The sequence below is a fragment of the Nocardiopsis sp. NPDC055824 genome, assembly GCF_053616335.1.
The window spans coordinates 1-41,773 of sequence record NZ_JBSHDN010000035.1; the positions used below are offsets into that span (position 1 = coordinate 1).

Sequence of the window (41,773 nt, forward strand, 5' to 3'; positions counted from 1 at the left end):
GCCCTGGGCCGTCGGCGCCGTCGCGGTACCTGCGTGGCGTATGCCGCTCTAGAAGGCGGGTCCGGCCGCCATGGCCTCGTCGATCGTCTCGGCGCGGGCCGTCTCGACCTCCTCGACCAGGTTCTCCTCGTGCGCCTCGAACTCCTCGGTCACGGCTGCGGCGAGGCTGCGCAGGGCGACCTCCTCCGTGACGATGCCGCCGCGGACGCGGTTGTTGTCGCCGACCTGGGCGGTCGGGGAGTTGTCGGAGGTGACCAGGTCGCCGCCGACGATGTTGTTGTCGACGTAGACGCCGCCGCCCACACCGGTGACGCTCAGGTCGCCGTCGATGTAGTTGACCGAGGAGCAGAAGCCCCCGGTCTCACCGGCGCCGACCGCGACGGGGCCGGTCCCGCCGGTGTAGGTGGCCGCGCCGATGACCTCGCTGTCGCAGAGGATGCCGCCGGCGGTCGGGCCGGTGACGGTCAGCGCTCCGCGCACCACCGAGTCGTAGATGTCGGCGTACTCGACGCCGTCGGCCGTGACCGCGCCGCCGATCCGGGAACCGGAGACGTAGACGGCCCCGACCTCGGCGTTGACGCTCTTCACGGAGGAGTCGACGACGAAGGCGAAGCCGTCGGTGTTGCCGCCCTCGACCGGGACGGTGCGCAGGGCGGCGCCCGTGGAGCTCTCCTCGAGGTAGGTGCCGAAGGAACCGCGGTTGACCACGCGGTCGCCGACGGTGGTGTCGGAGGCGTCGAAGTAGGCGTTCTTCTGGACGATCACCTCTCCTTCGACCTCCCCGCCGACGATGTGGAGGTTGGCGCCCTGCCGGACGGTGATGTCGCCCTGGATGACGGTACCGTCCAGGAAGCAGTTCTTGCCGGCCGGGACCGCGAGGTCCGTCGGCAGGGTGACCGCACCGCCGTGACCCGAGCAGAGGGTGACCAGGTCAGCCTGGGCCGGTGAGGCCATCAGGGTGACGCCGCCGACGGCCAGGGCTGTCGTGGCGAGGACCGCGACCTTGCTCCGGAGCTTCATGCGGGGGATTCCTTTCGTCGTGACCGTGGGGGCGGCGCTCCGTGAGGAGAGCGGGGAGAGCGCCGTGAGACACCACTGTGAAATTACCGACCTGCCGTCGCTTTGGGAATACTTCCTTTGAGAAGATTCGCTTCTGTCCAGGTTTCCAGCGGGAAAACATTCCAGATGCCAATGGGTCCCGGACCATATGCGGTCACGCATGGTTTCCGAGCGAACACGGAAGGGCCGCCCGGTCGCCGGGCGGCCCTTCGGAGTCCCCCGGCTACTTCAGGTGGCCGTCGCCGGTGACCACGTACTTGGTGGAGGTCATCTCGGTCAGGCCCATGGGCCCTCTGGCGTGCAGCTTCTGCGTGGAGATGCCGATCTCGGCGCCGAAGCCGAACTCCCCCCCGTCGGTGAACCGCGTGGAGGCGTTGACCATGACCGCGGCGGAGTCGACCCGGGACACGAAGTACCGGGAGGCCTTCAGCGAGTCGGTGACGATCGCCTCGGTGTGCCGGGTGGAGTACCGGCGGATGTGCGCGATCGCCTCGTCGATGGTGGGCACGACGCGCACGGCGAGGTCCATGGACAGGTACTCGGTGGCCCAGTCCTCCTCCGTGGCCTCGACCACGTCCGCGCCGGCGCCGTGGGCAGCCGCGGCCTCCAGCACCCGCCGGTCGCCGTGCACGGTGACCCCGGCCCCGCCCAGGGCGTCCAGCACCCGGGGCAGGAAGGCGTCGGCCACGGCCTCGTGCACCAGGAGGGTCTCGGCGGAGTTGCACACCGAGCAGCGCTGCGCCTTGGCGTTGGTGGCGATGGCCACCGCCTTGGCGAGGTCGGCGTCGGCGTCCACGTAGACGTGGCACAGTCCCTCGCCGGTCTCGATCACGGGAACGGTGGAGTCGCGGACCACGGCCCGGATCAGGGAGCCGCCGCCGCGCGGGATGAGCACGTCCACCAGCCCGCGCGCCCGCATGAGCGCGGTGGAGGACTCGCGGGTGCGGCCGGGCACCATCTGGACGGCGTCCTGCGGGACCCCGGTCCCCGCCAGGGCGTCACGCAGGACGCCGACGATGGCGGTGTTGGAGGCGTAGGCGGAGGACGAGCCCCTCAGCAGCGCGGCGTTGCCGCTCTTGAGGCACAGGGCCGCGGCGTCCACGGTGACGTTGGGGCGGCCCTCGTAGATGATGCCGATGACACCGAGCGGAACCCTGATCTGGCGCAGGTCGAGGCCGTTGGGCAGCACCCCGCCCCGCACGGACTCGCCCACCGGGTCGGGGAGCTCGACGATCTCGCGGACGGCGTCGGCGATCGCCTCGATCCGCTCCGGTGTGAGGGTGAGCCGGTCGACCATGGCGGGGGAGGTGCCGTCCCGGCGCGCCCGCTCGACGTCCTCGGCGTTGGCCGCCGTGATCTCGCCGGCCCGTTTGACCAGCGCGTCGGCGATCGCCACCAGAGCGGCGTCCTTGACCGCGCGGCTGAGCGGGGCGAGCTCGGCCGCCGCGTCCCCGGCCCGCTCGGCTACCGCGTGGACCTCGCGCTCGATGTCACTCATGGTGCTCTCTCTTGGTTGGGAGACCAGCCCGGGGAGCGCTCCGCCCTGCCGCGTCGAAGGGAGCGTGGGGCGCCGTCCGGGGTGAACCCCTCCAGCGTATAGCGCGGGCCCGCCCTCCGGCGGGCCGTCCACAGGCCGCAGTCGGCCGTGCGGGCCGCGCGCGCCCGGTCCGGTCCGCCACCTCGGCGTGTCCGGGGCGGGGGCCCGGGCCCGGGCCCCCGCCCCGGTCACCGAGGGTGACCCCCACGAGGGGGGCGAGTGACGAAGGTCACCTTGTACGGGAAAGTAATCGTCCGACTCCGGAAACGGCCCCGACGACGCACGATGACCAATGGTGTCCGCCCGGTCACAGGGGTCTCCGGCAGTCCCCGGGATATCGTCGCATTCTCCTGACTGGATGCCCTGCGAAGGTAGCCGTGCCCCGCACCGCCGGCGACTGGACGACAAATCCAGAACACTTCTCACTTCTTCGGGTTCTTCAACGGCACCGCCGCCGCACGGACGCACATGTTCGACCGCACCCGAATACACCAGGAACGCGAGTGCGACAATGACGACGAATTTCGGTTCACGGACGTCTCACGGTGAGGCGCCGTCCCCGGCGCGGGCGCTGGACAAGCTGTCCAGGATCCCGGTGCTGCGGGAGAAGTACCTCGGCCACACCGCGGGGGGCTCCGCGCCGGACCTGTTCGACCTCCCCACCCTGGGCAGGGACGAACTGGGCAGGGCGATCGACACCCTGGTGCGCACCGACCCGTCCGCCCTCACCCGAGCCTCCCTGCACGTCATGGGCGGCACGCGGTCGACCATGCGCATGGGAGCGGTGCCGGCGGACCTGTACCTGGACGAGATCGCGCCGCACGTGCGCCCTTTCGAGCCGGGCGACCTGTTCACCACCCTCGGCACCCCCTTCCACATGCGGGCCTGCCAGGACCTGCACAACGGACTCGCCGCCAGGGCCGAGGTGCCCACCCTCTCCATGGACGCGCCGACCGACCAGATGATCGACGCCTACCTCGAACTGTTCGAGCGCCACGGGGTCAACGCCCTGGGCACCACGCTCGACACCTTCCGGAGTCTGCTGCGCTACTGCGCCGCGTCCGGGCGTGACCTGGGTTTCCTGCACAAGGTGCTGTGGAGCGGACCGGCCATGGACGCGGCCACCCGCTCGCTGATCCGGACGTACTTCCCCCACTTGCGCACGTGGTCGCTCTTCGGCTCATCGGAGACCTGGATCATCGGGCACAGCGGCCCGGACTGCGCCAACGACACCCTCCACCCGCTTCCCCACCAGTTCACGGAGATCGTGGACGGGCGGATGCTGGTGACCGTCGTCCACGAGAAGGCGGTCGTCCCGCTGCTGCGCTACGAGACCGGCGTGGAGGCCGAGTGGGCGGCCTGCGCCTGCGGACTGCCCGGTCCCGCGGTGCGCACCCACAGCCGTATAGACGCTCCGATGGGACCGCTCAGCCGCGTGGTCTCCCCCCTCGACCTCGTGCCGCTGGCCCTGCGGCTCGACTCGGTCGAGGCGGCCCAGGTCGTCCTCGTCGACCCCCACACCGAGGACGAGCGGCTCCACCTGCGCGTCAGGCTCCGCCCGGAGACCCAGCCCGACCTCTACACCGGCGAGTGGATCCGGCAGCACGTGCTGTCCGAGTCCCTGGGCCTCTCCGAGGCCACGGAGGAGGCGCCCGAGTCCTTCGAGGTCATCGTCTCCCGGCACATGCTGCGGGAACGTCCGGACGGCACGGCCCCCGACTTCCTGGTGCGCGAAGGGGGACGCCTCCAGACCCCATCGATATCGATTCACGATCAGGGTTCTTATGATACCTTCTCGACATAGATTCAGGGGGACAGGTCGCACGCGCCGTCCGCGGCACCCCGGTCGTATCCCCGAGTGGCACCGTCCCTGAGTCGCGTCGAGCACGAGCACCGACCACAGGAGTGCGCATGCGGACTGTTCCGCTGACCACCGAGGGACCCACCGTCTCCGCCCAGGGACTGGGCTGCATGGGGATGAGCGAGTTCTACGGACCGGGGGACGAGGCCGACTCCCTCGCCACCCTGCACCACGCCCTCGACCTGGGCCTCAACTTCCTGGACACCGCGGACATGTACGGACACGGTGCCAACGAGGAGCTGGTGGGCAAGGTCGTCCGGGAACGGCGGGAGGAGGTCGTCCTCGCCACCAAGTTCGGGATCGTCCGCGACAGGGCCACCGGCGCGCGCAGCCACCGCGGGGACCCGGAATACGTCCGCGCGGCGTGCGACGCCAGCCTCTCCCGCCTCGGCATCGAGACGATCGACCTCTACTACATGCACCGGCGCGACGCCTCCGTCCCCGTCGAGGAGACGGTCGGAGCCATGGCCGAGCTGGTCGCCCAGGGCAAGGTGCGCCACCTCGGGCTGTCCGAGGTGAGCGCCGACGAGCTGCGCGCCGCCCACGCCGTGCACCCGATCGCCGCGGTGCAGACGGAGTGGTCGCTCTGGAGCCGCGACGTGGAGGAGTCCGTGATCGGCGAGTGCGCGCGGCTCGGCGTGGGCTTCGTCCCCTACTCCCCCCTGGGCAGGGGCTTCCTCACCGGGGCGCTGCCCCCGGTGGACGAGCTGCCCGCCGACGACTTCCGCCGCGGCAAGCCGCGCTTCTCCGGCGAGAACGCCGTGCGCAACCAGGAGCTGCTCGCCATCGTGCGGCGCGTGGCCGACGCGCACGGAGCGACCCCGGGACAGGTGGCCCTGGCCTGGGTCCACTCCCAGGCCGGGCGCTGGGGACTGCCCGTCGTCCCCATCCCGGGGACCAAGAGGCGCGAACGCCTGGACGAGAACGTCGGCGGCGCGGACCTGGTGCTCTCCCCGGAGGACATCGCCGAACTCGACACCATCGCCGACGCCACCGCGGGCGCGCGGTACTGATCCTCCCCCAGCCGGGGGCGGCCCTGAGCCGCTCCCGGCGCCGCCCCGACGCCGACCTGACGAACGGCCGACGAGCACGGAGGGACGAGCGCCCTGAGATACGATTCCCAGATGACCCAGCTTCCCATGGACCAGCGGATCGGTCATCACCTGAAGCGCGCCGAGCAGGAGCTGATCTCTGCGAAGCACGCCGTTCTGCGGCAGTTCAACCTCTCGGTCCCCCAGTACACGGTGCTCCTCGTACTCTCCGAGGAGCCGGGGGCCTCAGGCGCGATCCTGGCCCGCCGGTGCCTGGTGACCCCCCAGACGATGTCCTCCGTGCTCGCGACCCTGAGCAGGCGCGAACTCATCGAGCGCAAGCCCCATCCGCTGCACTCCCACATCCTGGAGACACGGCTCTCGCCCAGCGGGCGGGAGCTGCTCGCCAAGGCGGACGAGGTCGCGATCCGGGTGGAGATGCGTCTGAGCGAGGCCTTCAGCCGCGAGGAGGAGGGCGAGTTCGTACGCTTCCTCAGCCGGTGCGCGGAGGTCTCGGCCGAGAGCCGTACCGAACTGGCGGACCTGGGCGAGGAGTGAGGCCGGTCCCCGCCGGCGCCCCCTGGGCATCCCCTCCGGCGCGGGCCGGGCGTGCGGGAGCCGCCGGCCCCGGGTCGGAGCGGTCCGCCGCCCGCTCCCCGGGAGCTCCCGGCGGGCCGACGCGGCGGGGGTCCGCGTCCCGGAACCCCCGCCCCTGACAGCGCGCCGCCGGAGACGGTGCCGGGCGCGTCCGCCGGCCCCGCGCGCGAAGCGAAGCGGTGAACCAGATGAACCCGACCGGGCCCGGCGCGGCCGGCCCCGCGCATGAAGCGACGCGGTGACGCGGTACCACCGCGGTTCCCGCAGGCCGACCCCCGGGTTCGGCCGCCCACGACGGCGGCCTTCCGCACCCGTCGGGCGCGGAAGGCCGGCCGGTCTCCACCGGCGGGTCGCACGACTCCGTCTCCGCCCCCGGGGGCGACGGCGTCACGCCGGGACGTGCACCGGGACCGCCCCTCCGGAACGGGCCGGAGCCAGGACGGAGGACGCCTGCGCGGCCACGGGGCTCCACCTCACGAGTGCCAGCCCCACGCTCATGCCGCCGCCGAACCCCGCGAGCAGGACGAGGTCGTCCCGTTCGAGCAGGCCCGCCCGGTGCACGGTGTCGAGGGCGACGGGCACCGACCCCGACCCGGTGTTGCCCTGGGTCTCCACCGTGAGGTGGAGGCGGGCGCGGTCCAGGCCCAGGGAAGGCCAGACGTCGGCGAGCATCGCGCCGTTGGCCTGGTGGGGCACGAAGTGGCGGATCTCCTCCCGTCCCACGCCCATCCCGTCGAGCATCCGGTGGATCGCCTCGGGCAGGCGCCGGGTGACGTACTCCCGCACGCCGCGCCCCTCCATCGTGAAGAAGTGCTCGCCCTGCTCCAGGGTCGCCGGGGACGCGGGCAGCCGCGACCCGCCGGCCGGGACCTTGATCAGGTGGTGGTGGTCCCCGTCCGTGAGCAGCTGGGTCCCGACGACCCCGCCGCGGTCCCGGGCGGGCCCCAGGAGGACCGCCCCCGCGCCGTCGCCGAACAGGACCGCCGTCTTGCGGTCGCCGTAGTCGAGGATGCGGGAGTAGATGTCGGCGCCGATGACCAGCGCGTAGGCCTCTCCGTGGGGTCGCAGCAGGTGCTCGGCCACGGAGAGCGCGTAGACGAACCCGCTGCACACGGCGTTGACGTCGAACGCCGCCGCGGAGGAGGCGCCCAGCAGGTGCTGGGTGATGCTCGCCGTGGCGGGCTGGGGGTGGTCCGGGGTGGACGTGGCGACGATGACGTAGGCCAGGCGGTCTGCGGGGACGCCCGCCTGGGCCAGGGCCCGGCGGCCGGCCTCGGCCGCGAGGTCGGAGGTGGCCTGGTCCGGTGCCGCGCGCCTGCGCTCACGGATCCCGGTCTTGCGGCGGATCCACTCGTCGGTGACACCGGCGGTCTGAGCGATCGGGTCGTTGCCGACCACTTCGGCCGGCAGGTACGAGCCCGTGCCGAGGATGGCGATGGTCATCGTGCTGTCTCCTTCTTGCTGGACTGCGGGAGGGGTTCGGGGCCGCCGCCGCTCCGGGCGGAGGCGCTTTCCGGAGTCGCCCGGGGCCGCGGGCCCCGGAGGGGGCGCCGGCCCCTGCCGCGGACTGCGCGCGCCGGGCGCGGTCCGCGGGCTTCGCGCGTTCACCGGCGGGAAGGCCGGGGCTCCTCTCCCCCGGAGGCGGGGACCGGGTGTCCGGAGCCGGCGGTGACGCGCTCCCACCCGTGGGCCTCGGCGTGCGCCGCGAGCACGGAGTCCTCGCCGACGACCACCGGGCTGCCGACGGACGAGAGCAGCGCCAGGTCGCTGGAGTGGTCCCCGTAGGCGGTGCAGTCGGACAGGGGGACGTCCCTCACCGCTGCGGCGGCCCTGGCCGCGACGCCCTTCGTCGCTCCGATCATCGGGACGAGGACCTCACCCGTCAGGAGCCCGTCGCGCACGACGGGCCTCGTGCCCAGCGCCCAATGGGCTCCGGCCGCCTCGGCGATCGGGTCCAGGCAGGCGAAGAAGGAGCCCGACAGCAGGACGACCAGGTCGCCCCCGGCCCTGTGGCGGCGCAGCCGCTCCAGCACCGGGGTGTGCCAGAAGCCCGGCGCCCTCGCGGCCTCGGAGAACCACTTCCGTCCGGCGGCTCTCAGCCCCTCGACGGACTCCCCCGCCATGAGGCGGTAGTAGAGGCGGTTCACGTCCTGGCGGGGCACTCCCCGGGCCGCCGCCGCCCGCAGGTGGGCGACGGCGCGCTCGTAGGAGCCCGGTTCCCTGGAGCCGTGCCCGAAGTGGAACTCCAGGAACGAGAACATGCTCTTCGGTCCGATGAGCGTCTCGTCCACGTCGAAGAACGCGATGCCGCGTCCCCGGGGGCCGGATTCTTCGCTCGGGGTGGTCATGGGGTCTCCTGCCTGTAGGGGGTCCGTGGGGTCCGCGTCATGCGGGGAGGCGGACCAGGCCGACGTCGATCCGGCAGATCGACGCGCCCCGCTGGAGCACGTCCACCTCGACGGAGGCCGGGGACTGCTCCGGGCCGCCGGTGGGCGCGATGAACTCCACGATCCCGCCCTGCGTGTAGTAGACCCCTTCGCCCTCCTCCGCGGTCGCCGGAGCGGTGCGGGCCCGCACCTCGGTCCGGGGCTCCAGTTCGCCGAAGCTGGTGAAGGTGGCGGTGATCTCGGCCGGGTAGGCCTTGGCGGGCGAGGTCCCCTGGACCTCCATGAGCGTGTTCAGGGCCAGCTGGCGCCCGGCCTCGATCAGGACCATGCCGGGCAGGTGGTCCTGGGCGTGGTCGAACAGGCTCGGGTGCTGCGGGAGCACGCGCAGGGAGGCCGACACCGCGTCCCCGTCCCCCGCGAGCCCGGTCAGGACCACGTTGTCGCCGTTGGACCGGCCGACGAGGTAGGGGGCGGGGACCTCCCCGGTGACGGCGAAGTCGAAGGTCTCCGTGGAGGGGACCGGGGCTCCCGAGCGGTTGCTCAGGCGCAGCGCCCCGTAGCTCGCCGGGGACTTGAAGCGCAGGCCGACGACGGCGTTGCCGACCTCGGTGCCGTCGACGAACAGGCGGAACCTGGCGTCGTAGCCGACGACGCGGCCTTCCTTGACCCTCTTGTCCTCGACCGAGCAGAGCATCCGGAGGGCGCACGGGGCGGTCCCCACCGCCATCCGCTCGGGGCGCGTGATGTTGATGCCCAGGGTGGTGAGCACGAACTTGTGGTCGAAGGGGACCCCGTAGTGGGTGTGGGCGATGGCCAGGCCCACCTGCCGGCACGCCTCGAGCAGCAGCACCGGGTCGTGGAGGCGGGGGCGGAGAAGGTGGTCGCCGTAGTAGGCGTGCGACCGGGGGAGCTGGGCGGCGGCCGCGTGGGCGTCGCCGCCCAGGGGCTGGGTGTCGGTGACGAAGACCTCCGCCAGCGACTCCCGGTGGACGACGGTGCGGTCGAGGGTCCGCTCGTAGTCCAGGTTCGGACCGTCCGGGTGGGCTGTCGCGGTGTCGGTGTCGCCGTTGAGGAGGTGGCGCACGGGCATCTGCATGGTCTGTCTCGCATTCCTCGGGCTCGGGGACCTGATCTGGCGGGGAGGCCGCGGAGCGGGGAGTGCCTCCCGGGGAGCGTCGGCGGACGGGGCGGGGTCCGGTGGTGGGGTCCGGCGGGGGTCTGGTGGCGGGGTCCGGCGGGGACCTCCCGGAGGGGGCGGTCCGGGGTCGGCTAGCGGAGTTCGCGTTCCTTGACGACGAGGAAGGTGACCACCGCGCCGGCCAGGGCGAGGAGCGCCAGTCCGAGGAACGTGGTGTGCATCGCCGAGGTGAGGCTGGTCGACACCGCGTCCAGAGCGGTCTGGCGGTCTCCGGCGGCGAACTGGCCCAGTGCCGTCTCGAGCCGGCCCTGGGTGGCCTCACCCGCCAGGGTCCGCTCCTGCTCGGGACTGGCGAAGGAGAGGTCGAGCGTGCTCAGCGAGAGGGTCGCCAGCACCGATCCGGCGCCGGCGATCGCCACGCTCTCCCCGGTGATGCGCATGGTGTTGAAGATGCCCGAGGCCATTCCGGCCCGCTCGACCTCCACGGAGCTGAGCGCGGCGTTGTCCATGACGCCGAAGGCGCTTCCCACGCCCGTGCCGAACAGCGCCAGGGGCGCGGCCAGCGCCGTCCAGTGCTGACCCGGCTGGAGGGTCATCAGCCACAGGGACCCGCCCGCGATGAGCAGGGAACTGGTGGCGAGCATGACCCGCAGGGGGAGCCTGGCGGCCAGCTGCCCGGCCAGCATCGGCAGGGCGAGCACGGGCAGGGTCAGGGGAAGGAGCAGGGCTCCGGCCTCGGCCGCGCCGAACCCTCCCACGCCCTGGAAGAAGGGCGGCAGGTAGACGAGCAGGACCACGAAGCCGAAGGTGATGGTGAAGGGCTGGCAGACCACCACGACGAACGTGGGCCGCTTGAACAGCGAGAGGTCGAACATCGGGCGCCGGACCCGCGACTCCACCAGGACGAAGGCCGCGAGGAAGACGACGAACCCGACCGCGGAACCGATCGCGCTCAGGCTGAGCCAGCCCGCCTCGGCCCCCTGGACGAAGGCCAGGGAGAGCAGGAACAGGCTGGTGCTGAAGGTCATGACACCGCCCCAGTCCACCGAGGTGGAGTTGGGGTCGCTCGACTCCCGGATCGAGCGCACCAGGAGCAGGACGACTGCGGCGAACGCGATGTTCATCAGGAACACCATGCGCCAGTCCGCGAAGTTGACCATCAGTCCGGCGACGAACGGGCCCATGGCCAGGCCGAAGCCGAACGAGGTGCCCAGGAGGCCGAAGGCCCTGGCCCTGGCCACGCCGCGGAAGGAGTCGGCGAGGATCGCCGACCCGCTGGTCATGATGCCCGCGGCGCCGATGCCCTGGACCGCCCTGGCGATGTCGATGACGACGATGTTGGAGGAGAGGCCGATCACCGTGGCCATGGCGGTGAAGACGACGAGGCCGATGACGAGGACCCGGCGCCTGCCGAACCGGTCGGCGAGCCCGCCCGCGGCGAGCATGAACGCCGCGAAGGTCACGTTGTAGGCGTTCTGGACCCACTGGGCCTCGCCGACCGTGGCGTTCAGGTCGGCCGCGAGCTGGGTGAGCGCCACTGCCGGAGCGGTGACGGCGAGCGGCAGCATCACGCTGGACAGGGCGACGGCGACGAGTGTGGCCACCGCCTGCCCTCTGGTCAACGGGGCGGGAGCGAGCTGTGCGCCCGGCCGATCCGTTGCGTCTATCGCCATTCCCACACCTCATGATTCGGATTCTTATGACTATCCATTCGTGGATGAACATAAGGTATCTTATGCTCATCGTCAATCTTATAGACCTGGCCGGGTACGCGGTGGGCGGACCCGGGACGTACCACCGCAACAGGATCGATCGGAGCTCCCCGAGATGCCGTTGACCAGTGACGACACACCTTCCACCCGCACAGCCGCCCCGCCCGCCGACGTGCTCGTCGTCGGCGCCGGACCCGTCGGCCTGACCGCCGCGTGCGAGCTTCTGAGACGAGGAACACGCGTCCGGCTCATCGACCGCGCCGAGACCGCGTCCCCCTTCCCCAAGGCTCTGCTGCTCTGGCCCCGCACCCTCGACCTGCTGGACGACCTGGGGGCCCTGGAGCCGACCCGGCACGCCGGCATCGACATCCGGAGGTTCCGCTACTTCTCCTCCGGCGAGCCCCTGGCCTCGTTCGCCTTCCCCGAGCACCTGGCCCCCGTGTGCCTGCCCCAGAACGAGACCGAGCGCGTGCTCACCGAGCGGCTGCACGCCCTGGGCGGACGCATCGAACGGGGGGTGCGGCTGCTCGCCCTCGACGGGCTGGACTTCTCCGGCGACATCACCGCGACCGAGGGGGTGACGGCGATCCTCGAACACTCCGACGGGACCGTCGAGCGCTACCACGCGCCCTTCGTCATCGGCGCGGACGGCGCGGGCAGCGCGGTGCGCGCCCAGATCGGCACCGGTTTCGTCGGAAGCACCTACGAGTCGGCGTTCGCCCTCGTGGACTGCCGCATCGAGGGGGAGCTGCCGACCGACGAGGCGCTCTACTACCAGTCGCCCCAGGGCGCCCTGGTGATCGTCGCCCTGCCCGACGGCGTCTTCCGGTTCTTCGCGAGCCTCCCGCCCGGGGAGAAGGCCGGCGTCGACCTGCTCCAGCGGATCACCGACGAGCAGGGGCCGGGCGGCGTGCGCCTGGTCGACCCCGTGTGGGAGTCCGTGTTCCGCGTGCACCGCAGGCACGCGGACGACTTCCAGCGGGGCCGGGTCTTCCTCGCGGGGGACGCCGCGCACGTGCACAGCCCCGCCGGGGGCCAGGGGCTCAACACCGGGATGCAGGACGCGCAGAACCTCGCCTGGAAACTGGCCGCGGTGGTCGGGGGCGAGGCCCCTCCGGAACTGCTCGGCACCTACGGCCCGGAGCGCAAGGACGTGGCGCGCCAGGTCGTGCGGGACACCGACATCCAGACGCGCGGGTGGATGCTCCAGCACCCCCTGCAGACCGCGGGCCGGGACGCGGCCTTCCGGCTCCTGGAGCCGGTCATGGAGCGCGGATACCTGCCCGTCATGGCCGGATACCGGTTCCGGTACACACCCGCACGGCTCACACAGGACCCCGCCTGGCCGTCCCTGTGCCGGCTCACCGGGCGGCTGGCGGGCGCCGTCCGCACCGGGCACGCCCTCCCCCGCTCCCTCGCGGTGTCCCTGGGGGTCACCGCGCCGCGGAACACGGAGACGGGGCACGGGCGGGCCGGCGACGGGCCGGAGCTGCCCGGCTGGACGCTCGCCGTCACCCCGGACCGGTCCCGGGCCCGGCCCGGGGAGCCGTTCTCCGCGCTCGCCTCCGACCGGCCGCAGGTGCGGACGGTGACGCTGTCGGCCGCACAGGCCTCGGAGCACCGCCTGTGCTCGGCCCCGGGGTACCACCTGATCCGCCCGGACGGCTACGTCGCCGCCCACGGCCACGCCGGGGACCACGCCCGGCTCCGCGTGGAACTGGCCGCGCACCTGGGCCGGGCCCGCGGCCGCCTCCGCCCGTCCGAGGACGCCGGACGGGCCGCGCCGAGCCTCGCCTGAGGGCCCTTCCAGCGCGGTCGGCCGGCCGCTCCCCGGCCGACCGCGCACCGGGGGCGTCGGCGGCGCCGGTGCCCCCCCAGAGCTCCGCCGCCCCGGCGGCGCCTCCCCGCGGGCGCACGGCTCGGTGCTCCCCGGCCGCGTCGAGCATTCGCTGAAGCCGCGGCTCCCCGCGGGCGCGCGGCTCGGTGGTGACGGCCGTGCCCGGGAACGGCCCGCCCCTCCGCGGGCGCGGTGACGCGCGGAGGGCGCGCCCTGTCCCGCCGGGTTCACGCAGAACGCGCGAGCGGCCCCCTCCTCGCTCCGGAGGCCGGCCGACGCATGTGCGGAACCGGCCCGCCGCCCCCTCCCGACCGGATGCGCGGCCCTCGCCGCCCCGGGGAGAAGACCCGGCCTCCGTCGGCGCGCCGCGCCCCCGACCCTCTCCGAGTGGTCCCGGAGGGCGTCCGCCGGCCTCCCGGGAACCGGGCGGCTCCGCACAGGTGTTCCCCTTCCGACCGTTCGCGGTGAGCAAGATCACTCGACCACATCCGGCCACGGAGGGACCACGCTCCGAGACATCTCCCAACAAGTGAACATGACCTGCGGTGATCGCGCGCTCACTATCGGCGGAAATCTTCGCCATGTCCCGCCGTGAAGGAATCTGCTTTACTGTCCGAACGGCCACGAACCAGCCATGCCGCCACCGAAGGCATTCCCCGAGAAGACTTAACAAGAATTTCAGATTCATTTACGTCACCGCAGCTGTCCCCGGCGGGATGAACGCAATCCCTAACACCCAGAGATGCGAGCACGAGAATGACGATGAATATCGGAGGAATGGTGGAGGGGCCACTCCCCCTGGCCCAGGCGCTGCAGCGCCTCACGAGGATCCCGTCCATGCGGCACAAGTACGGCCGCTACCTCGGCCTGGGCAGGCGGCCCCGCCTGGTCGACCTGCCGCCCCTCACCCGCGAGGAGCTCGGCGAGGCCGTCGACGCGATGATGAGGGAGAACCCGGCCGAGCTCTCCCGCGCCTCGCTCCACCTCATGGGCGGCACGACGTCCACGAGCCGCATGGGCGCTCTCCCCTCCGACCTGCACGTGGACGAGATCTTCCCCCACCTTCGCCCCTTCGCCCCGGGCGACCTGCTCGCGAGCCTGAGCACCCCGTTCCACCTGCGCGCGTCGCACGACCTCCACAACGCGCTCGCCGCGCGGGCCGGGATCCCCACGCTGTCGCTCGACGCCCCGACGGACCAGATGATCGAACCGTGCCTCGACCTCTTCGAGCAGCACGGCGTGACCGCCGTCGCCACCACCCTGGACACGGTCCAGCGCATCCTCCGCTTCTGCGCCGCCTCGGGCCGGCGCCTGGACTTCCTGAGCAAGGTGCTCTGGAGCGGACCCGCGATGGACGCGGAGACGCGTTCACTGATCCGCACGTACTTCCCACACCTGCGCACGTGGTCGCTGTTCGGGTCCGCGGAGACCTGGATCATCGGCCACAGCGGCCCCGACTGCGCGGTCGACACCTTCCACCCGCTCCCCTACCAGCACACGGAGATCGTCGGCGGGCGCATGCTCGTGACCGTCACGCACAGGAAGTCGGTCGTCCCCCTGCTGCGCTACGACACCGGCACCGGGGCCGAGTGGACGTCCTGCTCCTGCGGCCGCCCCGGCCGGGCCCTGCGGACCCACAGCCGCATCGACGCACCCTACGGGCCGCTCAGCAACCTGGTCGACCCCGCCGACCTGGCGTCGCTCGCCCTCCAGCTCGACTCGGTGGAGGCCGCCCAGGTGGTCCTGACCTCCCCCCACACCAAGGACGAACGACTGCGCCTGCGCGTCAGGCTCCGCCCGGGGACGGAGGCGGACCTGTACACCGTCGAGTGGATACGGCACCACGTGGTGTCCGGCTGCCTGGCGCTGTCCGAGGTCCTCGCGGAATCACCCGAGACCTTCGAGGTGACCGTCTCGCGGAGGCTGCTGGACCAGTCCTCGGACGGCTCGGCCCCGGCGACGGTCGTCCGGTCCGCGGACCGGAGCCGTCACTCCGCGTGATCCGCGCCGGGCCGTCCGGCCCGGCGGGCGGGGTCGCACGGGAATTCCGGACGCGGGTCGCGTGAATATCCCGTGAAATACCCCGGGGAACCGGGTGTCCCGCGAGGGGAATTCCCTCATTTCGGCGCGGGGGTCGGACGCCGCGGTCCGGCCCGCACGGTACGAGGTGTTTTTCCGAACGAGAACATGAAAGTCCGGAGAAAACCGCGCAAGGTCCGAGCCCGCGCCCCTCACGCCTTCTCACCCGCCCCTCCCGGGCGGCCCGCGCACGCCCGGACGGGGCTGCGCCCGGCCCGTCGGCCCTCCGTCTGCGTGTCCGCCGGATCACCGCCCGCATCGGGAGCGCCCCGGCCCAGCCCTCCCGCGGAGCGACCCCGTCGGCAGAAAAAGATATCTTATGCAAATCAGTCTTCTCTTTTGCATAAGAGATCGTATACTCCTCCTAGCTCGATCAGCCAGACCTGGAAGAGGAACACTACGATGTGCGGACCCCACGTGATCCACAAGGCCCGAAAGACTTTCATGACCGCCTCGGGACACACCCCGGAAACGCCCGGGGGCACGATCACGGCCGAGCGCCCGGACCCGTCCGCACGCCTGGTGAGCAGCGGGGTGAACCGGCGCCGCATGCTGACCGGATCGGCCGCCGTCGGCGCGGTGCTGACGGGGATCGGGGCCCTCGGGGGTCCGGTGGAGTCCGCCCACGCCCAGACCATCGCGGACATCAGCCCCTCGCGGCTGAGGGTCACGGACCTCACCCACGTCCTCCACAACGACTTCCCGATCTACCGGCCCTACATCCTCGACCCCAACATCTTCCAGTTCGCGTCGATCGCGGAGGACGGGTTCAACGCGCTCAAGCTGGAGATCGACGAGCACACCGGGACGCACTTCGACGCGCCGTGGCACTTCAACGACAGCCCCGACGCCCTGCACACGCACGAGGTCGACCCGCGCGACCTGGTCTGCCCCCTCGTCGTCATCCGCATCTCCGACCGCGCCGCACGGGACTTCGACGCGCAGGTGGGCGTGGCCGACCTGCGCCGCTGGGAACGGCGCCACGGACGCATCCCCCAGGGGGCCCTGGTCGCCATGGACTCCGGCTGGAGCGCGCGGGTCCTCCAGAGCGAGGAGGCGATGCTCAACCGCGGCAGCGACGGCATCGCCCACTTCCCCGGGTTCGAGCTCGAGGCGCTCGCCTGGCTGCTGTCCGAGCGGGACATCGCCGGGGTCGCCGTGGACACCCCGAGCTTCGACTACGGGCCCGACTCCGCGTCCAACCCCGAGGGGCACGTGTTCCTGCTCGGCGAGAACAAGTACGCCGTGGAGATGGTCGCCCACCTGGAGACCGCCCCGGAGAACGGGGCGATGGCGGTCGTGGGCGTCGCCAACATCAGGGGCGGTTCGGGCGGCCCCGTCCGCCTGCTGGCCCTCACCTGACGCGACGGTCCGCGCCGGGGCCCTCCGCGGGCCCCGGCCCCGCTCCCCGCGCGCCGACCCGGGGCGTCCCGTCTCCCCGCGCGTTCCGGCGGCCGGCCCGCCCGCGCGCCGGGGCCGGGTCTCCGCAGGGCGCGCTCACCCCCGGGGCCACGCCTCCATGGCCACCCCGACCAGCGCCTCCAGGTCGGCACGGTCCGCCCCGTCCCCGGCCTGGACGGACATCCCCTGGATGAGGGCGCCGAAGTACCGCGCCAGAGCCGCGGTGTCGGCTCCCCGCGGCAGCTCCCCCGCGTCTTTGGCGCGCCCCAGGTAGGCGGCCACCGCCTCCATCGTCCGGGCCCGTCGCGCGGCGACCGCCCGCCCGACCTCCGCGTGCCGTTCGCCCACGGCCAGGGCCGCGGTGGAGATCATGCACCCGTGCGGCCGGTCCGGCTCGGTGAAGTCACGCGCCGCGTTCGCCAGCAGCCGCCTCATGCCGTCACGGGACGCCTCGGGTTCGTCGAGCACCTTCGCCGTGCCCGCTCCCACGCCCCGGGCGTAGTGGTCCAAGCACGCCTCGTACAGCCCCAGCTTGGACCCGAACGCGTTGTAGAGGCTCGGCGGCGTCAGCCCCGTGGCCCGCTGGAGCTCGCTCAGACTCGCCCCCTCGAAACCGTGCCGCCAGAAGACGGTCATCGCCCGGTCCAGGACCCGCTCCTCGTCGAACTCGCGCGGTCGGCCGCGCCCCTCGGCCCGCCTTTTTTCCATAGTGACCACTATAGTAATCTTCATTCTGTAGCGATCACTATGAAATGAGGACGGGATGAGCCGGACAGCACTGGTCACGGGCGGTACCCGCGGCATCGGACGGGCGATAGCACTGGCCCTCGCGGAGGACGGCGCCGCCCTCGTGGGGGTGCAGTACCGCGGTGACGGGGAGTCCGCCGCCCGTACCGCGGAGCTGATCGAGGAGCGGGGCGCGCGAGCGGTCACGATCCGCGCCGACTTCGGGGCCGACACCCTGGACGCGGTGGAGGCCACCGCGGGCGCGTTCCTGGAAGAGGCCGAGAGAACCACGGGCCGGAGGGAGGTGGACGTGCTGGTCAACAACGCGGGCATCGGCGAACCCCAGGAACTGGGAAGGATCGACGCGCCCACCTACCACCGGGTCATGGACGTCAACCTCACCGCGCCGCTGTTCCTCATCCAGCGGCTGGCCCCGAGCATGGGCCGGAACGGTCGCATCGTGAACATCTCCACCGGATACACCCGTGTCGCCGCCCCGACCCACCCCGTCTACTCCGCGTCCAAGGCGGCCCTCAACGCCCTCACCCTGGCGCTCGCGCCGGCCTTCGGGCCACGCGGGGTCACGGTCAACGCGGTCATGCCCGGGGTGGTCGACACCGACATGAACGCGGGCTGGCTCGGCGAACCCGGGGCCCGGGAGAGGGCGGCCGGCCTCTCCGTCTTCGGCAGGGTCGGCGAGGCGGAGGACATCTCGGCCCTGGTCCGCTACCTGGCCTCGCCCGAGGCCGGGTGGACCACCGGACAGGTCATCGACGCAACGGGGGGAAGCGCCCTCTGAGGGCGCCGCCGGTGCGGGCCGCCCGGGACCGGGCCCCGGGCGGCCCCGCGGGTCAGGTCCAGCCGTAGCGGCTGCGCAAGACGTCCGCGACCAGCCAGAACATCTCCTCGTCCATGACCGCGGCCTCACGCCGGATGTCGTCCTCGTCGAACTCGAAGAGCCGGTCCGCGCGGAGGAACGATTCGCGCCCCTCCCGGTCCCAGGGCCCCGAGCCGATCGGCAGCCAGTCCTGGCGCTCCCACTCCTCGGGGCGCTGCGAGGACAGCATCAGGCCGTGCAGGCGCCTGCCCCTGCGGCCGACGACCAGCAGCGGGCGGTCCTTGCCCTGCTTCGGGTCCTCCTCGTAGGGCACCCACGTCCACACGATCTCGCCCGCGTCGGCGAGGCCGTCGCGCTCGGGGGCGTACGCCAGCCGGGTGGCGTTCTCTGAGGTGGGGATCTCGCGGACCTCGCCCCGGTGGGGGTGGTCGTCGCCGTGTCGCATCGTTCGTTCGCTCACGCCCCGCATCCTAGGACCTCGCGACGGGTGTGTCGGCCCAGGAGGACGGCGCCCCGCGCCGGGGCCGTGCCGCGCGGCGCCCGCCCCCTCCCGTGTGGTCCGCGTCCACCCCGGCGCTCCCACGCCCGCGCCGTCGCACGCCGCCCGACGGGACCGTAGTGTCGACGCGGCCGGTCCCGCCCCCTCCGGCCCCCGCGGCGGCCGGTGCCCGGCCACACCCCGCCGGGCACGGGACACCGGAACGACGAACACCACGGAGAAGCAGGTATGAGCAAGGGAACGATCCTGATCAGCGGCGCCAGCGCCGGTCTGGGAGCCGAGATGGCGCGCCAGTTCGCCGCCCTCGGCTACGACCTGGCCCTGTGCGCGCGGCGCGTCGACCGGATGGAGGCGCTGCGCGAGGAGATCACCGCGGCCCACCCCGGACGGCGGGTCGAACTGCGCGCCCTCGACGTCACCGACGCCGACGCCGTGTTCTCGGTGTTCGGCGACCTGGCCGACGCCTTCGGCGGTATGGACCGCGTGATCGTCAACGCCGGCCTCGGCAAGGGCGCGGCCCTCGGGACGGGGCGCCACGACGCCAACCGCCGGACGGCGGAGACCAACTTCATGGGCGCCCTCGCCCAGACCGAGGCCGCCATGGGGATCTTCCGCGCCCAGGGGCACGGCCACCTGGTGCTCATCTCGTCCATGTCGGCCCTGCGCGGCATGCGCAGGTCCATGACCGTGTACGCCGCCACCAAGGCGGGGGTCTCCGCCATCGCCGAGGGCCTGCGCGCGGAGCGTGTGCCCGGCCTGGACGTGTCCGTCGTCCACCCCGGCTACATCCGCACCGGTATGAACGAGCGCGTGGAGCAGAGGACGCGGTTCATGGTGGACACCGTGCCCGGCGTCCGCTCCATGGTGGCCGCCATCGAGCGGCGGCGCGTGAAGGCGTACGTGCCCGCCTGGCCCTGGGTCCCCATCGGCTTCGCGATGCGGGTGCTGCCGCTCTCGGTCGTCAGCAGGCTGGCCTGAGCGCTCCCCGCGGGGCCGGGGGCGGCGTCCGCGCGCGGGGGGGCGGCTCCACCCCGCCCGAGCCCTCCGGCACGGTCTGCTCCGCGGCGTCCGCGCGGGGTGGCGGCCCTGGGTGTCCGCGCCCGCGGACGGTCTCACAGGTCCTGGACGGTACCGATGATCGCCGCACGCGCCCGGCTGCCCTCGGGCACCGGGACCAGTGGATACACGTGGAAGGCGCCCGCCTCCTCGTGCAGCTCCACCTCGCCGCCCGCCTCGGTGACGAGGTCGCGCAGGCGGCGGGTGTCGGGCAGGAACACGTCACGGGTGCCGATGTAGAGGTCGATGGGGGGAAGCCCGGCCAGCCGCCCGTTGATGGGGCTGAGCCTGGGCACGGAGAGGTCGTCGCCGCCCGCCCACGCCTTGGCGGCCTCCCTGAGGCCGACCGGGCTGAGCCACGGGTCCCTCCCCTCCACCTCGGCGATGTCGGGGTTGGACATGGTGAGGTCCGCCCACGGTGAGACGAGGATCAGCCGGGCGGGCCGAGGCAGGTCCTCCCCGGGCAGCGTCTGGGCGAGGGCCAGTGCCAGCCCGGCGCCCGCCGAGTCGCCCGCGAAGACGGTCCGCCCCGGGTCTGCGTGCTCCAGGAGTTCGCGGTAGACCGCGTGGAGGAACCCGAAGGCCTCGCGGTAGGTGTGCTCCGGCGCCAACCCGTAGACGGGCACCTCGACCCGGCACCCCGTGTCGGCCATGCGGGAGATCAGCACCCAGTGCCACGGGGAGATCTCGCTGATGTACGAGCCCCCGTGCAGGTACAGGACGGCCTTGTCCGGTTCGTCCTCCCGCTCACGGGGCAGGACGGTGTAACTCCGGAACCCCCCCACCTCGCGCAGGGTGATCTCGTGCCGCTTGGCGACCCAGTGCGGCGGCTCGGGGTCGTCCTTGGCCTCCTCGATGCGCTCCCGTGCGCCCTCCACGGTCTCCATCGGGCGCTTGCGCGCCACCCGGAACGCCACCGCGAGCATTCTCGCCACCAGGCTAGGCATGGATGTCTTCGCTTCTCTCCTCGGGGATGTCCCCCGACCTTGCCACAGGGGTCTCACAGAACGTGCGGACGGCGCGGGAGGGCCCTCCGGCCCGGCCCTTCCGCCGCACTCCCTAGAGGACGACGAGGTCGTCCCGGTGCACGAGCTCCCGCTCGTAGGAGGGCCCCAGCTCACGGGCGAGCCAGCGCGTGGACCTGCCCATCAGGTCGGGCACCTCGGCCGCGTCGTAGTTGACCAGCCCGCGCGCGACCACGGTGCCCTGCTCGTCGCACAGGTCGACGGGGTCCCCCGCGCTGAACTCCCCCCTCACCCGCACCACACCGGCCGGGAGCAGTGACGCCTTCTCCCGTACGACCGCCGCGACCGCGCCCGGATCCAGCACCAGGCTGCCCCGTCCGGCGGTCGCGTGCGCCAGCCACAGCTGGCGGGCCGAGGGACGGCGCCCGCCCCCCGCGGCGAACAGGGTGCCGACCCTGTCGCCCGCCAGGGCTGCCCGCGCGTTGGCCGCGGAGGTCAGCATCGTGTGCACGCCGGCCTCCGTGGCGATCCGCGCGGAGGCGACCTTGGTGACCATCCCCCCCGTGCCCACGCCGCGCCTGCCGGAGCTGCCGATGTCGATGCCGTCCAGGTCCTCGGGCCCGCGCACCAGGCTGACCACGGACGCCCCCGGGTCGGACGGGTTCCCGTCGTAGAGGGCGTCCACGTCCGACAGCAGGACCAGCGCGTCTGCGCGCATCAGGTGCGCGACCAGGGCCGCGAGCCGGTCGTTGTCGCCGAACCGCAGTTCGTGGGTGGCCACCGTGTCGTTCTCGTTGACGATGGGGACCGCTCCGATGTCCAGCAGGCGGCGCAGCGTGCGCTGCGCGTTGCGGTGCTGGACCCTGCGCATCATGTCCTCGACCGTGAGCAGGACCTGGGCGGCGTTGAGCCCGTGTCCGGCCAGCTCGGCCGTGTACGCGGCGAGCAGCAGCCCCTGGCCGACGCTCGCCGCGGCCTGCTGGGAGGCGAGGTCGCGGGGCCGGCGGGCCATGCCGAGCGGGGTCATCCCGGCGGCGACCGCGCCGGAGGAGACCAGGATCACCTCCTGGCCGAGGGCCCGGCGGGCCGCCAGCACCTCGACCAGGTCGCGGATGCGCCCGGAGTCGATCCGGCCCTCGGGGGTCGTCAAGGACGACGACCCCACCTTCACCACGACCCTGCGGGCCGAGGCCACCGCCGCCCGTCCTGCGGTTTCCGCCCGGTCGGACTTCTCGAGTTCTGCGCTGTGCACCGTGTGGGGCTTTCCATCCAGGGCGCGGCGCCCCGGTCGGGCGCCGCGCACGTTCCTGTTCGGCCGGGCCGTCGGTCCCCGCGCGGGTCAGCCCAGCCGGGCGTCGCTTCCGCGCGGGCCGGACGGGACGACCTCGGCGTCCATGGACGGGTCCCAGTCGAAGACCACGGAGTCCTCCTCGGTGCCGATGTGCACCTCGGCGCCCTCGGTGGCCCCGGCCTTGGCCAGCTGCTCCTCGATGCCGAGGCGGTTGAGCCGTTCGGCCAGGTAGCCGACCGCCTCGTCGTTGCTGAAGTCCGTCTGGGCCACCCAACGGGCGGGCTTGTCCCCGCGCACCTGGAAGGCGTTGTTGCCCAGCGGCACCACCTCGAAGGGGGTGTCCCCGATCATCTTGGGACGGATCACGATCCGGGTGGGCTCGGCGGCGGGGGCGGCCCCGCGTGCGGCCGCGACCTGCTCGCCCAGGGCGAAGGACAGCTCGCGCAGGCCCTCACGGGAGGCGGCGGAGACCTCCATCACCTTGTACCCGCGCTCGACGAGCATCGGGGTGACGAGCTCGGCGAGCTCGCGGGCCTCGGGCACGTCGACCTTGTTCAGGGCGACGATGCGCGGCCGGTCGGACAGGTCCACCCCGGCGCGCTCGCCGTAGGCGGACAGCTCCGCCTCCAGGGCGTCGAGGTCGCTCACGGGGTCTCGGCCCGGCTCGTAGGTGGCGCAGTCCAGGACGTGCAGGAGGGTCGAGCACCGCTCGATGTGGCGCAGGAACTCCAGGCCCAGGCCCTTGCCGTCGCTCGCTCCGGGGATGAGCCCGGGCACGTCGGCGATCACGTACTGGGTCGTGCCCGCCTCCACCACTCCCAGGTTGGGGACGAGCGTGGTGAAGGGGTAGTCGGCGATCTTGGGCCGGGCCGCCGACATGGCGGCGATCAGCGACGACTTGCCGGCGCTGGGGAAGCCCACCAGGCCGACGTCGGCGATGGTCTTCATCTCCAGGCGCACGTCGAAGGCCTCGCCCTCCTCGCCCTTGAGGGCGAAGCCGGGCGCCTTGCGCTTCTTGGAGGCCAGCGAGGCGTTGCCCAGGCCGCCGTGGCCCCCCTGGGCGAGGACCAGGCGGGTGCCGTGTCCCACGAGGTCGGCGATGAACTCGCCGTCCGCGCGGGTGACCACCGTGCCGTCGGGGACGGTGAGGACCAGGTCGTCCCCGTTGGCCCCGGCCCGGTGTCCGCCCTGGCCGGGCGTGCCGTTCTGGGCGTTGCGGTGCGGGCGGCGCTGGTAGTCCAGCAGGGTGGCGGCCTGCGCGTCGACCTCCAGGACGATGTCGCCGCCCCGGCCGCCGTTGCCGCCGTCCGGGCCGCCCAGAGGTTTGAACTTCTCACGGTGCACGGAGGCGCAGCCATGCCCGCCGTTCCCGGCCTTGACGTGCAAGACCGCCTCGTCGACGAAGTCAGGCATAGCTCTCCCCGTTGCTTGTCGGTCCCCGTGCGGGTGACCTGGTGGAACACGCGTGTCACTCAGTGACAACGCGAGAGGCGGGCCAGTGTTCCCTGGCCCGCCTCGAAACCACAACGTCCGTGCGCGAACCTACTCGGCGGCGACAGGGACGATGTTCACGGCCTTGCGGCCGCGGAAGTTGCCGAACTTGACCTGCCCGGCGACCAGAGCGAACAGCGTGTCGTCGCCACCGCGGCCGACGTTGGCGCCGGGGTGGAACTTGGTGCCGCGCTGACGGATGAGGATCTCGCCGGCCGAGACGGACTGACCGCCGAAACGCTTCACGCCGAGGCGCTGGGCATTCGAGTCACGACCGTTACGGCTGGACGAAGCGCCCTTCTTATGTGCCATTTCTCCAGGCCTCCTACTTCGCCGCGATGCCGGTGACGCGCACCTGGGTGTGCTTCTGGCGGTGCCCCTGGCGCTTCTTGTAACCGGTCTTGTTCTTGTACTTCAGGATGTTGATCTTGGGGCCCTTGGTCTCGCCGAGGATCTCGGCGGTGACCGAGTAGCCGCTCAGCTTGTCCGCGTCGCTGATGACGTTGCCGTCGTCAACGACCAGGATGGGCTGCCACGTGATGGTGGCACCGGTCTCATCGGAGACCTTGTCGATGTTCAGGACGTCATCGACAGACACCTTCTCCTGTCGGCCGCCCGCTCGCACGATCGCGTACACCGGGTAACTCTCTTCCTGCTCGCTCAACGAATAATGCTCGGGACCATCCCCGAGACGTGAGTTCCGGGGTCCGGGTCCGGCTGTACCTGTGCCCAGGCCAGCCGGGAGGATCGCCCCCATGTGGTTGGGGAGAAGCCTCGTTCCACGATCCACTGATCGCCTGTAGCGGGGCGCGGGGATCTGAGGGAAACAAACCCTGCGTGGAGAGCACTTCGGTGTCGGGGCGCGCGATTGTGGTGGAACGCGCCGACGCACCGTCCATCAGATTACCATCGGCCCGCTACAGGCCTGCACACGTGCCGTGGTTCGGACGGGGTCTCCCCCGTCCGGACCACGGCCGGTATGTACCGCCTCGGTCAGCCCGCGTCCACGGCGGACGGCGGGGCCGCCGCCGTCTTGGCCCGCCGGGTGCGGCGCCGCTTGGGCCGCTCCGCGGCCTCCTCGTCGCCGTTCTCCGCCGGGGCGGGCGTCTCGCCGACGGCGGTGTCGGCGTCGCCTGCGGCGTCCGCCCCACCGCCGTCCTGCACCGCGGCCTCACCCTTGTCGGCCGCCGCGCGGGCGGCCTTGGTTCCGGTGCGCCGGGTGCGGGTCCTCTTCGCCGGGGCCTTCTCGGGCTCGGCGTCCGCGGCGGGGGCGGGCGCGGAGTCCGCCCCGTCCTCCGCCTGGGCCGCCGTGCCGGTGTCCGCCTGCTCGGCGTCCGCCGCGTCCGCGGCCTTGCGGGAGCGGGTGGCGCGCTTGCGGGTCTTCTTGGCGGGCTCGGCCTGCTCCTCGGCCTGCTCGGGCTTGTCGGCCTCGGCCTCGGGGGCGTCGGCGGTCCGCTCGGGCTCCTGCTCCGGCTCGGCCTGCCCGGCCGCGTCGTCGCCCTCGCCCTCGTCGGAGGGCTTCTCCGCCTTCTCCGCCTTCTCCGCGGGCTGGTCGGTGTCGCCCTTGCCCTTCTTCTTCTTGCGCCCGCCGCCGTTGCCGCCCGCGCCGGCGCCCTTCTCCAGGAGGTCGCCGGACAGCACCAGACCGCGCCCGCTGCAGTGCTCGCACGTGTGCGAGAACGCCTCCAGAAGGCCCTGGCCGACCCGCTTGCGGGTCATCTGCACCAGGCCCAGCGAGGTGACCTCCGCCACCTGGTGCTTGGTGCGGTCGCGCGACAGGCACTCCAGCATGCGGCGCAGCACCAGGTCCCGGTTGGACTCCAGCACCATGTCGATGAAGTCGATGACGATGATGCCGCCGATGTCGCGCAACCGGAGCTGGCGGACGATCTCCTCCGCCGCCTCCAGGTTGTTCTTGGTGACCGTCTCCTCCAGGTTGCCGCCCTGGCCGGTGAACTTGCCGGTGTTGACGTCGACCACGGTCATGGCCTCGGTCCGGTCGATGACCAGGGAACCGCCGCTGGGCAGCCAGACCTTGCGCTCGAGGGCCTTGTTGATCTGCTCGTCGATGCGGTAGGCGGAGAAGACGTCGCGGTCCTCGGACCAGTGCGAGAGCCGTTCGGCGAGGTTGGGCGCCACGTAGTCCACGTACTCGTGGACGGTGGTCCAGGCCTCCTCGCCGGAGACGACCAGGCTGGAGAAGTCCTCGTTGAAGACGTCGCGCACGACCCGGACGGTGAGGTCCGGCTCGCTGTTGAGCAGCGACGGCGCGTTGGCCGACTTGGACTTGCGCTTGATCGAGTCCCACTGCTTGGCCAGGCGCGTGATGTCGCGCTCCAGCTCCTCCTCGCTGGCCCCCTCGGCCGCGGTGCGCACGATCACCCCGGCGCCGGACGGCATGACCTTCTTGAGGATCTGCTTGAGGCGTGCGCGCTCCTTGTCGGGGAGCTTGCGGCTGATGCCCGTCATGGAACCGCCGGGCACGTACACGAGGTAGCGGCCGGGCAGGCTGATCTGGCTGGTCAGGCGGGCGCCCTTGTGGCCGACCGGGTCCTTGGTGACCTGTACCAGGACCGACTGGCCGGACTTGAGCACCGACTCGATGCGCTTGGGCTGGCCGTCCAGGCCGAACGAGTCCCAGTTGACCTCGCCCGCGTACAGGACGGCGTTGCGGCCCTTGCCGATGTCGACGAACGCGGCCTCCATGGACGGCAGCACGTTCTGGACGCGGCCCAGGTAGACGTTGCCGACGTAGGAGCGGTGGGTGGCCCGGTCGACGTAGTGCTCGACCAGGATGTCGTCCTCCAGGACGGCGATCTGGGTGCGGTCGCCGGTACGGCGGACGACGAGGTCGCGCTTGACCGCCTCGCGGCGGGCCAGGAACTCCGACTCGGTGACGATCGGGGCGCGGCGGCGGCCCTGCTCGCGGCCCTCGCGGCGGCGCTGCTTCTTGGCCTCCAGCCGCGTGGAGCCGCGGACGGACTGGACCTCGTCCTCGATCGGCTTCTCGGCTCGCGGCTCGCGCACCCGGACCACGGTGTTGGGCGGGTCGTCGGCGGTGGTCTCGCCGCCCGAGCCCCCGCCGGACCGGCGCCGACGGCGGCGGCGACGGCGGCTGCTGCCGCGTTCGCCGTCCTCCCCCGTGTCCTCGTCGGACTCGGCGTCGACGTCGTTGTCGTCCTCGGCGGTGTCGGCGGCCTCGACCTCGGCCGCGCGGCTCCTGCGCCGCTCGGGCTTCTCCGCGGCGGGCTCGGGGGCCTCGCCCTCGGCCTCGTCACCGGAGCGGGACCGGCCGCGGCCGCGGCCGCCCCGGCGGCGGCGACGGCGGCTCGGACGGTCGTCGGAGGGGTCGCCGGTCTCCTCTGCGTCGGAGGACCGGTCGGCCGTGTCCTCGGCCTCCTCGTCGTCCTCGTCCTCGTCGTCCTCTTCCGCGGAGGGGTCGGCGACGGGCGCCGGGGAGGCACTGGCCACCGGCGGCTGGAACAGCATGGCGGGCGCCTGGAAGACGCTGCCGCCACCCTGCTCGGCGGTCTCCTCGTCCTCCTGGGCGGGGATCGCCTCGGGCGTCTCGGCGGCCTCGGACGCGCGCGTGCGCGCACGGGACCGGCCGCGGGTCCGGGCGGACCCCGCGGTGTCAGGGGTGTCGGCGGCCTTGTCGCCGCGCTCGGCGGAGTCCTCGGCCGCGGTCCGCGCGGTCGCGGGCTCCGTGTCCGCGGTGGCGCGGGTGCGGCTGCGGCGCGGGGCCGGGTCCTCGTCGGGACGGCCCGCGGCGCGCACGGTGCGCCTGCGGGCGGTGGTGGACACCGCCGTCTTGACCGTGCCCCCCTCGCCGGAACCGGCGAGCGAGGTGACGGGCATCGAGGGCGGGGTGAAGACGTCGTCCGGCTCCGGGGGCGGTCCGGCCGCGCGGCGGACGCCGCGTACCGGCGCCGGCGTGGTCACACGCACCTCACCTCCCCCGCCGGGGGGCGCCGCCTTGCGAGCGCTTGCTTCAGTTGTACCCGCGGTGCTCTCGGCACCGTCGTTGGGCTCGTTGTCGAGCATCCGGGCGGTCTCCCGTCAAAGTCCTCGGGCGCGCTGCGGCCTTTCGGTCGCCGGCGCGGCTCACGAGAACTGTCGTCGCTGTGTCACCGCCGACGGCACCGGGGTGCCGTCGGGGCGAAGTCCTGTGGTTTCGCCCATGTTCCCCGCTTCGGGGCCGCACATCCGCGCGGTCCCGTCCATGGGCGTTGACGGCCGTGGTGCGTCGTCGCGCCGCTCGTCCGCGTTGTCGTTCGCGGGTCCGGGGCTCGTGAGAGCTTCGGGCCGGTCCTCGGTGAGCGGGTCCGCGATCGCGCCTGTCGCCTCGTCCAGCGGCCCCTGCGCCAGCCGGGTCATCACGGGTGATGACGGCGGCGCGAGGTCGGCCACTCGGAGGAGTCCGGTCAGCACGTCGTCTGGTCGGACAGCAGGTGTCGTGTGCCGTACAACCATCCGAAGTATGGCATATGCCGTGTCGTGTTCCCCTGGGACGCGCCCGTGGGATCCGCTGCACACGTCGATACGAACCACTGCCGGTCGTGTGTCGAAGCGGCGACGACCCTTCTTCGTCATCCGCTCCACCTCGACACTGTCGGCGGCCGCGTAGGCGGCCACCGCCCTGGCGGCGTCATCGGGGTCGACGCCGTCCATCTCCACCTGCCAAGCGGAGGCCTGGAGCCGATCCGCGAGCCCGGCATGCCGGGCCTCGACGACCTCGACCACGTCGATGCCCTCGGGCATCGCGGCGTCGATGTCGGCTCGGACCCGTTCGGGTTCGCGTGCCTCGGCCAGGACGAGTTCAAGGTACTCCGCCTCGCTGGCGACCCCGGTGGGGGCCGCTCCCGTGTAGGAGACCTTGGGGTGAGGCGAGAAGCCGGCGGAGAACGCCATGGGCACGGAGGCCCTGCGCAGGGCCCGTTCCAACGCCCGGGCGATGTCGCGGTGACTCGCGAACCTCATGCGCCCGCGCTTGGCGTAGCGGACACGAAGCCGCTGTCCCGGCTTGGCGGTGGAGGGTGAGGTGGTGCCCTCGGGTGCGGGGGGCAGCTCAACTCCTTTCCTCATGCCCCCAGGTGTGGTCGGCGGAGCGACCTCGAAGGGGCTGTTCCTCGTCCTGCTCAGCGTACGGTGCGCCGTGGTGCACATGCGCCAGCAGGACTACGCATACCGGTATCTCCCCCACTGACCTGCGGTCGAAAAGTCCCCGAGGTCTCGGAGCGGACACTGAACCGGTGTTCACCACCTGAACGCGGAGCCGCCGAAAAAAAATCCGAAGAAAATCTTCTGGAGATGGCAACCCCCCGCGCACCCCGCGAGTCTTATTACTCGTACGGCCCGGCGCGAGCGGGGCGCCGGGCCGTACACCTTCTCCCCGGGCCACTCCCCTCCACAGGGTCGAGAGAGCGCCCGGAGCGCGAATCCTACTCCTGTAGCCCTGACGCCACTGTGAGCGACCCCGCTCTCCCGTGCCATGAGCACCCCTGTTCTCCGCCGTCCCCCGGCGGAGCAGGGGTTCCCCCGTTCCCGGGGGCGTGCCCGGTACGGCGGTCAGGCGGGCGGACGCAGCCCCGCCAGCACCACGGCCACGGTGCGGCGCCGCGCGGCCTCGTCGGTCCCCCCGCGCTCCCTGGTCATGCACCCCTCCATCAGCGCCTTGACGTCGGCGGCGTCCACGTCGTCGCGGACCTCCCCCGCCTCCTGCGCCGCGGCGAGGAGTTCGCCGAGCGCCGCCACCACGTCGTGGCCGGTGCCGCGGACCGCGGCGGCGACGTCGAACCCGCCGCCTCGGAGCGCCTCGCCGAGCCCGTGGTCGAGCGCTCCCTCGTCGACCACGAACGCGAAGAAGGAGGCGAGGGCGTCGCCCGGCGCCTCCTCCTGCGCGAAGGCCCTCGCCGCGCCCACGAGGCGCTCCATCCGGCTGAGCACGATGGCCCCGTAGAGGGACTCCTTGGTGGGGAAGTGCCTGCTGACGGTTCCGGCCCCCACGCCGGCGCGCCGGGCGATCTCGTGGACGGTGACGGACAGCCCCTCGGAGGCGAAGGCCTCGAAGGCCGCGCGCAGGACCTTCTCGCGGTTGCGTCTCGCGTCGGCTCGCACTGTCGCCCCCAGGGCCCGCGCACGGGCCGTCGACCAACGGGATGCCCGTCCCGGCGCCGCCATGGCAACCGGGACAGTCGTCCGACTCTAGCCGGGTCCTCCCGGCCGGCGGCGGAGCACGCGGCTACTCGACGGTCAGCGGGAGCAGGGGGCGCCCCTCGGCCGGCGCGTTGATCTGGATATTGGTGCCCATACTCGGACAGACCCCACAGTCGTAGCAGGGGGTCCACCGGCAGTCGTCGACCTCCAGCGACTCCTCTCCGTGCAGGGAGTCCTGCCAGTCCTGCCACAGCCACGACCGGTCGAGGCCCGCGTCCAGGTGGTCCCAGGGCAGGACCTCCTCCTCGTCGCGCTCGCGGGTCGTGAACCAGTCGAGGTCCACCGGGAGGCCGGCCAGTCCGGTTACGGCCGCCCGCTCCCAGCGCTCGTACGAGAAGTGCTCGCTCCAGCCGTCGAACCGGCCTCCGGAGCGCCACACCTCCTCGATGACCCGGCCCACCCGGCGGTCGCCCCGGGACAGCAGGCCCTCCACCACGGACGGGCGGCCCTCGTGGTAGCGCAGACCGATGGACTTGCCGTACCTGCGGTCGCCCCGCAGCGCGTCGCGCAGCTTGCGCAGCCGTGCGTCCACGACCTCGTGCGGCGTCTGGGCTGCCCATTGGAAGGGCGTCTGGGGCTTGGGCACGAACCCGCCGATGGAGACCGTGCACCGGATGTCCTTGCGCCCGGTCACCTCCCGGCCGGTCCGGATGACCTCTGCCGCGAGGTCGGCGATGGCGAGGACGTCCTCGTCCTCCTCGGTGGGCAGACCGCACATGAAGTACAGCTTCACCTGCCGCCACCCGGCCGCGTACGCGGCGGTGACGGTCCGGATCAGGTCCTCCTCGGTGACCATCTTGTTGATCACCCGGCGCATCCGCTCGCTGCCGCCCTCGGGCGCGAAGGTCAGCCCCGACCTGCGCCCGTTGCGGGTCAGCTCGTTGGCGAGGTCGATGTTGAACGCGTCGACCCTCGTGGAGGGCAGGGACAGGCCCGTGTTGGTGCCCTCGTACCGGTCCGCGAGCCCCTTGGCGATGTCGCCGATCTCGCTGTGGTCGGCGCTGGAGAGCGACAGGAGCCCCACCTCCTGGAACCCGGACGCGGCCACGCCCTCCTCGACCATGCTCGTGACGGTCTCCCGGCTGCGCTCGCGCACCGGCCGCGTGATCATCCCGGCCTGGCAGAACCTGCAGCCCCGCGTGCAGCCGCGGAAGATCTCCACGCTGTACCGCTCGTGCACGGACTCCGCCGTGGGCACGATCGGCCTCTTGGGGTAGGGCCACCCGTCCAGGTCCATCACGGTGTGCTTCTGGACCGTGCCGGGGACCCCGGGCCGGTTGGGCGTGTACGAGGCGATCCGCCCGTCCCCGTGGTAGGCCACGTCGAAGAAGCGCGGTACGTACACGCCGCCGGACGCGGCCAGCCGCAGCAGCAGCCCGTCGCGCCCGCCCGGCCGGCCCTCGTCCTTGAAGGCGCGGACGGTCTCGGTGACGGCGAGGCTGATCTCCTCCCCGTCGCCCAGGACCACCGCGTCCAGGAAGTCGGCGATCGGCTCGGGGTTGAACGCCGCGTGCCCCCCGGCGAGCACGATCGGGTGGTCGTCGGTGCGGTCGCGGGAGCGCAGCGGGATCCCGGCCAGGTCCAGCGCGGTGAGCATGTTGGTGTAGCCCATCTCGCTGGCGAAGCTGATCCCGAGCACGTCGAAGGCGGCCAGCGGCCGGTGGGCGTCCACGGTGAAGTGCGGGACGCCGTGCTCGCGCATCAGCTCCTCCAGGTCCGGCCACACCGCGTAGGCGCGCTCGGCGAGCACCCCCTCGCGCTCGTTGAGGACCTCGTACAGGATCTGCACGCCCTGGTTGGGCACGCCCACCTCGTAGGCGTCCGGATACATGAGGGCCCAGCGGACCCTGGCCCCGTCCCACTCCTTGACCACGGAGTTGAGTTCGCCCCCGACGTACTGGATGGGCTTGCCCACCTTGGTCAGGAGGGGTTCCAGGCGCGGAAACAGGCTTTCGACGGACATGGTGCGGGCCTTCGTTCGGCGGACATCGTGTCAGAACGCGTGTTGTCCCCCGCCGGGGCGGGAGCGGGCGGCGGAGCCGCTGGAGCGCGACCGCCCGGAGGTTCCCAGGCTACCGGCCCGGAGGGCTCCGGCCCGGGCCGTCCACAGGGCCGGTCGGCGTTCCCCGAGGGGCCCGCCGGGACGCCCGCGGGGTGCGCCGCCGGCCGGGACGGGCGGGGCCCGGGGAGGGCGGCCCCTCCCCGGGCCCCGGTCGCGGGCCGCACGACCGCTACTCGAACCCCCGGTCCCGGGAGTTGATCCCCAGCACCAGGCCCAGCCCCAGCATGTTCGCCATGATCGCGGTGCCGCCGTAGGACACGAACGGCAGCGGCAGGCCGGTCACGGGCATGACCCCCAGCCCCATGCCGATGTTGATGAAGGTCTGGAAGCCGAACCACGCCGCCACCCCCACGCACAGCAGGCGGGGGTAGGGCTGGTCGCATCCCAGGGCGATCCGCAGGATCCGCCAGAGGACCACGGCGAACAGCGCGATGACCAGGGCCGCCCCCGCGAACCCCAGCTCCTCCCCGGCGACCGTGAAGATGAAGTCCGTGTGCTGCTCCGGCACGAACCTGCCGTGCGTCTGCTCCCCCTGGAACAGCCCGGTCCCGTTGAACCCGCCCGAGCCCACCGCGATGAGCGCCTGGTTGGAGTTGTACCCGGCGCCCTGCGGGTCCGCGGACGGGTCCACCAGGGTGGCGAGGCGGTCCAGCTGGTAGGGCTCCAGGAGGTCGAACCAGAACACGCAGAACACCGCGGCGACGCCGCACGCGAGCATGCCGGCCACCCAGACGAACGGCGCGCCCGAGAGCGTGAGCATCCCCAGGAAGATCGCCCCGAGGACCAGCGTCGTGCCCAGGTCGGGCTGGAGCATCACCAGGGCCAGCGGCACCGCCAGGACCAGCAGGCAGAACAGGACGTCCCTGGTCATCGGCCTGCTCTCGCCGTCGCGCGGCTCGCCCAGGAGCGTGGCCAGGACCAGGACGAGCCCGACCTTGGCCAGCTCGCTCGGCTGGAACTGGAACGCCCCGACCACGATCCACCCGCGCGACCCGTTGATCACCGCACCCAGCGGGGTGAGCACCAGGACCAGGGCGACCGCCGTGGCCACGTAGACGATGGGCGCGTACGCCCGCACGGTCCGGAAGTCCACCGAGGCGACGACCAGGCACGCCACCCACGCCACCGCCAGGTGGGCCAGGTGGCGGCGGAGGTGGCCGGTGGAGTCCATCGGGTCCCCGCCGTCGCCGGGCAGGGTCGCCGACCACACCAGCAGTGAGCCGATGGCGCAGAGCACCGCCACCGAGACGATCAGGACCCAGTCCAGGCGGCGCGCCGCCCCGGCCGCCATGACGGCGCCGGAGCCGAAGCCGGTCCGGCGGCCCGACAGCGGCGCGCCCGTGTGTGTGCTCATGGCCTACCGATCCAACACTTCGATGGAACCGTCGGAACGCACCACGGGCAGCTCCGAGTAGGGCTTGCCGCCCGGGAGCGCGGGCTCGCCGCCGCCGGAGTCGTCGTCCTTGTCCTTCTTCCCGGAGAACCCGTAGATGCCCTCGTAGATCTTGCGGGCGATGGGCGCGGACGTCTCACCGCCCGTTCCGCCCTGGGAGACGAAGACGACCACCGCGAACTGCGGGTCGTCGGCCGGCGCGTAGGAGGCGAACCAGGACGACACCTGGCGCTCCTGCGCGTCGGCGCTGCCGGTCTTGCCCGCGATGGACACGTCGTCCTGCGGGAACTCCGCGAAGGCTCCGCGGCCGGTACCGGACTTGGTGACCTCGGTGAGCGCCTTCTGGAGGTACTCGATCGTCTCGTCCTTGACGGGGACCCGCCCGGCCACGACCGGTTCGATCTCCTCGACGGAGCTGCCGTCCGCGGCGACCAGCGCCTTGGCCACGCGGGGCTCGTACAGCGTGCCCCCGTTCGCGATGGCGGCGTAGGCCCGGGTCAGCTGCAACGGGCTGACCAGGACGTCGCCCTGGCCGATCGCGAAGTTCACCGCCTCGCCCGCACGCCACTCGAAGCCCTCCACGCACTGCTCGTGGGCGAGGCGCTTGAGGTAGGAGGCGTGCGACGGGTTGGTCTCGGCGACCTCCGGGTATCCGTGCTCGCCCCGGTAGCAGTTGTTCTCCCGGGTCTGCGCCCAGAAGGTGCGCTTCCACTCGCGGTCGGGGATGCGGCCGCCGGTCTCGTACGGCAGGTCGATGCCGGTCGGCGCCCCGAAGCCGTAGCCCCGCGCCATGGTGGCCATGGCCTCGGTCGGCTCGCCCTCGGGCCTGAGCCCGCCGTCCTTGAGCCACAGCTGGTAGCCGAAGTTGTAGAAGATGGTGTTGCAGGAGACAACGATGGCCTGGTGCAGCGACAGCGCCCCGTGGCCGCCGCCCGCGTAGTTCTGGTAGTTCTGGCCGGCGATGTTGACCGAGCCGGGGCAGGCGTAGGTGCTGCGCAGCGAGAAGCCGTTCTCCACCGCGGCCGACAGGGACGAGATCTTGAACGTGGACCCTGGCGGGTACTGGCCCTGCACGGCACGGGAGAGCATGGGCTCGCCCGCCTCCTCGCTGAGCATCTCGTCGAAGGTCTCCTGGTCGATGCCGCCCTGCCAGACGCCGGGGTCGTAGGTCGGGAGGCTGGCCATCGCGACGATGCCGCCGTTGCGCACGTCCATGACGATCGCGGCGCCGGAGTCCGCCCTGTACCTGGGCCGGGCGGCCTCCATCCCCTCCTTCAGAGCCTCCTCGGCGATCTTCTGCACGCCGACGTCGAGGTGGGTGACCAGGTGCGAGCCGGCCACGGGCAGGCGGTCGGAGATCACGTCCATCACCTCGCCGTGGTTGTTCACCCCCAGTGTCCGCAGGCCCGCGGTCCCCCGCAGCTCGGCGTCGTAGACCGCTTCCAGGCCGTCGCGTCCCACCTGGTCGATACCGGTGAACTGCGTCCGCAGCTCCTCCCGGGCGTCCAGTTCCTCCTGGGTGACGGGCTGCAGGTAGCCGAGGATCTGTCCGGCGTGCGCGCCGTAGGGGTACTCGCGGACGGCGTGCGCCTGGGCGGTGACACCGGGGAAGTCGTCGGCGCTCTCCATGATCTGGAGGGCGATCGAGGGCTCCACGTCCTCGGCGAGCGTGACCGGCTGGTAGGGCGAGCCCGGCCAGCAGGGGCGCTCAACCTCGGGTCCGCACAGGCGCATGCGCTGATGGAGCTCGCGCACCGGGACGTCGAGGACCTCGGACAGGTCGGTCAGGACCTTCTCGCCGGAGTCCTCCATGCCCATGAGCTCGTGGTAGTCGGCCGAGACCACCAGCTCGGTCCGGTTGTTGACCAGGGGCCTACCGGTGGCGTCGAGGATCTGTCCCCGCGTCGCGGGGACGATCAGCTGCTGGTGGTGGTTGGCCACCGCGAGGTCGCGGTAGTGGTCGGACATGGGCACCTGGAGGTACCACAGGCGCGCGGTCAGCACGGCGAACAGGACCAGGACCAGGACCTGGGCGGTGATCAGACCGGCACGGCCGAGCCTGGGCCCCGGGAGCGTCGGGTCGAACGGCGGCTTGCGCACGGCTCACCACCCTCCCGGGGCCATGGGGCCCTGGACGGTGGCGAACTCGCTGTCCGCGAGTGTCTCGCGCACCCACAGGACGGGGAGGGTGACCAGCGGTGCGACGAGCACCGTGAGGGCCGCGCCCACCCCGACGCCGGTCCCGACGGCCGCCGGGGTCATGTGCTGGTCGCCCATGAGGAGGCCGACGGCCGCGTACCCGGCCCCCACCCCCAGCGCGGTGGCGGCGGTGGCGCCGACGGCCGCCCAGCCGGAGGTGCGCGAACCCACCGCGCCCGGGGCCCCGGTGTTGCGGCGCAGCAGGGCGACGAGGTAGGCGGCCAGGCACAGCACGAGGGCGTAGCGGCCGACGGCGTGCTCGGCGGGCGGCAGCAGGTCCATGGCCAGGCCCGCACCGAAACCGCACGCGGCCGCGGCGGCCGGGCTGGTGGTCAGGGCGACCGCGACGACGGCCGCGACCACCAGATCGGGGCCGGGGCCCCACGCGAACGGGAGCCGGTTGACGATCGTGGCCTGGGCGAGGACGGCGGCGGCCACCATGACCAGGGTCGCTGCGGACCTCATCACTGCTCTCCCTCGGGCTTCTCGGACTTCTCGGGCTTCTTCGGCTTGGGCGGCAGCACCGAGTCCCGCGGGTCGTCGTCGGGACCCGCCACGACGACGCCCACCACGTCCAGGGACGCGAAGTCCACGGCCGGGGTGAGGCGGGCGATACGGCTGAGCGCTCCCGGCGCGACCTGCACCTCGTCGACGGTGCCGATGGGCACTCCGGGGACGAAGGGCGCGCCCTCGTGGGATCCGAGCGTCACGATCCGGTCGCCGGCCTCCACCGGCGCCTCCATGTCGAACAGCTCCAGGGTGAGGTCGGCCTCGGGTCCGCCCGGGACGGAGCCGCCGTTGACCACGCCGATCTTGCGGGTGGATTCCAGGCGGGCCCCGACCGCCGACTTGACGTCGGTGGCGAGCATGACGGTGGCGGTGCGGGGGCCGGCCTCGACCACGCGCCCCACCAGGCCGGATCCGTTGACGACGGTCATGTCCGGGCGGACACCGGACTCCGTGCCGGTGTCGATGGTGACCGTGTGCGCGTAACCGCGTGCGGTGGACCGGGTGACCGCCTGGGCGGGGACCACCTCGTAGGCGCCGAGGCCGGACAGGTGCAGGAGGTCGTCGAGCTGGTCGGACCGGTTGCGGTCGATGCGGGCGGCCTGGAGTTCGGCCTCCAGCGCGGCGTTGGCCTCCTCCAGCTCGGCGACGCGCGCGGCGGCCCGGGGCCCCTCGCGCAGGCCGTCGTAGAGGGTGACCGCGGGCGCGGCGGCCCAGCCGACCCCGGCCGCGGCGGGGGCGAACACGAGTTCGCCTCCCGCCCGGGCCACGGAGGTCACGGGATCGGCGCCGGGCCGGGCGTCCAGGACGAGCAGGACCACGGCCGCCGCGACCAGCAGGGCGAGGACCAGCCGGGATCTCGGTGAGTCGCGGAGCATGTCATCGCCGCCGTTCCGGGACGAGGACCTGGTGCAGCCTCTCGTAGTTCTCGACGCAGGTGCCGGATCCGACCGCGACGGAGTCGAGCGCGTTCTCGGCGACGTGGATGGGCATGCCCGTCTCGTGCAGGAGCCGGTCGTCCAGGCCGCGCAGCAGTGCTCCGCCCCCGGTCACGGCCACGCCCCGGTCCATGATGTCGCCGGACAGCTCCGGGGGGCACTTGTCGAGGCTGGTGCGGACCGCGTCGACGATGGCGGTGACGGGTTCCTCGATGGCCTGGCGGACGTCGCCCTCGGAGAGCACGACGGTCTTGGGGAGCCCGCTGACGAGGTCGCGTCCGCGCACCTCGGCGTGGAGCTCCTCGGGTCCGGTCGGGTAGGCGGAGCCGATGGCGATCTTGAGCTCCTCGGCGGTGCGCTCCCCGATCATCAGGGAGTACTCCTTCTTGACGAAGGTCATGATCGCCTGGTCCAGCTCGTCCCCGCCGACGCGGATGGACTGCGAGGTGACGATGCCGCCCATGGAGATGACGGCCACCTCGGTGGTGCCGCCGCCGATGTCCACGACCATGTTGCCGGTGGGCTCGTGCACGGGGAGCCCGGCGCCGATGGCGGCGGCCATGGGCTCCTCGATGATGTAGACCCTGCGGGCGCCCGCCTGGTAGCCCGCCTCCTTGACGGCGCGGTGCTCGACCGAGGTGATGCCGCTGGGGACCGCGACGATGATGCGCGGTTTCGCGAAGTGGCGTCGCCGGTGGATCTTCTGGATGAAGTAGCGCAGCATCCGCTCGGTGATCTCGAAGTCGGCGATGACGCCGTCCTTGAGGGGGCGGATGGCGGTGATGTTGTTCGGCGTTCGGCCGATCATCTGCTTGGCCTCGATGCCGACCGCGACGATCTTTCCCGTGGACGTGTTGAGTGCGACCACCGATGGTTCGTTCAGAACGATGCCGCGTCCGCGCACGTACACGAGCGTGTTGGCGGTTCCCAGGTCGACGGCCATGTCCCGGCCGAGAAAAGCAAGGTTGTTCGGCATGTAACGTCCTCAGAGGCGCCGTGTCGGACGTGGTTGCACGGGGCGACCATACGTAGTCGTTCCGGCACGATAGGTATTCAGTCCCCCGCATCGTAACGGTCAGCACTTACTCCGTTACGCAAACACACCGAATTGATGCCTCGTCACCGGACGAACCATGAGAAGTCGACTACCGGGCCGCGGACCCCATGCCGTAGGGTCCGCGGCCGCCCGGCCCCTACAGGTCGGGGAAGAACAGCTTGATCTCGCGCTCCGCCGAGTAGGTGGAGTCCGAACCGTGCACGATGTTCTGCTGGACCTCCAGCGCGAAGTCGCCGCGGACGGTGCCGGGCGCGGCGGTCACCGGGTCGGTGGCGCCGGCCAGGGCCCGGAAGGCCTCCACGGCGCGCTCGCCCTCGACCACCAGGGCGACCAGGGGACCGCCGGTGATGAACTCCACGAGGGAGCCGAAGAACGGGCGCTCCGCGTGCTCCTCGTAGTGCGTCCGGGCGGTCTCGGCGTCGAGCGTGCGCAGCTCCATCGCGGCGAGCTTCAGGCCCTTGCGCTCGATGCGCGAGATGACCTCGCCGACGATGCTGCGGCGGACGCCGTCCGGCTTGATGAGAACGAGAGTGCGCTCCACGTGCGTGTCAACTCCTCACTGGGACTCCGCGTGGCGCGTGGGCGATCGCCCACGGCGTAGGCCGCACGCGGAGGTTCGGGTGGTGGGTCACGGAAGCGGGGCCGCGAAGGGGGAGAACCCTCCCGAGGGGACCGGCCGCCTGTCCGGACGTGCGTCACACTATCGCGTTTGCCGCGGCGACGCGGTGGTCGCCGAACCCTCCCCGCCCCCGTCCCCGGAGGCGGCCGCCTCGGCCTCGGCGCGGGCCGCGTGCGCGGCCTTCATCTCGTCGGTGCGGCGGCCCATGACCACTCCGGTCACCCACAGGGACACGAACACGACCGCGATGAGCATCGCCCCGGACACCAGGAAGGAGGTGAACAGGAACGCGGCCTGCAGCGCCCAGGCGGCGTAGTGCGCCCAGGTGCGCTTCTGGAGGCCGGAGAGCACCAGGGCGACGGCGGCCATGCCGCCCCACAGGCTCGCGGCTGTGGCCGGCTCCATCCCCTCCAGGGAGATGGCGACGGGGATGAAGAGGCCGATCACGATGGCCTCGAACAGCAGGACGACGGCGCAGACTACGCGCACAGCGGGTTCCCTTCGTAGTGTGTCGCCCCGCCCGTCACTCGCCGGAACCGCGCAGCAGGTGGACGGTGTCACCCGCGGTGACGACCGACCCGGTGACCAGCACACCGGTACCGCCGAGCTCTCCGCCCTCCTCGGCCAGGCCGACGGCCCGGTCGATGGCGTCGTCGAGTCGGGGAACCACGTGCACACGGTCGTCCCCGAAGACCTGTCGGGCGAGGTGGCCCAACTGCTCCGGTCCGAGGGAACGCGGTGAGGAGTTACGGGTGACGACGATCTCGTCAAGCAGTGGTTCGAGGGGGTCGAGGATCCCCTCGACGTCCTTGTCGGCCATGATCGCGACGACGCCCACCAGGCGGGAGAAGCTGAAGGCCTCCCCCACCGCGGCCGCGGTGGCGGTCATCCCGGCGGGGTTGTGCGCCGCGTCGGCGATGACGGTCGGGCTGGTGCGCACGACCTCCATGCGCCCCGGGGAGTCCACTCCGGCCAGGGCCTCGGCGACCATCGCCGGGTCGAGCCCCTCGGCGTCCTCCCCCGCGGACGCGAACGCCTCCACGGCGGCGACGGCCACGGCCGCGTTCCCCGCCTGGTGGGCGCCGAACAGGGGGAGGAACAGGTCCTCGTAGTCCCGGGTGAGGCCCTTGAGGGCGAGCTGCTGGCCGCCGACGGCCACCTCGCGGGAGGTGACGCCGAACTCCAGCCCCTCGCGGGCCACCTGGGCCCCCACCTCGGCGGCGTTGCGGAGGAGGACCTCCGCCGCGGACACCGGCTGCTGGGCCAGGACCGCCACGGAGCCGGGCTTGATGATGCCGGACTTCTCCTCGGCGATGCCGTGCAGGGTGTCGGGCAGGTAGTCGGTGTGGTCGATGCCGATCGGGGTCACCACGGCCACGTCGCCGTCGACGACGTTGGTGGCGTCCCAGCGGCCGCCCATGCCCACCTCGACCACGGCGACGTCCACGGGGCTGTCCGCGAAGGCCGCGTAGGCCATCACGGTGAGGATCTCGAAGAACGACAGGGGCGCGTCGTTCATCTCGTCGGCCATGTCGATGTAGGGGCGGATGTCGTCGTAGGTCTCGACGAACCGCTCCTGGGAGACGGGCTCCCCGTCGACGACGATGCGCTCGCGCACGGTGCGCAGGTGCGGGCTGGTGTAGCGGCCCACGCGCAGGCCCCTGGCGCGCATGAGCGCGTCGATCATGCGCGCGGTGGACGTCTTGCCGTTCGTCCCCGTGACGTGGATGACCCGGAAGTTGCGATGGGGGTCACCCAGCAGATCCAGCAGGGTGCGGACGCGGTCCAGGCGGGGATCGATGTCGGACTCGGGTGCGCGGGAGAGGATCTCGGCGGTCACCTCGGCGTAGCGCTGCTCGGCGCTCACGCCGCTCACGGTGTCTCAGTGGTCGGGGTGTACACCCGCGCCAGTGTACGCGCCCCCACCTGGGCCCGGACTCCGGGTGAGGGGTCCGGCGGCCGATGTCGCACAGACCATACTTGGGGGATGCCGAGCCTTGACCCCTTCTTCACCGAGTGGGCGGAACGCCGCCCCGGACAGACACGCAGCCTGGGACGCGCCTCGGCGCTCCTGGCCGCCCTCGGCCTGGACGCCGACCGCACCCCCGTGCTGGGGGTCGTCGGCTCCAAGGGCAAGGGCAGTACAGCGACGACGGCGGCGGCCGCCCTGTCGGCGGCCGGCCTGCGCACCGTCCTGGTGACGGGGCCGAGCTTCCGCTCCTACCGCGAACGCGTGCGGGTGGACGGGACGTCGGTGGACGACGCGGTTCTGGACGCCCTGGGCGCGCGGATCGACGCCGCGCGCCGTGACCTGCCGACGGTGGAGGAGTCGGGGGGCTACCTGGCGCCGAGCGGCCTGTTCCTGGTCGCCGGGCTCCTGCGTGCGCGGGAGGCGGGCGCCGACGTGTGCGTCCTCGAGGCCGGTATGGGCGGGCGCCGCGACGAGCTGCGCCTGGCGGGCCCGGAGGTCGTCGCGCTCGGGAAGGTCTTCGCCGAGCACGTGGGCGTCCTCGGCGCCGACGTGGTCGAGATCGCCCGGGAGAAGACCCTGGTCGCCGGGGAGCGGACCCGGGCCCTGGTGCGTCTTCCGCAGACCCCCGAGGTGGCCGCCGAGATCGACGCGGCGCTGGCCGACGCGACCGGTGGGAGGGTGGGGGCCGAGGTCGTCGATCCGGAGGCGGAGGGGACGGAGCCGCCGCCCGCGCTGCGGCCGCCGGGCCTGTCGGCGGCCTCCGGGGTCCTGGGCACGGCCGCCGCCGCGCGGATGCTGGAGCACCTCGGGATCCCGGGACCGGACCGGAGGACCCTGCACGGCGTTCTGGCGACCGTCCGCCTCCCGGGGCGGCTGTCCCGGCACACTGTGCCGCTCCCGGCGGGGAGGGCGCCCGGCGGGGAGGCCCCGGACGCGGAGGTGGTGGTGGACTCGGCCATCGACCGCGTCGGCGTCGCGGCGGCCCTGGCCCACGCGCGCGGCCTGTGGGGCGGGGTGGACCACGTGCTGCTGTGCCTGCCGGACCACAAGGACGTCTCCGGCGCCGTGGAGGTCCTGGGCGGCCTGCCCGTGACGGCCGTGCGCCTGCCCGAGGCCCACTTGCGCTTCGAGCACGCCCTGCCCCCGCACTGGGGCCGCATGGACGCCGCGGACCTGACCGCGGCGGCCCTGGCGGCGCTCGGCCGCCGGGTCCTGGCCCTGGGCACGGTGTACTTCACCGGCCGCGTCCTGGAGGCGGTGGACGCCCCCACCGACCGGCTGTTCGGCTGACGCGTCCGGGGGACC

Annotated in this window: 35 protein-coding genes; 10 read left to right on the forward strand and 25 right to left on the reverse strand. The window is 72.6% G+C overall.

What is annotated here, in order from left to right; all coding sequences use genetic code 11:
• Window positions 1–48: 48 nt before the first annotated feature.
• A complete protein-coding gene (locus tag ACWGL3_RS10385) occupies window positions 49–1,020 on the reverse strand; it encodes a hypothetical protein (RefSeq protein ID WP_267948625.1) in 972 nt (323 codons plus the stop codon).
• Window positions 1,021–1,282: 262 nt separating this feature from the next.
• On the reverse strand, window positions 1,283–2,557 hold the full coding sequence (locus ACWGL3_RS10390; RefSeq protein ID WP_267948624.1) for a glutamate-5-semialdehyde dehydrogenase: 1,275 nt from the start codon (window positions 2,555–2,557) through the stop codon (window positions 1,283–1,285).
• Window positions 2,558–3,107: 550 nt separating this feature from the next.
• Here ACWGL3_RS10390 and ACWGL3_RS10395 point away from each other — a divergent pair.
• The 3 genes from ACWGL3_RS10395 (at window position 3,108) to ACWGL3_RS10405 (ending at window position 6,046) form a co-directional block, all read left to right on the forward strand.
• Complete coding sequence (locus ACWGL3_RS10395) at window positions 3,108–4,400, forward strand: phenylacetate--CoA ligase family protein (RefSeq protein ID WP_267948623.1); 1,293 nt, start codon at window positions 3,108–3,110, stop codon at window positions 4,398–4,400.
• Between the two features lie 107 nt (window positions 4,401–4,507).
• Entirely contained in the window at window positions 4,508–5,470 is a 963-nt protein-coding gene (locus tag ACWGL3_RS10400) for an aldo/keto reductase (protein WP_452461179.1), read from the forward strand.
• Between the two features lie 111 nt (window positions 5,471–5,581).
• Window positions 5,582–6,046 (forward strand): MarR family winged helix-turn-helix transcriptional regulator, encoded by a 465-nt coding sequence (locus ACWGL3_RS10405; RefSeq protein WP_267948621.1) that lies wholly within the window; start codon window positions 5,582–5,584, stop codon window positions 6,044–6,046.
• A gap of 426 nt (window positions 6,047–6,472) precedes the next feature.
• Here the strand turns inward: ACWGL3_RS10405 and ACWGL3_RS10410 are convergent, their stop codons facing one another.
• The 4 genes from ACWGL3_RS10410 to ACWGL3_RS10425 all read right to left on the reverse strand — a co-directional run bounded on the left by ACWGL3_RS10410 (window position 6,473) and on the right by ACWGL3_RS10425 (window position 11,214).
• Window positions 6,473–7,528, reverse strand: a complete 1,056-nt coding sequence (locus tag ACWGL3_RS10410) for a 3-oxoacyl-ACP synthase III family protein (RefSeq protein WP_267948620.1) — start codon at window positions 7,526–7,528, stop codon at window positions 6,473–6,475.
• 161 nt (window positions 7,529–7,689) lie between these two features.
• A complete protein-coding gene (locus ACWGL3_RS10415; RefSeq protein WP_267948619.1) occupies window positions 7,690–8,433 on the reverse strand; it encodes an HAD family hydrolase in 744 nt (247 codons plus the stop codon).
• A gap of 37 nt (window positions 8,434–8,470) precedes the next feature.
• Window positions 8,471–9,568, reverse strand: a complete 1,098-nt coding sequence (locus ACWGL3_RS10420; RefSeq protein WP_267948618.1) for a ScbA/BarX family gamma-butyrolactone biosynthesis protein — start codon at window positions 9,566–9,568, stop codon at window positions 8,471–8,473.
• A gap of 173 nt (window positions 9,569–9,741) precedes the next feature.
• A complete protein-coding gene (locus tag ACWGL3_RS10425; protein ID WP_267948617.1) occupies window positions 9,742–11,214 on the reverse strand; it encodes an MFS transporter in 1,473 nt (490 codons plus the stop codon).
• Between the two features lie 223 nt (window positions 11,215–11,437).
• On the opposite strand from ACWGL3_RS10425, the gene ACWGL3_RS10430 reads away from it, so the two are divergent.
• From ACWGL3_RS10430 to ACWGL3_RS10440, 3 genes are all read left to right on the forward strand, one after another.
• Window positions 11,438–13,120, forward strand: coding sequence for an FAD-dependent monooxygenase (locus ACWGL3_RS10430; RefSeq protein WP_267948616.1), 1,683 nt, complete (start codon window positions 11,438–11,440; stop codon window positions 13,118–13,120).
• A gap of 801 nt (window positions 13,121–13,921) precedes the next feature.
• On the forward strand, window positions 13,922–15,160 hold the full coding sequence (locus ACWGL3_RS10435; RefSeq protein WP_267948615.1) for a phenylacetate--CoA ligase family protein: 1,239 nt from the start codon (window positions 13,922–13,924) through the stop codon (window positions 15,158–15,160).
• Between the two features lie 522 nt (window positions 15,161–15,682).
• Complete coding sequence (locus ACWGL3_RS10440; RefSeq protein WP_267948614.1) at window positions 15,683–16,600, forward strand: cyclase family protein; 918 nt, start codon at window positions 15,683–15,685, stop codon at window positions 16,598–16,600.
• 135 nt (window positions 16,601–16,735) lie between these two features.
• Here the strand turns inward: ACWGL3_RS10440 and ACWGL3_RS10445 are convergent, their stop codons facing one another.
• Complete coding sequence (locus ACWGL3_RS10445) at window positions 16,736–17,347, reverse strand: TetR/AcrR family transcriptional regulator (RefSeq protein WP_344183046.1); 612 nt, start codon at window positions 17,345–17,347, stop codon at window positions 16,736–16,738.
• A 55-nt stretch (window positions 17,348–17,402) separates the two neighbouring features.
• On the opposite strand from ACWGL3_RS10445, the gene ACWGL3_RS10450 reads away from it, so the two are divergent.
• Window positions 17,403–18,164, forward strand: coding sequence for an SDR family NAD(P)-dependent oxidoreductase (locus ACWGL3_RS10450; protein ID WP_267948612.1), 762 nt, complete (start codon window positions 17,403–17,405; stop codon window positions 18,162–18,164).
• 52 nt (window positions 18,165–18,216) lie between these two features.
• Here ACWGL3_RS10450 and ACWGL3_RS10455 read toward each other — a convergent pair whose 3' ends face one another.
• Window positions 18,217–18,663: a type II toxin-antitoxin system PemK/MazF family toxin gene (locus tag ACWGL3_RS10455; protein WP_267948611.1), complete on the reverse strand. Its 447-nt coding sequence runs from the start codon at window positions 18,661–18,663 to the stop codon at window positions 18,217–18,219.
• A 267-nt stretch (window positions 18,664–18,930) separates the two neighbouring features.
• On the opposite strand from ACWGL3_RS10455, the gene ACWGL3_RS10460 reads away from it, so the two are divergent.
• Entirely contained in the window at window positions 18,931–19,680 is a 750-nt protein-coding gene (locus tag ACWGL3_RS10460; RefSeq protein WP_267948610.1) for an SDR family oxidoreductase, read from the forward strand.
• A gap of 134 nt (window positions 19,681–19,814) precedes the next feature.
• On the opposite strand, the gene ACWGL3_RS10465 is transcribed toward ACWGL3_RS10460, so the two are convergent.
• From ACWGL3_RS10465 to ACWGL3_RS10495, 7 genes are all read right to left on the reverse strand, one after another.
• Entirely contained in the window at window positions 19,815–20,705 is an 891-nt protein-coding gene (locus ACWGL3_RS10465; protein WP_267948609.1) for an alpha/beta hydrolase fold domain-containing protein, read from the reverse strand.
• Between the two features lie 112 nt (window positions 20,706–20,817).
• Window positions 20,818–21,975 (reverse strand): glutamate 5-kinase, encoded by a 1,158-nt coding sequence (gene proB, locus ACWGL3_RS10470; protein WP_267948608.1) that lies wholly within the window; start codon window positions 21,973–21,975, stop codon window positions 20,818–20,820.
• Window positions 21,976–22,062: 87 nt separating this feature from the next.
• On the reverse strand, window positions 22,063–23,427 hold the full coding sequence (gene obgE / locus ACWGL3_RS10475) for a GTPase ObgE (protein ID WP_267948607.1): 1,365 nt from the start codon (window positions 23,425–23,427) through the stop codon (window positions 22,063–22,065).
• A 129-nt stretch (window positions 23,428–23,556) separates the two neighbouring features.
• Window positions 23,557–23,817 (reverse strand): 50S ribosomal protein L27, encoded by a 261-nt coding sequence (gene rpmA, locus ACWGL3_RS10480; protein ID WP_150253013.1) that lies wholly within the window; start codon window positions 23,815–23,817, stop codon window positions 23,557–23,559.
• 13 nt (window positions 23,818–23,830) lie between these two features.
• Window positions 23,831–24,142 (reverse strand): 50S ribosomal protein L21, encoded by a 312-nt coding sequence (gene rplU, locus ACWGL3_RS10485; protein ID WP_267950280.1) that lies wholly within the window; start codon window positions 24,140–24,142, stop codon window positions 23,831–23,833.
• Between the two features lie 356 nt (window positions 24,143–24,498).
• Window positions 24,499–27,549 (reverse strand): ribonuclease E/G, encoded by a 3,051-nt coding sequence (locus ACWGL3_RS10490; protein ID WP_267948606.1) that lies wholly within the window; start codon window positions 27,547–27,549, stop codon window positions 24,499–24,501.
• A 60-nt stretch (window positions 27,550–27,609) separates the two neighbouring features.
• Window positions 27,610–28,485 (reverse strand): TIGR03936 family radical SAM-associated protein, encoded by an 876-nt coding sequence (locus ACWGL3_RS10495; RefSeq protein ID WP_267950279.1) that lies wholly within the window; start codon window positions 28,483–28,485, stop codon window positions 27,610–27,612.
• Window positions 28,486–28,588: 103 nt separating this feature from the next.
• Here ACWGL3_RS10495 and ACWGL3_RS10500 point away from each other — a divergent pair, with 103 nt between their 5' ends.
• Window positions 28,589–28,711: a hypothetical protein gene (locus tag ACWGL3_RS10500; protein ID WP_344183056.1), complete on the forward strand. Its 123-nt coding sequence runs from the start codon at window positions 28,589–28,591 to the stop codon at window positions 28,709–28,711.
• Between the two features lie 362 nt (window positions 28,712–29,073).
• Here ACWGL3_RS10500 and ACWGL3_RS10505 read toward each other — a convergent pair whose 3' ends face one another.
• The 10 genes from ACWGL3_RS10505 to ACWGL3_RS10550 all read right to left on the reverse strand — a co-directional run bounded on the left by ACWGL3_RS10505 (window position 29,074) and on the right by ACWGL3_RS10550 (window position 40,372).
• On the reverse strand, window positions 29,074–29,622 hold the full coding sequence (locus tag ACWGL3_RS10505) for a TetR/AcrR family transcriptional regulator (RefSeq protein ID WP_267948605.1): 549 nt from the start codon (window positions 29,620–29,622) through the stop codon (window positions 29,074–29,076).
• Between the two features lie 124 nt (window positions 29,623–29,746).
• Complete coding sequence (locus ACWGL3_RS10510; protein WP_267948604.1) at window positions 29,747–31,684, reverse strand: TIGR03960 family B12-binding radical SAM protein; 1,938 nt, start codon at window positions 31,682–31,684, stop codon at window positions 29,747–29,749.
• Window positions 31,685–31,952: 268 nt separating this feature from the next.
• The gene (gene rodA / locus ACWGL3_RS10515) at window positions 31,953–33,137 is read right to left on the reverse strand and encodes a rod shape-determining protein RodA (RefSeq protein WP_378553311.1); all 1,185 of its coding nucleotides are present in this window, start codon (window positions 33,135–33,137) and stop codon (window positions 31,953–31,955) included.
• Window positions 33,138–33,140: 3 nt separating this feature from the next.
• Entirely contained in the window at window positions 33,141–35,276 is a 2,136-nt protein-coding gene (gene mrdA, locus ACWGL3_RS10520) for a penicillin-binding protein 2 (RefSeq protein WP_267948603.1), read from the reverse strand.
• A 3-nt stretch (window positions 35,277–35,279) separates the two neighbouring features.
• A complete protein-coding gene (gene mreD, locus ACWGL3_RS10525) occupies window positions 35,280–35,840 on the reverse strand; it encodes a rod shape-determining protein MreD (RefSeq protein ID WP_267948602.1) in 561 nt (186 codons plus the stop codon).
• On the reverse strand, window positions 35,840–36,760 hold the full coding sequence (gene mreC / locus ACWGL3_RS10530; protein ID WP_267948601.1) for a rod shape-determining protein MreC: 921 nt from the start codon (window positions 36,758–36,760) through the stop codon (window positions 35,840–35,842). The genes mreD and mreC overlap by 1 nt, the downstream gene beginning before the upstream one ends.
• Before the next feature lies 1 nt (window position 36,761).
• On the reverse strand, window positions 36,762–37,796 hold the full coding sequence (locus ACWGL3_RS10535) for a rod shape-determining protein (protein ID WP_267948600.1): 1,035 nt from the start codon (window positions 37,794–37,796) through the stop codon (window positions 36,762–36,764).
• A 217-nt stretch (window positions 37,797–38,013) separates the two neighbouring features.
• Complete coding sequence (gene ndk, locus ACWGL3_RS10540; protein WP_267948599.1) at window positions 38,014–38,418, reverse strand: nucleoside-diphosphate kinase; 405 nt, start codon at window positions 38,416–38,418, stop codon at window positions 38,014–38,016.
• A 159-nt stretch (window positions 38,419–38,577) separates the two neighbouring features.
• Window positions 38,578–38,985: a DUF4233 domain-containing protein gene (locus ACWGL3_RS10545; RefSeq protein ID WP_267948598.1), complete on the reverse strand. Its 408-nt coding sequence runs from the start codon at window positions 38,983–38,985 to the stop codon at window positions 38,578–38,580.
• Window positions 38,986–39,019: 34 nt separating this feature from the next.
• A complete protein-coding gene (locus ACWGL3_RS10550) occupies window positions 39,020–40,372 on the reverse strand; it encodes a bifunctional folylpolyglutamate synthase/dihydrofolate synthase (RefSeq protein WP_267948597.1) in 1,353 nt (450 codons plus the stop codon).
• 111 nt (window positions 40,373–40,483) lie between these two features.
• On the opposite strand from ACWGL3_RS10550, the gene ACWGL3_RS10555 reads away from it, so the two are divergent.
• Window positions 40,484–41,758, forward strand: a complete 1,275-nt coding sequence (locus tag ACWGL3_RS10555) for a folylpolyglutamate synthase/dihydrofolate synthase family protein (RefSeq protein WP_267948596.1) — start codon at window positions 40,484–40,486, stop codon at window positions 41,756–41,758.
• Window positions 41,759–41,773: the final 15 nt, after the last annotated feature.

Coding starts and splice junctions, on each gene's coding strand:
- ACWGL3_RS10385 (WP_267948625.1), bottom strand. CDS start 1,020: ATGAAGCTCCGGAGCAAGGTCGCGGTCCTCGCCACGACAGCCCTGGCC.
- ACWGL3_RS10390 (WP_267948624.1), bottom strand. CDS start 2,557: ATGAGTGACATCGAGCGCGAGGTCCACGCGGTAGCCGAGCGGGCCGGG.
- ACWGL3_RS10395 (WP_267948623.1), top strand. CDS start 3,108: ATGACGACGAATTTCGGTTCACGGACGTCTCACGGTGAGGCGCCGTCC.
- ACWGL3_RS10400 (WP_452461179.1), top strand. CDS start 4,508: ATGCGGACTGTTCCGCTGACCACCGAGGGACCCACCGTCTCCGCCCAG.
- ACWGL3_RS10405 (WP_267948621.1), top strand. CDS start 5,582: ATGACCCAGCTTCCCATGGACCAGCGGATCGGTCATCACCTGAAGCGC.
- ACWGL3_RS10410 (WP_267948620.1), bottom strand. CDS start 7,528: ATGACCATCGCCATCCTCGGCACGGGCTCGTACCTGCCGGCCGAAGTG.
- ACWGL3_RS10415 (WP_267948619.1), bottom strand. CDS start 8,433: ATGACCACCCCGAGCGAAGAATCCGGCCCCCGGGGACGCGGCATCGCG.
- ACWGL3_RS10420 (WP_267948618.1), bottom strand. CDS start 9,568: ATGCAGATGCCCGTGCGCCACCTCCTCAACGGCGACACCGACACCGCG.
- ACWGL3_RS10430 (WP_267948616.1), top strand. CDS start 11,438: ATGCCGTTGACCAGTGACGACACACCTTCCACCCGCACAGCCGCCCCG.
- ACWGL3_RS10435 (WP_267948615.1), top strand. CDS start 13,922: ATGAATATCGGAGGAATGGTGGAGGGGCCACTCCCCCTGGCCCAGGCG.
- ACWGL3_RS10440 (WP_267948614.1), top strand. CDS start 15,683: ATGACCGCCTCGGGACACACCCCGGAAACGCCCGGGGGCACGATCACG.
- ACWGL3_RS10445 (WP_344183046.1), bottom strand. CDS start 17,347: ATGGAAAAAAGGCGGGCCGAGGGGCGCGGCCGACCGCGCGAGTTCGAC.
- ACWGL3_RS10450 (WP_267948612.1), top strand. CDS start 17,403: ATGAGCCGGACAGCACTGGTCACGGGCGGTACCCGCGGCATCGGACGG.
- ACWGL3_RS10460 (WP_267948610.1), top strand. CDS start 18,931: ATGAGCAAGGGAACGATCCTGATCAGCGGCGCCAGCGCCGGTCTGGGA.
- ACWGL3_RS10465 (WP_267948609.1), bottom strand. CDS start 20,705: ATGCCTAGCCTGGTGGCGAGAATGCTCGCGGTGGCGTTCCGGGTGGCG.
- obgE (WP_267948607.1), bottom strand. CDS start 23,427: ATGCCTGACTTCGTCGACGAGGCGGTCTTGCACGTCAAGGCCGGGAAC.
- rpmA (WP_150253013.1), bottom strand. CDS start 23,817: ATGGCACATAAGAAGGGCGCTTCGTCCAGCCGTAACGGTCGTGACTCG.
- ACWGL3_RS10490 (WP_267948606.1), bottom strand. CDS start 27,549: ATGCTCGACAACGAGCCCAACGACGGTGCCGAGAGCACCGCGGGTACA.
- ACWGL3_RS10495 (WP_267950279.1), bottom strand. CDS start 28,485: ATGAGGTTCGCGAGTCACCGCGACATCGCCCGGGCGTTGGAACGGGCC.
- ACWGL3_RS10500 (WP_344183056.1), top strand. CDS start 28,589: ATGCCCCCAGGTGTGGTCGGCGGAGCGACCTCGAAGGGGCTGTTCCTC.
- ACWGL3_RS10510 (WP_267948604.1), bottom strand. CDS start 31,684: ATGTCCGTCGAAAGCCTGTTTCCGCGCCTGGAACCCCTCCTGACCAAG.
- rodA (WP_378553311.1), bottom strand. CDS start 33,137: ATGAGCACACACACGGGCGCGCCGCTGTCGGGCCGCCGGACCGGCTTC.
- mreD (WP_267948602.1), bottom strand. CDS start 35,840: ATGAGGTCCGCAGCGACCCTGGTCATGGTGGCCGCCGCCGTCCTCGCC.
- mreC (WP_267948601.1), bottom strand. CDS start 36,760: ATGCTCCGCGACTCACCGAGATCCCGGCTGGTCCTCGCCCTGCTGGTC.
- ACWGL3_RS10535 (WP_267948600.1), bottom strand. CDS start 37,796: ATGCCGAACAACCTTGCTTTTCTCGGCCGGGACATGGCCGTCGACCTG.
- ACWGL3_RS10555 (WP_267948596.1), top strand. CDS start 40,484: ATGCCGAGCCTTGACCCCTTCTTCACCGAGTGGGCGGAACGCCGCCCC.